The sequence below is a fragment of the Paenibacillus sp. J31R109 genome, assembly GCF_059692055.1.
In genome coordinates, this window is sequence record NZ_JCAUAR010000024.1 from 1 (window position 1) to 57,671 (window position 57,671).

The 57,671-nt window shown below is 45.8% G+C and carries 52 protein-coding genes, 1 rRNA gene, 1 pseudogene and 2 riboswitches (1 of these 56 running past the window's edge); of the genes and pseudogenes, 48 read left to right on the forward strand and 6 right to left on the reverse strand.

The genetic code is table 11. From position 1 onward, the window contains the following. Positions 1–108: ribosomal RNA gene (gene rrf, locus AC58QT_RS32055) — 5S ribosomal RNA — on the forward strand; the annotation flags it as partial. Positions 109–281: 173 nt separating this feature from the next. On the opposite strand, the gene AC58QT_RS32060 is transcribed toward rrf, so the two are convergent. Continuing rightward, on the reverse strand, positions 282–809 hold the full coding sequence (locus AC58QT_RS32060) for a hypothetical protein (RefSeq protein ID WP_497412553.1): 528 nt from the start codon (positions 807–809) through the stop codon (positions 282–284). A gap of 136 nt (positions 810–945) precedes the next feature. Here AC58QT_RS32060 and AC58QT_RS32065 point away from each other — a divergent pair, with 136 nt between their 5' ends. The 10 genes from AC58QT_RS32065 to rsmI all read left to right on the forward strand — a co-directional run bounded on the left by AC58QT_RS32065 (position 946) and on the right by rsmI (position 8,288). Further along, the gene (locus AC58QT_RS32065; RefSeq protein WP_497412554.1) at positions 946–1,146 is read left to right on the forward strand and encodes a sigma factor G inhibitor Gin; all 201 of its coding nucleotides are present in this window, start codon (positions 946–948) and stop codon (positions 1,144–1,146) included. A 112-nt stretch (positions 1,147–1,258) separates the two neighbouring features. Next, positions 1,259–2,770 (forward strand): aminotransferase class I/II-fold pyridoxal phosphate-dependent enzyme, encoded by a 1,512-nt coding sequence (locus AC58QT_RS32070; RefSeq protein ID WP_497412555.1) that lies wholly within the window; start codon positions 1,259–1,261, stop codon positions 2,768–2,770. 21 nt (positions 2,771–2,791) lie between these two features. Next, positions 2,792–3,448 carry a dTMP kinase gene (gene tmk, locus AC58QT_RS32075; protein WP_497412556.1) on the forward strand — a complete coding sequence of 219 codons (657 nt, stop codon included), beginning with the start codon at positions 2,792–2,794 and terminating at the stop codon, positions 3,446–3,448. Between the two features lie 45 nt (positions 3,449–3,493). Beyond that, positions 3,494–3,823, forward strand: coding sequence for a cyclic di-AMP receptor DarA (darA, locus tag AC58QT_RS32080; RefSeq protein WP_056618038.1), 330 nt, complete (start codon positions 3,494–3,496; stop codon positions 3,821–3,823). 33 nt (positions 3,824–3,856) lie between these two features. Continuing rightward, positions 3,857–4,303 carry a YaaR family protein gene (locus AC58QT_RS32085; RefSeq protein WP_310502552.1) on the forward strand — a complete coding sequence of 149 codons (447 nt, stop codon included), beginning with the start codon at positions 3,857–3,859 and terminating at the stop codon, positions 4,301–4,303. Between the two features lie 30 nt (positions 4,304–4,333). Next, entirely contained in the window at positions 4,334–5,311 is a 978-nt protein-coding gene (gene holB, locus AC58QT_RS32090; RefSeq protein WP_310502551.1) for a DNA polymerase III subunit delta', read from the forward strand. 1 nt (position 5,312) lies between these two features. Beyond that, positions 5,313–6,116: a PSP1 domain-containing protein gene (locus AC58QT_RS32095; RefSeq protein WP_056618027.1), complete on the forward strand. Its 804-nt coding sequence runs from the start codon at positions 5,313–5,315 to the stop codon at positions 6,114–6,116. Positions 6,117–6,176: 60 nt separating this feature from the next. Next, complete coding sequence (gene yabA, locus AC58QT_RS32100; RefSeq protein WP_497412557.1) at positions 6,177–6,521, forward strand: DNA replication initiation control protein YabA; 345 nt, start codon at positions 6,177–6,179, stop codon at positions 6,519–6,521. Between the two features lie 71 nt (positions 6,522–6,592). Beyond that, positions 6,593–7,354, forward strand: coding sequence for a tRNA1(Val) (adenine(37)-N6)-methyltransferase (locus AC58QT_RS32105; protein WP_497412558.1), 762 nt, complete (start codon positions 6,593–6,595; stop codon positions 7,352–7,354). A 46-nt stretch (positions 7,355–7,400) separates the two neighbouring features. After that, positions 7,401–8,288 carry a 16S rRNA (cytidine(1402)-2'-O)-methyltransferase gene (gene rsmI, locus AC58QT_RS32110; RefSeq protein WP_497412559.1) on the forward strand — a complete coding sequence of 296 codons (888 nt, stop codon included), beginning with the start codon at positions 7,401–7,403 and terminating at the stop codon, positions 8,286–8,288. 253 nt (positions 8,289–8,541) lie between these two features. On the opposite strand, the gene AC58QT_RS32115 is transcribed toward rsmI, so the two are convergent. Continuing rightward, complete coding sequence (locus AC58QT_RS32115; RefSeq protein ID WP_028557356.1) at positions 8,542–8,796, reverse strand: AbrB/MazE/SpoVT family DNA-binding domain-containing protein; 255 nt, start codon at positions 8,794–8,796, stop codon at positions 8,542–8,544. 365 nt (positions 8,797–9,161) lie between these two features. Between AC58QT_RS32115 and AC58QT_RS32120 the strand changes: the two genes are divergently transcribed. Both AC58QT_RS32120 and AC58QT_RS32125 read left to right on the forward strand, forming a co-directional pair. Further along, positions 9,162–10,439, forward strand: coding sequence for an HD domain-containing protein (locus AC58QT_RS32120; protein ID WP_497412560.1), 1,278 nt, complete (start codon positions 9,162–9,164; stop codon positions 10,437–10,439). Between the two features lie 72 nt (positions 10,440–10,511). After that, the gene (locus tag AC58QT_RS32125) at positions 10,512–11,279 is read left to right on the forward strand and encodes a TatD family hydrolase (protein ID WP_310502546.1); all 768 of its coding nucleotides are present in this window, start codon (positions 10,512–10,514) and stop codon (positions 11,277–11,279) included. On the opposite strand, the gene AC58QT_RS32130 is transcribed toward AC58QT_RS32125, so the two are convergent. Further along, the gene (locus tag AC58QT_RS32130) at positions 11,262–12,512 is read right to left on the reverse strand and encodes an ABC transporter permease (RefSeq protein WP_497412561.1); all 1,251 of its coding nucleotides are present in this window, start codon (positions 12,510–12,512) and stop codon (positions 11,262–11,264) included. The two genes, AC58QT_RS32125 and AC58QT_RS32130, sit on opposite strands and share 18 nt — an antisense overlap. Next, on the reverse strand, positions 12,509–13,252 hold the full coding sequence (locus AC58QT_RS32135) for an ABC transporter ATP-binding protein (protein ID WP_497412562.1): 744 nt from the start codon (positions 13,250–13,252) through the stop codon (positions 12,509–12,511). Before AC58QT_RS32135 ends, AC58QT_RS32130 begins: the two co-directional genes overlap by 4 nt. Before the next feature lie 283 nt (positions 13,253–13,535). After that, positions 13,536–13,730, forward strand: a riboswitch (cyclic di-AMP (ydaO/yuaA leader). A gap of 289 nt (positions 13,731–14,019) precedes the next feature. Between AC58QT_RS32135 and AC58QT_RS32140 the strand changes: the two genes are divergently transcribed. The 29 genes and pseudogenes from AC58QT_RS32140 to AC58QT_RS32280 all read left to right on the forward strand — a co-directional run bounded on the left by AC58QT_RS32140 (position 14,020) and on the right by AC58QT_RS32280 (position 44,494). Continuing rightward, positions 14,020–15,159 carry a resuscitation-promoting factor gene (locus AC58QT_RS32140; protein ID WP_497412563.1) on the forward strand — a complete coding sequence of 380 codons (1,140 nt, stop codon included), beginning with the start codon at positions 14,020–14,022 and terminating at the stop codon, positions 15,157–15,159. Positions 15,160–15,276: 117 nt separating this feature from the next. Then, positions 15,277–15,810: a ribonuclease M5 gene (gene rnmV / locus AC58QT_RS32145; RefSeq protein ID WP_310502559.1), complete on the forward strand. Its 534-nt coding sequence runs from the start codon at positions 15,277–15,279 to the stop codon at positions 15,808–15,810. Between the two features lie 39 nt (positions 15,811–15,849). Continuing rightward, positions 15,850–16,758, forward strand: coding sequence for a 16S rRNA (adenine(1518)-N(6)/adenine(1519)-N(6))-dimethyltransferase RsmA (rsmA, locus tag AC58QT_RS32150; protein ID WP_310502542.1), 909 nt, complete (start codon positions 15,850–15,852; stop codon positions 16,756–16,758). A gap of 55 nt (positions 16,759–16,813) precedes the next feature. After that, positions 16,814–17,695, forward strand: a complete 882-nt coding sequence (yabG, locus tag AC58QT_RS32155; protein ID WP_497289044.1) for a sporulation peptidase YabG — start codon at positions 16,814–16,816, stop codon at positions 17,693–17,695. 403 nt (positions 17,696–18,098) lie between these two features. Next, a complete protein-coding gene (veg, locus tag AC58QT_RS32160; protein WP_028557365.1) occupies positions 18,099–18,374 on the forward strand; it encodes a biofilm formation stimulator Veg in 276 nt (91 codons plus the stop codon). Between the two features lie 171 nt (positions 18,375–18,545). Next, a pseudogene (locus AC58QT_RS32165) lies at positions 18,546–18,716 on the forward strand (small, acid-soluble spore protein, alpha/beta type); the annotation flags it as partial. A gap of 261 nt (positions 18,717–18,977) precedes the next feature. Continuing rightward, positions 18,978–19,832 carry a 4-(cytidine 5'-diphospho)-2-C-methyl-D-erythritol kinase gene (gene ispE, locus AC58QT_RS32170; protein ID WP_057313316.1) on the forward strand — a complete coding sequence of 285 codons (855 nt, stop codon included), beginning with the start codon at positions 18,978–18,980 and terminating at the stop codon, positions 19,830–19,832. A gap of 195 nt (positions 19,833–20,027) precedes the next feature. Next, positions 20,028–20,852, forward strand: a complete 825-nt coding sequence (purR, locus tag AC58QT_RS32175) for a pur operon repressor (protein ID WP_171629527.1) — start codon at positions 20,028–20,030, stop codon at positions 20,850–20,852. A gap of 66 nt (positions 20,853–20,918) precedes the next feature. Beyond that, positions 20,919–21,302, forward strand: coding sequence for a RidA family protein (locus AC58QT_RS32180; RefSeq protein ID WP_310502539.1), 384 nt, complete (start codon positions 20,919–20,921; stop codon positions 21,300–21,302). Between the two features lie 118 nt (positions 21,303–21,420). Then, entirely contained in the window at positions 21,421–21,705 is a 285-nt protein-coding gene (spoVG, locus tag AC58QT_RS32185; protein ID WP_028557369.1) for a septation regulator SpoVG, read from the forward strand. Between the two features lie 146 nt (positions 21,706–21,851). Beyond that, positions 21,852–23,249: a bifunctional UDP-N-acetylglucosamine diphosphorylase/glucosamine-1-phosphate N-acetyltransferase GlmU gene (gene glmU / locus AC58QT_RS32190; protein WP_497412564.1), complete on the forward strand. Its 1,398-nt coding sequence runs from the start codon at positions 21,852–21,854 to the stop codon at positions 23,247–23,249. A gap of 210 nt (positions 23,250–23,459) precedes the next feature. Further along, positions 23,460–23,702, forward strand: a complete 243-nt coding sequence (locus AC58QT_RS32195; protein ID WP_497412565.1) for a hypothetical protein — start codon at positions 23,460–23,462, stop codon at positions 23,700–23,702. 60 nt (positions 23,703–23,762) lie between these two features. After that, the gene (pth, locus tag AC58QT_RS32200) at positions 23,763–24,323 is read left to right on the forward strand and encodes an aminoacyl-tRNA hydrolase (protein ID WP_497412566.1); all 561 of its coding nucleotides are present in this window, start codon (positions 23,763–23,765) and stop codon (positions 24,321–24,323) included. 116 nt (positions 24,324–24,439) lie between these two features. Continuing rightward, the gene (gene fin, locus AC58QT_RS32205) at positions 24,440–24,667 is read left to right on the forward strand and encodes an anti-sigma-F factor Fin (protein ID WP_310502535.1); all 228 of its coding nucleotides are present in this window, start codon (positions 24,440–24,442) and stop codon (positions 24,665–24,667) included. Positions 24,668–24,741: 74 nt separating this feature from the next. Further along, on the forward strand, positions 24,742–28,263 hold the full coding sequence (gene mfd, locus AC58QT_RS32210; RefSeq protein WP_497412567.1) for a transcription-repair coupling factor: 3,522 nt from the start codon (positions 24,742–24,744) through the stop codon (positions 28,261–28,263). After that, positions 28,250–29,341: a peptidylprolyl isomerase gene (locus AC58QT_RS32215; protein ID WP_497412568.1), complete on the forward strand. Its 1,092-nt coding sequence runs from the start codon at positions 28,250–28,252 to the stop codon at positions 29,339–29,341. Before mfd ends, AC58QT_RS32215 begins: the two co-directional genes overlap by 14 nt. Before the next feature lie 244 nt (positions 29,342–29,585). Beyond that, positions 29,586–30,128 carry a stage V sporulation protein T gene (gene spoVT, locus AC58QT_RS32220; RefSeq protein WP_497412569.1) on the forward strand — a complete coding sequence of 181 codons (543 nt, stop codon included), beginning with the start codon at positions 29,586–29,588 and terminating at the stop codon, positions 30,126–30,128. A 133-nt stretch (positions 30,129–30,261) separates the two neighbouring features. Further along, positions 30,262–32,028: a putative polysaccharide biosynthesis protein gene (locus AC58QT_RS32225; RefSeq protein WP_497412570.1), complete on the forward strand. Its 1,767-nt coding sequence runs from the start codon at positions 30,262–30,264 to the stop codon at positions 32,026–32,028. Between the two features lie 81 nt (positions 32,029–32,109). Beyond that, positions 32,110–33,636 (forward strand): bifunctional methyltransferase/pyrophosphohydrolase YabN, encoded by a 1,527-nt coding sequence (gene yabN / locus AC58QT_RS32230; protein ID WP_497412571.1) that lies wholly within the window; start codon positions 32,110–32,112, stop codon positions 33,634–33,636. Between the two features lie 120 nt (positions 33,637–33,756). After that, the gene (locus tag AC58QT_RS32235) at positions 33,757–34,029 is read left to right on the forward strand and encodes an HU family DNA-binding protein (RefSeq protein WP_028557378.1); all 273 of its coding nucleotides are present in this window, start codon (positions 33,757–33,759) and stop codon (positions 34,027–34,029) included. Further along, the gene (locus AC58QT_RS32240) at positions 34,029–34,292 is read left to right on the forward strand and encodes an RNA-binding S4 domain-containing protein (RefSeq protein ID WP_057313307.1); all 264 of its coding nucleotides are present in this window, start codon (positions 34,029–34,031) and stop codon (positions 34,290–34,292) included. The genes AC58QT_RS32235 and AC58QT_RS32240 overlap by 1 nt, the downstream gene beginning before the upstream one ends. A 138-nt stretch (positions 34,293–34,430) precedes the next feature. Then, on the forward strand, positions 34,431–34,718 hold the full coding sequence (yabP, locus tag AC58QT_RS32245; protein WP_056617955.1) for a sporulation protein YabP: 288 nt from the start codon (positions 34,431–34,433) through the stop codon (positions 34,716–34,718). Then, positions 34,715–35,290, forward strand: a complete 576-nt coding sequence (yabQ, locus tag AC58QT_RS32250; RefSeq protein WP_497412572.1) for a spore cortex biosynthesis protein YabQ — start codon at positions 34,715–34,717, stop codon at positions 35,288–35,290. Before yabP ends, yabQ begins: the two co-directional genes overlap by 4 nt. Before the next feature lie 15 nt (positions 35,291–35,305). Next, positions 35,306–35,629 (forward strand): FtsB family cell division protein, encoded by a 324-nt coding sequence (locus AC58QT_RS32255; RefSeq protein WP_497412573.1) that lies wholly within the window; start codon positions 35,306–35,308, stop codon positions 35,627–35,629. Between the two features lie 108 nt (positions 35,630–35,737). Further along, the gene (locus AC58QT_RS32260; protein ID WP_065854339.1) at positions 35,738–36,337 is read left to right on the forward strand and encodes a S1 domain-containing RNA-binding protein; all 600 of its coding nucleotides are present in this window, start codon (positions 35,738–35,740) and stop codon (positions 36,335–36,337) included. Between the two features lie 369 nt (positions 36,338–36,706). Continuing rightward, entirely contained in the window at positions 36,707–39,172 is a 2,466-nt protein-coding gene (gene spoIIE, locus AC58QT_RS32265) for a stage II sporulation protein E (RefSeq protein WP_497412591.1), read from the forward strand. Positions 39,173–39,240: 68 nt separating this feature from the next. Next, a complete protein-coding gene (locus AC58QT_RS32270; protein WP_497412574.1) occupies positions 39,241–39,972 on the forward strand; it encodes a class D sortase in 732 nt (243 codons plus the stop codon). A 118-nt stretch (positions 39,973–40,090) separates the two neighbouring features. Continuing rightward, positions 40,091–43,369, forward strand: coding sequence for a collagen binding domain-containing protein (locus AC58QT_RS32275; RefSeq protein WP_497412575.1), 3,279 nt, complete (start codon positions 40,091–40,093; stop codon positions 43,367–43,369). Between the two features lie 156 nt (positions 43,370–43,525). Next, positions 43,526–43,608, forward strand: a riboswitch (cyclic di-GMP riboswitch). Between the two features lie 55 nt (positions 43,609–43,663). Continuing rightward, on the forward strand, positions 43,664–44,494 hold the full coding sequence (locus AC58QT_RS32280; RefSeq protein WP_497412576.1) for a transglutaminase domain-containing protein: 831 nt from the start codon (positions 43,664–43,666) through the stop codon (positions 44,492–44,494). A 9-nt stretch (positions 44,495–44,503) separates the two neighbouring features. On the opposite strand, the gene srtB is transcribed toward AC58QT_RS32280, so the two are convergent. Both srtB and AC58QT_RS32290 read right to left on the reverse strand, forming a co-directional pair. Beyond that, positions 44,504–45,337: a class B sortase gene (srtB, locus tag AC58QT_RS32285; RefSeq protein ID WP_497412577.1), complete on the reverse strand. Its 834-nt coding sequence runs from the start codon at positions 45,335–45,337 to the stop codon at positions 44,504–44,506. Between the two features lie 87 nt (positions 45,338–45,424). After that, positions 45,425–50,719 (reverse strand): SdrD B-like domain-containing protein, encoded by a 5,295-nt coding sequence (locus AC58QT_RS32290; protein ID WP_497412578.1) that lies wholly within the window; start codon positions 50,717–50,719, stop codon positions 45,425–45,427. Positions 50,720–51,089: 370 nt separating this feature from the next. On the opposite strand from AC58QT_RS32290, the gene AC58QT_RS32295 reads away from it, so the two are divergent. The 6 genes from AC58QT_RS32295 to nadA form a co-directional block, all read left to right on the forward strand. Then, the gene (locus AC58QT_RS32295; protein WP_497412592.1) at positions 51,090–51,812 is read left to right on the forward strand and encodes a vWA domain-containing protein; all 723 of its coding nucleotides are present in this window, start codon (positions 51,090–51,092) and stop codon (positions 51,810–51,812) included. Continuing rightward, positions 51,796–52,701, forward strand: a complete 906-nt coding sequence (locus tag AC58QT_RS32300) for a protein kinase domain-containing protein (RefSeq protein ID WP_497412579.1) — start codon at positions 51,796–51,798, stop codon at positions 52,699–52,701. The genes AC58QT_RS32295 and AC58QT_RS32300 overlap by 17 nt, the downstream gene beginning before the upstream one ends. A 33-nt stretch (positions 52,702–52,734) precedes the next feature. After that, positions 52,735–54,156, forward strand: coding sequence for a tRNA lysidine(34) synthetase TilS (tilS, locus tag AC58QT_RS32305; RefSeq protein ID WP_497412580.1), 1,422 nt, complete (start codon positions 52,735–52,737; stop codon positions 54,154–54,156). A 61-nt stretch (positions 54,157–54,217) separates the two neighbouring features. Next, positions 54,218–54,757, forward strand: a complete 540-nt coding sequence (gene hpt, locus AC58QT_RS32310; RefSeq protein ID WP_056617930.1) for a hypoxanthine phosphoribosyltransferase — start codon at positions 54,218–54,220, stop codon at positions 54,755–54,757. A gap of 97 nt (positions 54,758–54,854) precedes the next feature. Then, positions 54,855–56,816 (forward strand): ATP-dependent zinc metalloprotease FtsH, encoded by a 1,962-nt coding sequence (ftsH, locus tag AC58QT_RS32315; RefSeq protein WP_497412581.1) that lies wholly within the window; start codon positions 54,855–54,857, stop codon positions 56,814–56,816. Between the two features lie 200 nt (positions 56,817–57,016). Continuing rightward, a protein-coding gene (nadA, locus tag AC58QT_RS32320; protein ID WP_310502521.1) for a quinolinate synthase NadA crosses the window boundary here: on the forward strand, positions 57,017–57,671 show its 5' portion. Its footprint extends 284 nt past the window's final position; only the first 655 of its 939 coding nucleotides appear in the window; it begins with the start codon at positions 57,017–57,019; its stop codon lies beyond the right edge, outside the window.

The window sequence follows — 57,671 nt, forward strand, 5'->3', positions numbered from 1 at the left end:
GATGGCGGAAGGGATCCACGCGTTCCCATCTCGAACACGACCGTTAAGCCTTCCAGCGTCGATGGTACTTGAACCGCAGGGTTCTGGGAGAGTAGAACGTTGCCAAGCAATTGAAAGAGCCTTACTTGGATTATTCCAAGCAAGGCTCTTTTTTGCATTAATTCGTGACCGGAGACTACCCATGTTATGGTTAGCTGGATTTCCTACTGCTAATTTCGAGATTTTCTTACTTCTAGCCCAAAATCAACGAAATTAGCGGGAGAAAACTCATCTATATATCGTTACTGTAAGTAACAAGATGTTTCCTTGCTCGAAATTTTCACTAACCCGCTCTTGCGGTAAGGTTGGAGACGAAATAGCATCCAAAGCCTCGGGATCAGCATCCAGCAGTGGAATATGGTCAGGTGAACCAGCCACGTGCCTGGTATCCACGGATATAAGATAAGGATCAATGCCAGCCCAATGGAGAACAGGTGAACCTGTACTTTGGTGACGAGACGGACGGAGGCATTGCCTTCAGGCAAGAAACCTGACCAGAAGATACCGAAGCGGTAAGACCAACCTCGCATCGCCATGCCAATGGTAAAGTGGAAATAAGCGCGAATAAGCAAAGTGTGAAAAATGAGCACAAGTGGGTAACTTACAAGCAGCGGAAGCCAATGGCTGGAGTCAAATTTATAGAAGACTATCAGAATTAGAGATGTATAATAGAGAACTATTTTATATATAGAGTGATAAAATCGCTTCATTAAAGTATAGCTATAAATCGTAGATTCTTTGGATAAGTTGGATTCTTGTTTGATTGACATATACTAGGACCTCCGCACCGCGGTAACGCGTTATGTTTGTATTATCGGCATTTCCCTTCCAAAATATGAGCGTTTAGCTAGTTTAGGAGAATCGCGAATCGGACATACTAGTCGTAAAAGATCGTGGGGTGATCATATGGAGGAGAACCGGTTTGGACTGTGTATGATTTGCGAGCAGCAACGAGTTGGCGGGATTCACATTGTTACAGCATTCATTTGTGATGACTGTAGTAAAGAAATCGTCAAAACGAACGTGTCTGATCAGAAGTATTCGTTTTATGTGAGTCAGATGAAGAAGGCATTTTACATGGGGAATTCGAGACAGTACATGAATTAAGAGGAGAAGCTTCTTTTACAGAAGCTTTTTTTGTTTTTTTGTCGCCAATCCACTACTATAGAAGGGTAAATCGAAAATTAGTGGCTCACGAAGCTCGAGGAGTTTGATCTGTTTGTGCAGCGAACATTTAGATAAGGCTCGAGCCCCGCTATATGAGGCTATGGTTGCCCATCACGATAAGAAGTCTATTAGCTTACATGTACCAGGTCATAAATCAGGCCAGGGGCTATTGGAAGAAGGAAATGTGTTTCTACAATCGGTCATGTCCATTGATTATACAGAAATTACAGGCCTGGATGATTTGCATCATCCAGAGGGTGTGATTAAGGAGGCGGAGCAGCTCGCGGCGGCGTGCTTTGGCGCGGAGGAGACGTATTTTCTCATTGGCGGGAGCACGGTTGGTAATGTAGCGATGATCGGAGCTGTTTGTCAGCGTGATGATCTGATACTTGTCCAAAGAAATGTACATAAGTCGGTCATTCATGGGCTCATGCTGGCAGGTGCTCAAGCGGTATTCTTAGCGCCAGAAGTTGATTTAGAGACCGGAGCTGCAACTTGCTTACATATTGAGGATGTTAGAAGGGCGTTGGAACTGTATCCGACTGCAAAGGCATTATTGATAACAAATCCTACTTATTATGGTGTCGGCACGGAATTAAAGCCTTTCGCGGATCTGATGCATGAGACAGGAAAACTGCTGTTAGTAGATGAAGCGCATGGTGCGCATTTCGGCTTTCATGAGGAGGTACCAGCTTCCGCATTATCCCAAGGGGCAGACGCTGTTGTGCAGTCTACGCATAAGATGCTGACTGCAATGACGATGGGGGCGATGCTCCATGTACAGGGTCCAAGGATCGATAGAAAGGCAATCCAACGTTTGTTGGCGATGCTTCAAAGCTCAAGTCCTTCCTACCCGATTATGGCATCGCTGGACTTAGCGAGAAAGCGGATGCACACGGAAGGTCATGTTTGGTTGGGACAAGGACTCCAGATCATGAAGGAATTTCGAGAAGGGGTAGATGCCCTGCAAAGCCTTCGTTACTATCCACAGACATATTCGGAGTCAAGCGGCAGGAGAGCCGTCGAAACGACGGATCCTTTTAAAATAGCGATCTATGATCCCAATCACCGTATATCGGGAGCTGAGCTCAAGGATAGGTTAGAAGCCGAAGGCTGTTTTGTAGAGATGACAGATGGCTATCTGGTTTTACTCGTTTTTTCCCCTGCTACCCGCAGAGAGGATATGCTTCATGTTCTACACGTTTTGAGCAACATTTGTTTGGACATCAGGGACGATAAGCAGGAACTTCAGGCGCCCATCTCGAATATAATTAAATTACCCACCTACGCACCCATCTCCTCGCCAATACGGTTTGACCATCGCACTGTGTTTCAAGCAACGACTCGCGTGGTTAATATGGAGGAAGCAATAGGGCAGCGCTCAGGTGATATGGTAATTCCTTATCCGCCTGGTATTCCTTATTTATATCCAGGTGAAATCATTACGGTTTCTGTAGCCGAGGCACTTGTATTTTTGGCTAGCCAGGGCATCAGGTTCCAAGGAACCCATTTTGGACAGACGTACAAATTAACTATATACACAGATCACGAAGAGACTTCGTGAGGCAGTATGCAGGAGGAACACGTGAACGGAATATTCATTACGTTTGAAGGGCCGGACGGCTCCGGAAAAACAACACAGCTTAAGAAGATTGCTCAGGAACTGCAAGAGTTAGGACATGATGTGCTCGTGACCAGAGAACCTGGTGGTACTGCTATTAGTAACAAAATCCGCAGTATTATCCTTGACCCTGTGAATGAGGAGATGGTGGATCAAGCAGAGGTATTGCTTTATGCAGCATCGCGTGCGCAACACGTTCATGAGTTGATCCTTCCAGCTTTGAAAGCAGGTCGTATTGTTCTTTGCGATCGTTTCATTGATGCTAGTGTGGCCTATCAGTCCTATGGTCTTGGTGTCGATATCGAGATGGTTAAGCGTATTTCCCAATACGCTAGCTCAGGGCTTCAAGCGACAAGGACGTATATCATGGATGTACCTGTTGAAGTGAGCTTAGAGCGATTAAGTATGCGAGCTGGTGCTAGTGAGTTCACACAACAGTTGGATCGCATTGAGCAGAAAAATGTCGATTATCACAGCAGAGTACGTGAGGGTTTCCACCAAATTGCATCGGATCATCCAGAGCGTGTGCTTATGATTGATGCGAATCGAACTGTTGATCAGATAGCCGCGGATGTTTGGCAGGATTGTAAACAGTTACTTGAGGAACATATTTCCGTTTAAAGCGGAAAACCAATTCTTAGTTTATAATATAAGGAGGCATCACCTATGAAACTAGTCGTAGCCGTTGTTCAGGATAAGGACAGTAACCGTCTCTCTAACGCTTTAATTAAGGAAGGGTTTCGCGCCACGAAGTTGGCAAGTACCGGTGGATTTTTGCGTGCAGGGAATACAACCTTTATGATTGGTACGGAAGATGACCGAGTACAAGAGGTGATGCAGGTGATTCGAGCTAATTGTAAAATCCGCGAGCAGCTAGTAACACCCGTTTCTCCAATGGGGGGAACGACCGATTCGTACATTCCATTTCCAGTGGAAGTGCAAGTGGGTGGGGCAGCCGTTTTCGTCTTGCCAGTTGAACGATTTGAGCATTTCTAACCATAATCAGATCTACACAAGGATGGATGCGTCTTGAAAATTAATCCGGGGTTGCAGCCCATCGGTAAAAATATTAAGGTCGGAGAGAATGTCCCTCCACCACAGATGGCTCCTCGGAACTTCTCTGACATTATGCAGCAGCATGATCAGAAGTACACCCAGGAGCAACTCGCCAAAATGGTGCAGCAAATTACGATTCAAGGCGATCGCTTGTCCAGAGGTATGACGGTCAGGGATCTGCTGCAGTATAAGCTGCTCATTCGCCAGTTTCTCGAGGAGACGGCTCGTCGAGGGGTCAATTTAAGAGATACGAAGGGCTGGGATCGACGCGGTCGTTCGAAGCGATATAAGCTTTTGGAAGAAATCGATCAGGAGCTTCTCTTATTAGCCGATGATTTGTTGGAGAATGAGCAGGGGCGGATCGAGATCTTGCATCGCATCGGAGAAATCCGAGGGATGTTAATTAATTTGTTATTTTAAAAATATAAGCGTGTAATGGGGCGGTAATAAATGTCCTTCCAAGCGATACCGGGACAAGCAGCAGCCAAACGACTGCTGCAGAACGGACTGCGTCAAGATAGACTTTCGCATGCGTATATTTTCAGCGGTCCTGTTGGGACAGGCCGTTCTGACATGGCCATAGCTCTCGCCAAAGCGATCTATTGCCAGAATGGAACGGATGACGCATGCGGCGAATGCCTGGAATGCCGTAAGGTTGAACATGGGAATCATCCAGATCTCCATGTGGTTGCTCCTGAAGGCGCTTCAATAAAGATTGAGCAGATTCGAGAGTTGCAAAAGGAGTTCGCGTACCGTGCAACAGCATCGGGTACGAAAATATATGTCCTGCACCAAGCCGAAAAAATGACGGTACAGGCTGCGAATAGTTTGTTGAAATTTCTGGAGGAGCCGAACTCTCGTGTTGTGGCGATACTCATTACCGAGAACGGAAATGCCCTGCTGCCAACGATTCAATCGAGGGCGCAGTGGATCCAGTTTACACCAATGGCGCGAGAGCAAATGGTGCTCTCACTGTTGGAAGAAGGCCTTCCAGCAGCGTTAGTTGGGCCTGCAGTACATGTAACAGCAGGATTACAAGCAGCGAGAGATTTAATTGCAGCAAATTGGTTTGCAGAAATGAGAACCGTAATGTTACAATTAGCGAAGGAGACGCTCACACGTTTCCCTACTTCCATGATTACCGTACAACAGCGGATTGTGAAAACAGAACTTGCGGATCATGTATCGACGTTGTTCGACTTATTGATTCTCTGGTTTAAAGATATGGTGCAGTTGCGCCTTGAGCGCAGAGACAAGCTTGTATATAATGACCAGCTAGACTGGATGAGCTCCCTCGCGTTAAGTCGAGATGTCTCAGTCTGGGTGCGTATGATGGAGCAAGCCGTAGATTTACAAAAACGACTGCGTTCCAATGCCAATTCTCAGCTGGTTATAGAGAAAATGCTCGTGGAGATGCAGGGGGTGTAAGATGTACTCAGTGGTTGGCGTCCGCTTTAAGAAAGCGGGTAAAATATATTATTTTGATCCCATTGATTTACCGATCGAGAAAGAGAGTGCCGTTATTGTTGAGACCGCACGCGGTGTAGAATACGGCAAGGTCGTAGTGGGCAAAAAGATTGTTAAAGAAAATGATGTGGTTCTGCCGCTCAAAAAGGTCATTCGCATTGCGGATGATACGGATGCTGATTTGGTTGAAGAGAATAAAAAAGCAGCCAAGGACGCTTTCCAAACGTGTCATGATAAAATAAAAGACCACAGTCTTAAGATGAAGCTAGTGGACGTAGAGTATACCTTTGATCGAAATAAAATTATATTTTATTTTACGGCTGAGGGACGCGTCGATTTCCGCGAACTTGTGAAGGATTTGGCGAGTATTTTTCGGACAAGAATTGAGCTCCGTCAAATTGGTGTGCGTGATGAAGCGAAGATGCTGGGTGGCATAGGTCCGTGTGGGCGAATTCTATGTTGTTCTTCCTTCTTAGGTGATTTCGAGCCAGTCTCCATTAAGATGGCGAAAGATCAGAATCTTTCCTTGAATCCAACGAAGATTTCAGGGTTATGCGGAAGATTAATGTGCTGCTTGAAATATGAACATGATAACTATGAAAGTGCCAAAGATTCGCTGCCGACAGTTGGTCGTTTGGTTATAACTTCTTTTGGTAGTGGGAAGGTATTAGGGCTTAATATTAAAGAACGCACGGCAAAGGTTCAATTGTTTGATCTTGGGAAAGCGCTAGATCTACCATTCGATGATGTTGTTGAACAGGAATAGAAGATCGAGGATCCAAGGAGGCGCTGGCCAGTAAGCATGCATGGCACTAGAGGTGAAAGCGTGGATAAACAAGATATTTTTGGACAAATAGATGGGATCGAAGAAAGAATGGGTACCACGTATGCGGAATTAGGTGCCTTGAAGAAACGGATTATTACCCTCATCGAAGAAAATAAGAGATTAAGCATAGAGAATCAGCAACTACGTAAGCTTATCCGCCAAGAGGAAACGGTGGTCGAGGAGCCGATACGGAATACTGATGACGAACCGGTACAGTTGCCTGGAGCCGGATATGATAATTTAACCCGCTTATACAATGAAGGATTTCATATTTGCAATGTGTACTATGGACACCTTCGGACCGAGGGCGATTGTTTGTTTTGCTTATCCTTTTTAAATAAATAAGACGTTTGGCCGTAGGGGTTATCCCTTACGGTTTTTTTCCATAATAAGCAACATAGAGAAAGGAAAGACGTATGAAGCAAGTTCCCTTACTACCGACTGAACGAATTGATGATTTATTGACATATGATTTGAAAATTATCCAAAGTGACGAAGTGTTCAGCTTCTCGATGGATGCGGTACTCCTAGGGAGGTTTAGCAGTGTTCCGCCAAAGGGGCGAATCATAGACTTATGTACAGGTAATGGCGTGGTCCCCCTATTGCTATCAACACGGACACGAGCGGACATCTGGGGCGTCGAAATCCAGGAACGGTTGGCAGATATGGCCGTACGTAATGCGGACATTAACGATCTATCGGAGCGGTTGCACATGGTGCAGGGGGATTTGAAAACCATTCATAAAACTCTGGGACATGGACAGTTTGATGCCGTCACGGTGAATCCGCCTTATCTGCCTGTGCCGAATGGTGAACAGAATAGTAATGCGCATTTTGCAGCCGCGCGTCATGAGATCCATTGCACGCTAGAGGATGTCGTTGCGGCGAGCGCAAGGTTAGTCAAAGCAGGCGGGAAAGTAGCCATGGTGCATCGTGCGACACGTGTAGTTGACATCATCTGTCTGATGAGACAGTACCGTATCGAACCGAAACGAATCCGTTATGTGCATGCACGTGCGGGAGAGGAAGCGATGATGGTGCTGATCGAAGGGATGAAAGATGGAAAGCCGGAGATTCGCACGCTGCCGCCTCTAATCGTATACACGGAGAACGAGGAATACTGCCAAGAGTTGAAAGAGATTTACTATGGCGGGCGGAGTTCTCTGGAGTTCTCGTAGAGAGGCTAGCTGTATAACTAATTATAAAGTGATGAGGGATTTAACTGTGAGTGTAACGATACAGAAGAGCTACCGCGAGGATCCTAGCGGTGCAGGCACGCTATACCTGGTTGCCACGCCGATCGGCAACCTCGAAGATATGACCTTCCGCGCGATCCGCACGCTGAAGGAAGTGAACCTGATTGCCGCCGAAGACACGCGGCAAACACGCAAGCTGCTGACCCACTTCGAAGTCGCGACGCGACTGGTCAGCTATCACGAACACAACAAGCAAGCAAGCGGCCCGGAGCTGGTCCGCTTGCTGCTTGAAGGGCAGAGCATCGCGCTAGTCAGCGATGCCGGCTTGCCGGCCATATCCGACCCAGGTTATGACCTGGTGCGGATGGCCGTAGACGAGGGCGTGCCGGTGGTGCCCATCCCTGGCGCGAATGCGGCTCTGTCGGCGCTGATTGCATCAGGCCTGCCGACAGAGCGATTTGCCTTCGTCGGTTTTCTCCCCAGGGAGAAAAAGGATGGGACGAAGTTGCTTGAAGGACTGCAGCATGTGCAAGACACATTGCTGTTCTATGAATCGCCGCACCGCGTGGAGAAAACACTTCTGCGCATGGCAGAAGTGTGGGGGGCGGAGCGCAGGGTTTGCCTCGCCCGCGAGTTGACGAAGCGGTACGAGGAGTTCCTGCGCGGCACGATTGCAGAGTGCCTCGCGCACCTAGAGCAGAACCCGCCGCAGGGCGAGTACTGCATTATCGCCGAAGGCGCATCCGACGCAGCTGTGCAGGAAGCGGCGGATGGATGGTGGGAGGCGAAGACGCTCGGCGAGCATGTCGCCCACTATGAGGACCGAGGGATCGATCGCAAGGAGGCGCTGAAGCTGGTTGCGACGGATCGTGGATTATCGAAACGGGATGTATATAATGCGCTGCTAGAGCGCTAAAGTGCTAAGCTCGGCCTAATAAGCATAAAAAAGGAAAAGGCCCCTTCAGGGGCCGGATCCATTTACATATATAGGATACTTCTTTCTTAAACTTTCAGCCTAGACAGCAGTGTGCTAGGTGTCTTCTTTGGCAAAGACAAAAAAAGATCTCTAACCCGTGGCCGAAGCCAACAAAGTTAGAGATGAAAGGAGATATGAAAAAGGTTAGAATTACCAATAGGATAAGTGCTACTTCTATTATATACTACTTTTCTTATTTTGTCACAGGTGTTGGCATTTCTGCTAAACAAATATGGCAAACAATTTTTCCTTTGAAATACGAAACATTCTCCGCATTGCCACAGAAGATACAAGCAGGCTCATATTTCTTCAACATGATGCGCTCGCCGTCTACATATATTTCCAAAGCGTCTTTCTCGCCAATTCCCAAAGTGCGGCGCAACTCAATTGGAATAACAACGCGTCCTAGTTCGTCCACTTTTCTAACAATTCCTGTAGATTTCATCATATATATAAAACCCCTTTCGATTTTATCAATTTTTAATCAAGATCGTCATGTTTCGACATTTGCTTATGACTTATGATACCAACGATTCCCAAAATAGTCAACCATATTTTCGCTGAAAACAGAGGGCGAATTCCTCAAATTTTTCATTTCTGTGACAGGTAAAAAAACCGTAATCACGCTAAGAATAAGGGGTTGTAAGTGATATATTACATAATTTTGATTTTTGAGTATGTGAGAAGTATTGGAAAAATTTTATCTAAATTCGTTAATAAATTGGAATTTGTAAATCGACAATAATCGACATGAAAGAGGGTTGTATGTCGAATATGTCGAAAACATTTAACATACTAAGGGGGCTATGCCACATGAAAGAAGAGAAAGTGTTTAAGGATCCCGTTCATAAGTACATCTATGTGCAAGATGAAACGATTTGGGATTTAATTAATACAAAGGAATTCCAACGCTTACGCCGTATTCGTCAACTGGGTACGTCCTATTTAACTTTTCATGGCGCTGAGCATAGTCGCTTCTCTCACTCGCTTGGCGTCTATGAGGTTACGCGAAAAATTATTTCGCAATTCGAACGCAATCACTATGAGGATTGGCCGAAGGAAGAGCGTTTGCTCTGTCTATGCGCAGCATTATTGCATGATTTGGGCCATGGACCGTTTTCTCACTCTATCGAGAAGGCTTTTGGTACAAGACATGAGGACTGGTCCTGCCGCATTGTGCTAGGAGATACCGAAGTGAATGAAGTGTTGAGTCGTGTCTCACCTGATTTTCCGAAAAAGGTGGCAGGGGTCATTTGTAAATCCTATAGCGAAGAAATTGTGGTGAGCTTGGTATCCAGCCAACTGGATGCGGACCGTATGGATTATTTGTTGCGTGATGCTTACTTTACAGGAGTAAATTATGGTACGTTCGATTTGGAGCGGATTCTTAGGGTGATTCGGCCGTACAAAGGGCATATTGTGGTCAAAGAAAGCGGTATGCATGCTGTAGAAGATTACCTCATGTCTCGTTATCAGATGTATTGGCAGGTATATTTCCATCCCGTGACCCGAAGTGCAGAAATTTTGTTGCATAAAGTATTTGCGCGTGCTAAGCATTTATATGAAGAAGGCTATACGTTCGGCTTTATGGTTGAACCGATCCTTCATCTCATTCAGAATCGCATTTCCTTAGATGATTATTTGCTGCTCGATGAGTCTGTGATGCAAACGATGCTAACCTTTTGGAGTCAAGAAAAGGATGGTATGCTAGGGGATATGTGCAAGCGTTTCTTAGATCGCAAATTGTACAAGTACAGCACATTTGATGGCGCTCAGGAGCAGCTCATTCAGCGAATGGAAAAAGTAATGCAAGAGGTTGGCTTCGACCCGACTTACTATATGGAAATTGATTTCCCTTCTAATCAATCTTATGACGTGTACAGAGCTGGTGAAAATGATGACAATTTGCCAATCCTTTTATTAGATCATAAGGACAATTTAACGGAGATCACGCAACGCTCGGAGATTGTGAAGTCAATTAGCGGCTTCCAAATGGGTAAGCATCATGTGTACTATCCTGAGGAACTCCTGGAGCGTTTGAATGCGGAAGACTATCCAGATGTATGGGAGATGTTGGGGGAGCAAGATTAAGTGAGGTCAATCAGAGGTTTCAAAATGATAATGGAACACAAAACATATTCAGATACATAAGGGAGAACAGTCATGCTAACGGATTCACACACACATTTAAATGCCGAACAATTTAAAGATGATCAAGAGGAAGTCATTCAGCGGGCGCTAGAAGCAGGCGTGACGAGAATTGTGAATGTCGGCTTCAATCGTGAAACGATTCCTAGCTCCATTGAGTTAGCTGAGAAATACGATTTTATTTATACGACGGTAGGTTGGCATCCCGTTGATGCTATTGATATGATGCCTGGTGATCTAGAATGGATTGAGTCTCTATGTCAGCATGAGAAAGTGGTTGCTATCGGGGAGATCGGTCTGGATTACTACTGGGATAAGTCACCGAAGGATGTTCAGCAGCGGGTATTTCGAGAGCAAATTCGTCTTGCGCGAAAGTTGGGCATGCCGATTGTGATTCATAATCGAGATGCGCATCAGGACATTCTGACGATTCTCAAAGAGGAGAAGGCAGCCGAAGTCGGAGGTATTATGCATTGTTTTTCAGGGAGCTGGGAAACAGCAAAGCAATGTCTGGATATGAATTTCCATATTTCGTTTGGTGGGCCAGTTACGTTCAAAAATGCTGTGCAACCGAAAGAAGTCTTGGCGAAAGTTCCGCTTGATCGTCTACTCATCGAAACGGATGCTCCGTACTTAACGCCCCATCCTTTCCGCGGTAAGCGCAACGAAACAGGTTATGTTCGCTTAGTGGCTGAAACTGCCGCGGAAATTCGAGGGATGTCACTGGAAGAGATCGCTGAGATTACGACGAATAATGCGATACGATTACTCGGCCTCAAGTAAGGCATTTTTCTTGAACTTTCGGCGAAGCACAACGCCAGACGCGAAAGAAATAAGGGCCAGACTTACCAAGGGAACTAGGAGATACAAGATAGGGGTTCCTATCATAAATGGAATCGTCAGGATGACTAGCTGCAGGGTAAGTGTTAACCAGATGATATAAGCAAGGGAGCCAGCTTTAGCTTGTGCTTCCAAAGGGTACATATCGAGCCAGAATGTATATCGATGTGCACGTTCTAATGAAGTAAGCTGAACCATCGAGATGGCCAGCGCAATGAGCAGGATGACACTTCGCGCAGTAGTGGAGTCTGCAACAGCTATAGCTAAGACGCCGATTAGGGTCAGTCGAAGCACAATGGCGAATAACTCAGTGCGAATCAATGTCTTCATATATAAGTAGAGAAACGCCGAATCCTGTCGAAATGAAATCAATCGGGTAAGTCCGCTGATCCATCCTCGGCGGGCTATTCGCGTTGGCAATTGAGGTACATCTACGAACCAGTTGAAGAAGGCGTAGAGTCTAGCTTGTTGCTGCTTCTCTTTGGCAATCAGGTAGTCCCATCCAATCACATATTTGGCTACGTTTCGGAATGCAATCAGCCAAACGAATACAAGAATGATGGCAGCAAGGCTTGCCCATAAACTGCTGTAGTGAAATTGGATTGTAACTAAAGCGATAGTGGCGATCCATCGAAAACAGACAGATATCACCCTTGTTCGTTCAGCAGCAAATCTTCCTTCCTGCCAACTCGCTAATAGGTTCGCTACTTTTAATAGAAGCAACAGAGCTAACATAAGTAAAAATGGCTGTGATTCCGTGCCTAAACAGTGCTTATACAGGGGGCTTAAGGTGACCCAAGCGAGAAATAACCAAATGCCCTGCAACGAAAAGCTATATAGAAAGCTGCTTCGAAAATAGGCACCCATTTCATGTTCGATCCGTAATAGAAACATGCGATCAGCACTGCGAGTCAGCGTTCGGATAGAGCTCGAAGCAATGAGTGGAACGAGCACGAGCAGGACAATCCACAGGTAGGGATAATCTGTCGGAAGACGCTGTAATGTTTTTGCATAATAATAGGAAGAAACGATGACAAGAAACAACAAGAAGCCAATAAAGTTGCTGCGTGCAGCATACTGCCAATACCCCATGGATTCCTTCATATAATGTTGGAAACGCTGCTTCCATAATGCATGTGTGTTAAATGCATGTGTACTATCGGATAAGTGACTCATGCCATGTCTCCTTGAACAAGCTTGTAAAAGATGTCGTCTAATGACGCCTGAGGCAGCTTGGTTTGTTCGCGTAATTCGACTAAATCTCCCTGAGCTACCATACGCCCTTTGTGGAGAATGACATAGCCATCGCAATATTTTTCAATTGTAGACAAAATGTGTGAGGAAATGAGAAAGGATGCACCTTTTTGTTTCATTTTAACCATCAATTCGAGCAAGGAACGAATCGCTAAAGGATCGAGTCCGAGAAACGGCTCATCGATAATATATAAAGAGGGCTCGATCAGGAAGGCATTCATGATCATGACCTTTTGCTTCATCCCTTTGGATAAATGGCTCGCAAAGCTATTCAGTTTGTCTTTCATTTGGAACTGTTCTAACAAGGATTGGGAACGGGTTTCGTAATCCTCCTTGGAAACGCCGTAAGCCATGGCCGTTAATTCAAGGTGTTCGCGTATCGTAAGCTCTTCGTATAGCTCTGGACTTTCAGGTACATACGCATACGTCGCACGGTAAGGTAATGGATCTTCGGCTAACGTTAAACCGTTAATGCGAATGAATCCTTTTTGCGGTTGAAGCAGTCCAAGTATATTTTTGATGGTGGTACTTTTACCTGCACCGTTGAGTCCGATCAATCCCATCATTTCACCTTGACGAATGGAAAAGGTAAGATCATGAAGAACAGGTTTATTGGGTAAATATCCACCGAATAAAGCGTTTACTTGCAAGATGGGCCCCATCTCAATTGCCTCCCTAAATAGCAAATTATTGGTATTTTTTAATCAAATACTTCCAGAATCATTATAAACAAATTTGCATTTTTAGCCTAGTTTTGGTCATTATACTATGAAAAATAGCGTATACGTACGTTATAGTTAGAAAAATGTAGATATAATTGGGTTATATTCGAAAAATAATCAAAATTTAATTGATTTAGCCCTTTTTAACGGGTGTTAATCCCTTTACAGGTTGAGATTAACAGCGTAATATACTTTTCATAATAACTTAATATCCAATTTGCCAAATTTCCATTCGCTGAGTTCCAAATGTGGGAACGGGGGAACCACTGCAAACTTGAATTGCACACCAATGCAGTTTAAGTAAGCAGAGAGTAATAGGGGTGAATCATAGACGTTAAACAAGCAGTTTGCGTCTACGTAGGGCGACTCTCACGTCCGAATCCGTCAGCTAACCTCGTAAGCGTAAGAGAGGTAACGATTGTCGTGCGTGCTATTTGTATTTCACTATGCAAACTAAGCCAGCGAGAAGAGTCCTCTTCTTGCTGGCTTTTTGTCCACATACAGGGTTCTACACAGATCGGAAGACATAAAATAACCCGGAATTCATAGGATGATGAATAGGTAAAAGGGGGGGACGACCAGATTCGGCCTAGGTATATTTTCGGCTGATGATGGCGAGCATGTTAAGTTAAACTAAAAAACCTTAGTCGCGTCAAATTTAATCATGCTGTAACCTGGCGGCGAGGCTTTGAAGGAGGACCGAAGAAGTGGGCAGTATCTCAATTAGCGAGACCCATGTAAAACGATCATCCAGCATGTCCTTCGCATTGCGATGGAAGCATGAAAACTTGCGTTTGATTTTAAGCTTAGCTGTAATCTCAATCGCAATGACTTTCATGTTTTTGGTGTTGTTGTACGGAACGGCTACCAAGAGCGTATCCGTGGTTGTGAATGGACAAGAAACTGTTGTGCACACGAAGCAATGGGTCCTGCAACGCCTACTGGATGAACAAGCCATAACGATTGGTGAACACGATGAAATTTCAGCTGCACTCACGACTAAGCTCAAGGGTGGAGACAAAATTGTTATCGAGCATGCCTCACCAATTCAATTGACTGCTGATGGAAAGACCACCACTGTTTACACAACTGCAAGAACGGTAGAAAGTGCATTGCAACGTTTAAATATTGCACTTGGGGAGACCGATCGTATCACTCCCGAACCGACAGCCGCTCTGACCACAGGCGATGAAATCAAGATCGTCCGTGTGAAAAAAGAGACGGAGGAAGTCTCTGAACCGATCGCATTCGAGACAGAGAAAAAGAATGACGCGTCTTTACTTAAAGGGAAAGAGCAAGTCGTCCAAGAGGGTAAAGAAGGCGTATTGGTCAAGAAGAAAGAAAAGACTTTCGAAGACGGTGTTTTAGTCGCGGAAGCAGTTGTGGGTGAAGAAGTACAAACAGAAAGTGTTAAAAAAGTAGTTTCCGTAGGCACCAAAAACCCTGTGGTTGTTCTCTCTGCCTCTTCACCGAGTGTGGATGAGGTTTCCAAGAACGGTGTGACCTTCGGTTACAAACAAATTCTCAAAAACGTGAAGCTAACAGCTTATTCAGCGGGCGCTGCGTCGACGGGCAAAACCGAAGGCTCCTCGGGCTATGGTAAAACCTACACAGGTACTACCGTGACCGAAGGTCGTACGATTGCGGTCGATCCGAAAGTGATTCCGCTTGGATGGTGGGTATACATCGAAGGAATTGGATTCCGTCGCGCTGAGGATATTGGCAGTGGCGTGAAAGGCCAAATGATCGATGTGTACTATGAAGATCATGGTTATGCTAATAAATTCGGCACGAAGCAAGGGTACACTGTGTATGTGGTTGGCCCTACAAAACCGTCCCAAAACTAACGTGTAAACGGTAGTTTTGACGGGAACACTACTAAATACACGTAGCTTGGCATCTGCCTGCGCGAAAGAAGAGGAGACCCCTCTTCTTTTTCTGCGTACTGGGGAAGGAAATCGGTGATGATAAAAGAAATGATCGTTGTGGAAGGCAAGGACGATACGGCGGCCATCAGGCGCGCTGTGGAGGCGGATACGATTGAAACAGGCGGCTCCGCTATCGGACAAGCCGTTCTCAAGCGAATCGCGCTGGCACAGCAGCGCAGAGGCGTCATTATATTCACGGATCCGGATCACGCCGGTGAGCGGATTCGTAAAATCGTAGCAGCCAAGGTGCCTGGCTGCAAGCATGCTTTCATTACGCAGGAGCAAGCTGCGTATAAAGGCGATATTGGCGTCGAGAATGCGACGCCTGAGACAATCCGCCAGGCGCTCCAGAGCCTGCGGACGGAGTATAACGCTGCCGTCTCGCAGCTGACGATGGAGGATCTGATTGCTGCCGGCCTCATCGTGCATCCCGATGCGGCGGCTCGTCGATTGACTGTAGGCAATGCACTTGGCATTGGCTATTGCAATGGTAAACAATTTTATAAGCGATGCGCGATGTTCCAGATATCGCGAGAGGAATTCGAAGCGGCACTTGAGCATTTGAATTGATTGACGAGAACGAGAACCTATAGATACGAGGTCTATACTATGAATATAAACGGACAAGAGGTTGTTGTAACAGCAGAAGATGTGGCAACACCAAGTAAAACGAAACAAATTATTAAGAAGAATGGACTCGTGCTGAAGAAGAGCTTAGGCCAGAACTTCTTGATTGATCAGAATATATTGAGCAAAATCGTTATGGCCGCTGAGCTCGGCCCTACGAAAGCTGCGCTGGAGATCGGCCCGGGGATTGGCGCACTCACGCAGCAGCTAGCCAAGCTCGCTGGCCGCGTGCTGGCTGTGGAGATCGATCAGCGCCTGCTGCCCATCCTGGACGAAACGCTGGCGCCTTACCCCCATGCCACTGTCGTTCATGGGGATATCTTGAAAACCAACCTGCCGGAGCTGTTCCGGCAGCATTTTGAAGGCGTGGAAGGCGTCAGCGTTGTCGCCAACTTGCCTTACTACATCACGACGCCGATCATCATGAAGCTTCTGGAAGAGAAGCTTCCGCTGGAGAATATCGTCGTGATGATTCAAAAAGAAGTGGCCGACCGCATGGCGGCTCGTCCGGGCACCAAAGATTACGGCAGCCTAAGCATTGCCGTGCAGTTCTACTGCGAGCCGGAGCTCGTCACAATCGTGCCTCGCACCGTCTTCGTGCCGCAGCCGAACGTCGATTCCGCTGTCATCCGCCTGCGTGTGCGTCAAGCGCCGCCGGTCGAAGTGGCGGACGTGGACTTCTTCTTCGCTGTCGTCCAAGCGTCCTTCGTTCAGCGTCGCAAAACGCTTTACAACAACCTCGCGGCGAGGTTCTTTACGAAAGAGAACAAACCGGAGCTGGAAGCGTTGCTGCACAGCATTCAAATTGAGCCTTCGCGCCGCGGCGAAACGCTCAGCATGGAAGAGTTCGCGCGCTTGTCAACGGCGCTTCGCGCGCACGGCTGCAAATAACCCGCACCAAATGCCTAGCCTCGCCATAGGATACCCTTAGGAGGGGATTTGTGCGATGAGGCAAGGAGATTTTGTTACCCGTATTTCCTATGGCGGCGACGTCGTATTTAAAATTGAGCGAATTGAGCATCTCAAGGCCATTCTGCGAGGTGTTGATGTTCGGTTGCTTGCAGATGCGCCGCTCACGGATCTGACAAAAACGAATCCTAAGGAGACCTTAGATCATCCACGGTCAAGCTCGCCTGAGTTTCGTGAGTCGCTGCGTCGACTAGCGGTTTCCCAAGTGCAACTGCAGGAGAAGAATCAGTTAGCCATAAATCATAAACAAAAGTCATTACCCACGAATAATAGCTATTTTGAAGTGCCGGGAAGGGTGCTTCACTTGGATGGCGATCCAAGTTATCTACGCAAAAGTATGCAATTGTATGGTGAATTGCGCGTGCCAGCAGAAGGTTTCTACATTCCTGAGGTGCAAATGGCGGAGGCACTGCAAAGATTGCTTCCTCAATATAAACCGGATATTGTCGTCATCACAGGTCATGATGGCATTTTGAAAAGCCGCCAAAGTGCCAGCCCGAGCAATCTGTCTAGTTACAAGAATTCTCAAAACTTTGTGAATGCCGTGCGAGTTGCCAGACAATATGAGAGGGATCGTGATTCTTTGATTATTGTTGCAGGGGCTTGTCAGTCCCATTTCGAAGCCTTGCTGCGGGCAGGGGCTAATTTCGCAAGTTCTCCTGCGCGCATTCTCATTCACGCGTTAGATCCGCTGTGCATCGCCGCTAAGCTGTCCTACACGCCAACAAGAGAGACAATCTCGATGTTGGATATTATGGATTTAACGGTGACCGGTTTAGAGGGCCTAGGAGGCGTGGAGACGCGCGGTAGTTATCGGATGGGCATTCCTGGTATTCATCACACGGAAGAGTCTGTGTAGCTAAATATGGCGCCTCTAGAAGACGGTGCATAGTGGCTAGTGCTTTCGTGGCATGGACACGTTCCATAATTTAGCTATTTAAAAGAAATACTAACCCGTCAGCAGACTCCTTGGAGGAGAGCGACGGCGAGTGTTTCTTTTTTTTGCGTAATGATAGCTTGTATAGCCCTTATTTGCTCGAAAAGAAGCGGGCATGTCTAAGGAGACGGGAAATAGTTTCTCGTTAACTGGAAAAGTGTGAATAATTTGCGAACATTGGTGACAACCTGAAGGGAGGAGAAATCCGAAAATGAACAAAAATGCCGTTGACAACGGGATTAGGGTGCTGATATAATATTTGCCCTTATTTGACATGAAGGGGTAAATGGGTTATAATTGACAAGGAAAGAGGTGGTAGTTGACAATGGCAAAAAATGCGCTATTGGAAATCAAACGCAGTTTGGAACCCCACGTTGGGCAGAAGATCATGTTGAGAGCGAATGGTGGCCGTCGTAAGACAGTCGAGCGTTCTGGTGTTTTAGAAGAAACCTACCCTTCTGTGTTTATTGTGAAATTAGATCAAGAATCTCACGCCTTCAAACGAGTGTCATACAGCTACGCCGATATCCTTACTGAATCCGTCGAAGTTACTGTATGTAATGATGATGGTCAAGTCCGCATCACTTACATACAGCATTAGCTTAATAACGTTCCGATATTGAACAGGCCCTTATGGTCTGTTTTTGCTTTATATAGGGGTAACCTGATGGTGCATGGACTTACATGGATAGGACATACTAATCGAAATCGTCAATCACTGCTTATGATGGTTGCAGCGTTCATTGTGCGAAAATGATAAGGAGGATTTGGTATGAGTCGAAGAAGAAGTGTCATGTCCGAAAGTTTTAAATATGAATTAGCAAAGGATCTTGGTTTCTATGACGTTGTGCAACGTGAAGGTTGGGCAGGTATTCGTACGAAGGATGCAGGGAATATGGTGAAGCGGGCTATTCAAATTGCGGAGGAGCATCTCGCTAAGCAATACGTCGGTGCTTCGAACAACATGCATGCGGGTTCCTCGAACTATCGCCAGACGACAGCTAGTCCGCCTTTGAATTATGGGCAGGCGCATACACCTTCCTATAACACCTACCAGCAGCAGGCTGGTGCGATGAACCAAAATTATCAGCAAACTGGACAGGTTACGCAACGTCCGTATTATAGCTAAAGCAAATGCTTTAGCTTTTTTTTTGCGCTTTTGTTATAATATCGAAATGGCAAACGAGCAAAAGAAGGTGATCGGATGAAGATTTTTGAGAAAGCACCGGCTAAAATTAATTTGTCTCTTGATGTTCTACATAAAAGACCTGACGGTTACCATGAAGTTGAAATGGTGATGACGATGGTAGACCTGGCTGATCGGATTGAAATGCAGGAGATGGCGCGTGATACGATCATCATATCTAGTCAGGCGGGGTATATTCCGCTTGATGAGAAGAATCTAGCCTTTCAGGCTGCGCGTCTCATTAAAGACCGCTATGACGTCAAACAAGGCGTCTACATTCATTTGGACAAGCGGATCCCTGTAGCGGCAGGACTGGCAGGCGGGAGCAGTGACGCGGCGGCGACGTTGCGAGGCCTCAATCGTCTCTGGAACCTGAATATCCCCAATGAGGAGCTGCAGGTGCTAGGCGCTGAGCTTGGATCTGATGTGCCTTTCTGTGTAACGGGGGGGACTGCACTTGCAACAGGACGTGGCGAGAAGCTGGAGCATATCTCTGCTCCTCCGCAATGCTGGGTTGTCTTAGCGAAGCCGCCTATCAACGTATCAACCTCGGAGATCTACGGAAAGCTGAATGCACGTGAAATTAAGCAACACCCATCCACAGCAGGTGTACTGAGTGCGATACGGGACAAGCAGTTCGATCGTTTGTGCGATAATCTAGGCAATGTCTTGGAGGAAGTGACGCTGGATCTGTATCCGGAAGTCAGACATCTGAAGGAATGCATGCAGCGTTTGGGAGCAGACGGCGTGTTGATGTCAGGTAGCGGGCCGACTGTGTTTGGTCTCGTTTCCAAGGAAGCCAAGGTGCCGCGCATCTACAATGGACTGCGAGGTTTTTGTAAAGACGTTTACGCGGTGCGCATGTTGACGTAAATGGCGATATTTGAGCCCCGTGATGGGGCTCTTTTTCATCTAAAGGGGCATAATGGTAAGAGTCGTGTCTAAATCTTGGATAATGTTATATCTGTGTCAGGTTCGTGTTAACATAATTTTCATGGTAAGCTTGAATAAATACGTATAAAAGTGGTATATTTTCATTATAATATTCGGATTTTTGGGGGTAGTGCGATGAAAAAGTTGAAAAGGAGCGCTAGGCTGGTAGAAATGACACAATATTTGTTGTTTCGCCCCCACTCGTTAATCCCTTTAACGACTTTTGCCGAGCGTTACAACTCCGCGAAATCTTCCATAAGCGAAGATCTTGCCATTATTAAAGAAGTTTTTGAAGAAGAAGGACTTGGTGAACTGAATACGCTTGCTGGTGCCGCCGGAGGCGTGAAGTTTTCACCGAAGGTGCCGAAAGAAATATCCTTGAAGTTTATCCAGAATCTATGCCTGCAGCTCCAACAACCAGAACGGATTCTACCCGGTGGATACTTGTATATGTCGGATATCATGGGACAACCTCAATATTTGAACGAAATTGGCAAAACCTTTGCATCCGCTTTCGCTGGTCGGGACGTGGACGTGATTATGACTGTTGAAACCAAAGGGATACCGCTCGCTTATGCGACGGCCACTTATATGAATTTGCCTGTTGTTATCGTACGTAGAGACAGCCGAGTGACGGAAGGTTCTGCGGTTAGCATTAACTATGTGTCGGGCTCCAACAAACGGATCCAGACCATGTCACTAGCGAGGCGCGCGCTGAAGGAAGAGTCCAAGGTGCTCATCATCGATGACTTCATGCATGTAGGCGGTACCATTCATGGCATGATGGATCTGTTGGCGGAGTTTAAAGCGACTGTGCAGGGCGTAGGCGTATTCATGGAATCCTGCGAGGCCGAGGAGCAGTTGGTTGATAACTACGTATCACTAGCACGGTTATATGGCGTAGACTCCAAGACGAAGCAAATTACAGTAGAGCCAGGCAACTATTTTGACGCAAAGTAAACGATGAAGTCCTCCTTGAGGGCTATCACATCTCATTATTTTTTAAAAGAAGGAGATTCGAAAAGCATGGAACTCATTTCAACATCAGCAGCACCGGCTGCTATCGGACCTTACTCCCAAGCGGTGAAGCTGGGGAACCTCTTGTTTACATCGGGACAAATCCCGTTAGGTTTGGATGGCCAGATCGTCGAGGGTGGAATCAAGGAACAGGCGCATCAAGTGTTTGCGAATTTGAAAGGCGTGCTTGAGGCGGCGGGCTCATCGTTCAGCGATGTCGTGAAGGCTACTGTCTTCCTGAAAGATATGAACCAATTTGGCGAGCTTAATGAAATCTATGCAACCTACTTTGGTGATCATAAACCTGCTAGATCTACGGTGGAAGTTGCAAGATTGCCACGTGATGTTTATGTCGAAATTGAACTAATTGCTGTGATTCCTGTCGAAATTTAACATTAACATTAAGATCACATTAAATTATCAAAAATTTCAAAATAATAAGAAGGAATTTGCATGGAGATGTTGAATATATCACCCAAGTCTCAGAGATGGAAAAAGGTGGTGAACACAAGTGCAAATTACAGATGTAAGACTCCGCCGGGTAAACTCCGAGGGGAGGATGAAGGCGATTGCTTCTATTACCATTGATAACGAGTTCGTCGTACACGACATTCGTGTCATCGATGGCAATAACGGAATGTTCGTTGCTATGCCGAGCAAACGAACACCAGATGGTGAATTCCGCGATATCGCTCATCCGATTTCGTCCACAACTCGTGAGAAAATTCAAGCAGCGGTACTCGCTGAATACGATCGCGCGGCTGTAGAAGAGGAAGTTATTGAAGAAGGCGCATAATTCAGATTATTGAGAGAGCCCTTAGGGCTCTCTTTTCTTTTGGCTGGTAATGATGCTATATTGGGGGAAGAACTCATCGTTTAAGAGATAGGCTTCAGAGACAGAAAAGAGAAATCATCATTCATTATAAAGGAGTTGGATATTCGTTGAAGCTCATGGCAATTGTGTTGGCTGCAGGACAAGGGAAACGAATGAAATCAAAGCTATACAAAGTGCTTCACCCGGTTGTTGGTAAACCGATGGTGGGTCACGTTGTGGATACGCTGCAAGATATAGAAGTAACGCAAACGGTAGTTGTCGTTGGATTTGGTGCGGAGGCGGTCAAAGGTTACCTCGGAGATCGTGCTCAGTATGCGCTGCAAGAGCAGCAATTAGGAACGGGGCATGCCGTACTTCAGGCGAAGGAACTGCTTGGTGAGGAAGAGGGCATGACGGTTGTCATTTGCGGCGACACGCCGCTTATTACAGCGGCTACGCTGCAAGACACGATCGAATTGCACAAGCAATCGGGTGCGGCTGCGACAATTTTGACGGCGAAGCTAGATCAACCGCAAGGCTATGGTCGTATTATTCGAGGGGAAGATGGGCGCGTTGCGCGTATCGTCGAGCAGAAGGATTGCACACCAGAGGAAGCGGCTGTTCAGGAGATTAATACGGGTACTTACATTTTTGATAATCGTAAAATGTTCAAGGCGCTGGCTTCGGTAACGAACCAGAATGTTCAGAATGAGTACTATCTGACCGATGTGATCGGGATTATGACAGGCGCGGGAGAAGTCGTGCAAGGTTATTGCATGGCAGATCCGGCAGAATCGATTGGTGTGAACGATCGTGTGGCCTTATCAGAAGCGGAGCAGTTGTTCAAAGCGCGGATTAACCGCCAGCACATGCTCAATGGTGTTACAATCATTGATCCGTTGAATACGTATATCGAGAAGGATGTTACAATCGGTTCCGATACCGTGTTACTGCCGGGTACGATTTTGCGCGGAAGTACGCGTATTGGTGAGCTTTGTACGATCGGACCGCAAACCGAAATCATCGATTCCACGATTCATGATGAAGTGACGATTAAGCAATCCGTTCTTCAAGGAGCGTTTGTAGATAGCGAAACATCGGTAGGCCCATTTGCGTATTTGAGACCAGGTGCAAACCTTGGCAAGCAAGTGAAGGTTGGCGATTTTGTAGAGATTAAGAATGCTACGTTGGGTGAAGGAACAAAGGTTTCTCATCTGAGCTATGTTGGTGACGCTGTGGTCGGAACGAACGTGAACATCGGATGCGGTGCGATTACAGTGAATTATGATGGGTTTAATAAAAACGTAACCGAAATTGGGAACGACGCGTTTATTGGCAGTAATGTCAATTTGATTGCTCCTGTGAAAATTGGGGACGGTGCGTTCGTCGTTGCTGGCGCCACGATTACACATGATGTGAATGAAGGCGATTTGGCTATCGCTCGCGTGCGACAAGAGAATAAGGCAGGCTATGCCGAGAAGATTAAAGCGCGGATGAAAGCGAAGAAAGAGAATAAAGGCCGTTGATATTTGGCGGATGATCATGTGCTAGGGCTGGAATGAATAGAAGGAATGGAACCTCTTGAGGTAGGGTACGCTAGAAACGAGTAGCTGCCCACTCAGCTTGCATACGTGAAAGCGACCAAGCTGAGCGAGACCAAAGGGGGTTCTTTTTCTAGTGCTCTGAAGGCGTCACACCAATGAAAGCGCTTAATATCCAGGGCGCGATATAAAAGTATGTTTCTTTCTGCTATAAAAGATACGATTGATTTTCACGAAATGACGGTTGTACATTTCAATGAATCCTATATCCTTGTGCAGATTTTGGTAGTATACTTGGACGGGTACGTCCGCATCGACATGATCTTGGAAATGATCATCTTCTGTAAGCTGTTGTCCATGAAGATACATCGTTCTTTTATCACCTACAGCTTTTATGGGATGGATGACAGCGGATTACAGTTATATTGTAAACAATAACCTTTAAAAGTGGGTTCCGCAAAGGTTTTTTAGTTTATCCTTAGGGGGATTTTGAAAATTATGAAATGTTTTATCGGACTGGGAAATCCGGGAAAGCAGTATGAGCTAAATCGGCACAATGTCGGTTTCATGGCGATTGACCGCTTTGCCGCCAAATGGGGGATCACCTCTTTTCAGAATAAAGGGAAAGGGTTGCTGGCTGAAGGCAATGTAAATGGGACAAAGGTGTATTTACTCAAACCGATGACCTTCATGAACCTTTCGGGTGAATCCATGCGAGCATTCCTCGATTTCTATAAAGCGAAAATAGATGACGTTGTTATTGTTTATGATGATATGGATACGACCTATGGCCAAATTCGACTTCGCTATCAAGGGAGTCCTGGCGGACATAACGGCATTAAGTCCATTATTCAGCATGGGGGCACACAAATTTTTAATCGCATACGGATTGGTGTGAATCGCCCGGCACCTGGCTATAATATTGCGGATTACGTGCTGTCCAATTTCTCTAAAGAAGAGATGAAATCGATTGACGAAGTGCTAGACTTAACTTGTGATGCCATGGCGTTTTCTTTAGGGGAGTCTTTCGAGAAAACGATGGCTAAGTTTAATAAATAATTGTATAGATGATGATATGTAAGCAACCTATCCGAAATGACAATGGCAGATTCGGCTAATTTCTCCGAAGAATGGTCATACTAGGATGTAATCGAATTGTCGAAGGAGGCATACATATGATCAAGTATATTTGCAGGCATTGTCATACCTTTGTCGGGGAAATTAATCAGCATGCCATTACGGAGCAGCAGTTAGGCTTCCATTTCTTGACCCCTGATGAGCGTAGAGATATAATATCGTATAATACGAATGGCGATGTTACGGTTAGAGTCGTTTGCGACTATTGTCATGAGGCATTAGAAGCGAACCCGGAATTATCCTTGCTAGCCAGTCCGTTGCAATAATTATGATGAAAATGAAGAGTTAATAGCCGAGGCAAGTGTGCCGAGGCTTCTTTTTGTGAGGGGAGTGTACTTGTTTGCAAGCTTTAATTGGAGCTTTTTCTGCGGATACCGACTTTCAAACGATTGTGACAGGCCTCAAGTCCGAAATGAAAGAGCAGCTCATTGCCGGTTTAACTGGCTCCTCCAGGCAAGTGATGTTGGCTTCACTCGCGCGTGAGCTTGAGCGTCCGCTTTTCGTTGTCACGCATAATATGTTCGCTGCCCAAAAAATAGCGGAAGACCTCCTGGAGTGTCTATCCCCTGATGAAGTGCTGCTCTATCCATCTCAAGAGCTTCTCACGACAGAAGAAGCGGCTTCAAGCCCAGAGATGCTAGCGCAGCGTATTGACGTTCTCACGAAACTCGCCGGCGGTTACCGTGGTGTAGTCATTGCTCCTTTTGCAGGCGTGCGAAGATTGCTGCCAGTCAAACAGGTGTTCGAGGAATCTCGTGTAACGATTAATGTGGGCGATACGGTTCAATTAGATGAACTGCTAGCTACATTATCCAGCCTAGGTTACGAACGGGTTGAACGCGTTGAAACCAAAGGTGAACTGAGTGTGCGAGGCGGTATTCTCGATTTATTTCCATTAACGTCTGAGAATGCCATCCGGATTGAGCTTTTTGATATCGAAGTCGACTCTATTCGGACTTTCGATGTAAGTGACCAGCGGTCAATTGATAAATTAACGACCGTGACGATCCCGCCATGCCGAGAGATTCAAGCAGATAGAAAGCGTTTACAGTCAGCAGCACAGCACGCGTACGAGCTGCTGCAGGCCCAGCTGGCGAAGATGACTGAACGTTCAGCCAAAGACAAGCTGTTAGAGGTCATAGGTCGTGATATTGAGTTGATGCGCGAGGGTCAGACGTTCCCAGGCATTTATAAATATATTTCTCTCCTATACACGGAAAGACAGACGCTCATGGACTACATGCCCAAAGATTCGATTCTCATTATCGATGAACCGGCCCGCCTCCTGGAAACAGCGAAGCAGCTTGAACGCGATGAGGCCGAATGGATGATGCATGCGTTAACTGAGGGGAAGAGCTTGCCGGCTTTTGTGCTGTCCAAATCTTACGAAACCTTGTTACATCGCAGACCGTTCCCAACGTTGTATGTGTCCCTTTTCCTTCGTCAGGTAGCGGGGATCCAGCCGCAAAACATTGTGAACTTCGTATGCCGTGTTATGCAAAACTTCCATGGTCAGATGAATCTGCTCAAGGCGGAGATGGAGCGCTGGAAGAAGAATGGTAGTAAGGTTATTCTGTTGGCGAACGGGGAAGACCGTGCAGAACGTGTACGTCGTGTTCTGGGTGACTACCAGATTGAAGTACCTGAAATTGTTGATGGCAATCTGCAAACGGGCTTTGAAATGCCTTCAATCCATCTTGTTGTCATTACGGAGGGTGAGATTTTCACTCAGAAGCAGCGTAAGGCGCGCAAAGTGGAGAAGAAGCTGGAGAACGCGGAGCGGATCAAGAGCTATCAAGAGCTTAAGGTCGGCGACTACGTTGTTCACGTGAATCACGGGATCGGGAAATACGTTGGTATCGGCACCTTAGAGGTTGGCGGGATTCATAAGGATTATCTGCATATTATGTACGCCGGCGGCGATAAGCTGTCCGTTCCGATTGATCAGATCGATTTGATTCAGAAGTATGTCGGTTCCGAAGAGAAAGAACCGAAGGTCTATAAACTTGGCGGTGCAGACTGGGCTCGCGTGAAGAGCAAAGCACGCGCATCTGTCAAAGATATTGCAGATGAGCTGATTAAGTTATACGCTGAGCGGCAAGCTGCGACTGGCTACGGGTTCAGTAAAGATAGTTCCTACCAGAACGAGTTTGAGGCCATGTTCCCTTACGATGAAACGCGAGATCAACTTCGCGCTATTGAGGAAATCAAAAAGGATATGGAGAAAGAACGTCCAATGGATCGGTTGCTCTGCGGCGACGTTGGATATGGCAAAACCGAAGTTGCGGTCCGCGCGGCCTTCAAGTCAGCAATCGACGGGAAGCAAGTGGCCGTGCTCGTGCCAACAACGATTTTGGCGCAACAACATTACGAGACGTTCCGTGAACGCTTCTCCGGCTATCCGTTTAATGTAAAGGTGTTAAGCAGGTTCCGATCGAAGAAGGAACAAACCGAGGTAATGAAAGGCGTTAAGAAAGGTACCGTTGATGTTGTCATCGGGACACATCGTCTTTTGTCACAAGATGTCCAGTTTAAGGATCTCGGCTTGCTGATTGTCGATGAGGAGCAGCGTTTCGGCGTGTCCCACAAAGAGAAGCTGAAGCGCCTGAAGACGAACGTGGACGTGCTTACTCTAACCGCAACACCAATTCCTAGAACCTTGCACATGTCCATGCTGGGCGTTCGCGACCTATCGGTCATTGAAACTCCGCCGGAGAACCGTTTCCCGGTGCAGACGTATGTGGTTGAATATGGGCCGTCGCTGGTTAGAGAGGCTATTGAGCGTGAGCTGGCGCGTGAGGGGCAAGTGTACTATCTCTACAATCGTGTACAGGGCATTACACAAATTGCTGATCAAATCTCGATGATGATTCCAGATGCGAGGGTAACTGTTGCACATGGCCAAATGGGCGAGCAGGAGCTGGAGAAGACGATTCTCGATTTCTTGGACGGAGAGTACGATGTCCTTGTCAGCACAAGTATTATTGAGACGGGTGTAGATATCCCGAATGTCAATACACTCATTGTCCATGATGCGGATAAAATGGGGCTTTCCCAGCTCTATCAGCTGCGTGGACGTGTAGGCAGGTCGAATCGCGTCGCTTATGCTTATTTCACGTATCAACGTGATAAAGTGCTGACAGAAGTTGCCGAGAAACGACTTCAAGCGATTAAAGAGTTTACAGAACTTGGTTCAGGCTTTAAAATTGCGATGAGGGACTTATCCATTCGTGGCGCAGGGAACTTATTGGGTGCTGAGCAGCACGGCTTCATTGCTTCTGTCGGCTTTGATTTGTATTCTCAAATGCTAGCCGAAGAAATTGCTAAGCTGAAGCTTGAAATAGATGGAGAAGCGGTCATTCCAGAACCGGAATGGCATACGTCGATCGATATTCAATTGGATGCTTACTTGCCATCTGATTACATCTATGACAGCATGCAGAAAATCGAAATTTATAAAAAAGTGGCCGCCATTCGTACGCTGGAAGAAGCCGCGGATCTGCATGATGAGCTCGTTGATCGCTTCGGTGATCTGCCGCAGTCCGTGTTCAACCTACTGACAGTGGCTCGTTTGAAAGCATACGGTTCGGAATACCGGATTGAAACGATTAGCCAAAAAGGGGAGGATTACCTAATCAAGGTGCATATCGACCAGAATGGCAGGCTGGATGGACAGAAGCTGCTTGCTTTGTCCAAAGGCTTTGATGGTCGTATCAAATTGAATGCAGATCCGCAGCTACTAATTGTTATTCGTTTTAAAGGTATGAAGCCGGAAGCCTCCATCGAATTGTTGGAGAAATTCTTGGTACAATATAAGGATGTTCTGAAAACGAAAGGGGAATTACAGGATGTTGCCAAATGAAACTAGCAGACAACGACGTACTTCGAAAAAATGGATATTAGGTTTGGTGACAGTAGTCCTTGCATTCTCTGTCCTCAGCGCGTGTGGAAGCAAAAAGGAAGGCGCTGCGACAGCTTCGCCTTCCGCATCAGCGGCTGCTACAGGTAATCCAAGTGATATTATTGCTACTTACAAAGAAGGCGGGAAAATTACACGCGGTGAATTCGATTCATTCATCAACGTAAACAAAATGTTCTCTCCACAATTAGCACAGTATTTGGCAGATCCTGCGTTTCAACAAGATATGTTGAAGCAAATGGTTACTTTCCGTGTTCTTTCCGCTAAAGCGGATGACAAAGTGAAAGCGGATGCTGACAAACAAGTAACAGAGCAAATGAAAGCTATTACGGACTATTTCGGTAAACAAGAAGGCGGAATGGACAAGCAGTTGAAAGACAACGGAATCGAATTGAAAGATATCGAGTCCTTGATGAAATTAAGTTTCTACACAATGGGCAGCATGGAAAGCAAAATCACAGACCAAGCTGTTCAAGACTCGTATAAAGAGCAAGCGGCAGCGCATGCCTTCGATGTTGCAACGGTTAGCCATATTCTAATCGGATTGAAAGATTCTGCGACACAAGCAGATCTTCGTACGAAAGAAGAAGCACTGAAAAGAGCGAAAGAAGTGAAAGCGAAGCTAGATGCTGGCGGCGACTTTGCAGCGTTAGCGAAAGAGTTTTCCGATGATCCAGGTTCCAAAGATAATGGCGGTACGTACAAAGATGCTGACATTAATCAATGGGTAACAGAATTTAAGGATGCAGCTAGCACACTTCCACTGAATAAAGTCAGTGATCCTGTTGAATCCTCATTCGGATACCACGTGATGAAAGTTGAATCCAGAAGCACGAAGCAATTGGATGATACACTTAAAACACAAATCAAATCTCAGCTTGCAGAGAAATCCCTGTCTGAGTTTGCTGAAACCGAATATCCGAAATTGATTGAAACCAATAATCTTCCAAAAGTGGAAACAAGCCCAGCACCAGCGGCAAGTCCAGCAGCTAGTCCTGCTGCGAGCCCAGCTGCAAAGTAAGAACTTACCAGGATGTCCGACATTGGACATCCTGTTTTTATTTCTCATTTTTGGACATGATAAGCGCAGCAGGATGCAGAGCTAAATAAAGTAAATTGCTTAGTCGGGGCGTCTGCATAGAAGAATGGGAAGTGAAGAATACTATGGATAGATTTCAAGTTCCCACCAAATCCCGATCTAGCATACAAGGTTTCATGCTCGTGTCGTATCTAATTCGTAAGCGGAAAGTGAGGCATCTAGAGATATGAAAGCAACTGGAATTGTCCGTCGGATAGATGATTTAGGGAGAGTTGTAATCCCCAAGGAAATACGACGCACCCTACGCATTCGTGAAGGTGACCCTTTGGAAATTTTCGTGGATCGTGATGGAGAAGTCATTCTGAAGAAATATTCACCGATTGGTGAGCTGGGGGATTTTGCAAAGGAATATGCAGAATCACTTTTTGAAAGCACCAATCATGTTGCCTTGATTTCAGATCGAGATAATATTATTGCTATGGCTGGTGGATCTAAGAAAGATTATTTAGAGAAATCCGTTGGGGCAATCATTGAGTCTTGCATGGAAAATCGTAAGGCAGTCATTGAAAGTAATTCAGGGCAATTTGAGATTATTAAAGATACCAATGAAACGTTCACTTCCTTCGTAGCTGCGCCGATTGTAGCTGGAGGAGATCCTATTGGTTCGGTTATCTTGATCTCAAAAGATGAGAATGTGAAAATGGGCAATATGGAAGTTAAAATGGTTGAGACTGCCGCTGGATTTCTAGCGAAGCAGATGGAGCAGTGAACACATAATGCCAAACGAAGGCTTCCTTACGGAGATGGTGACGCATCTGTAAGTGAAGCTTTTTTTGTCTGAACTGGCAGATTTCGTTATAATACGTACATAGGAATTATGAAAGTGTAGAGGGGTAAATCGGATGGGAGTGGGCGACAAGAAAGGGGAGCCTCATCAGCTCGGCCGGCCCCAGGAGCATGATAACCGTAAACAGGGGAACAAGCTATTGAAAGGCGCTGCCTTGCTTGGGGCTGCTGCTGTGATCTCTAAGCTATTGGGAACGCTGCAGAAGATCCCTTTGCAAAATGTAGCCGGAGATGTGGCTTTTGGTATTTATAATGCGGTTTATCCGCTCTATATCTTAATCTTATTTGCAGCTACGGCTGGGTTCCCAGTCGCTGTGTCTAAATTTGTAGCTGAACGCGTTATGGCAGGGGACCATGCTGGGGCCAAACGAATTGTGATCGTTTCATCAGCGTTATTAATGAGTGCAGGGCTTCTTTTATTCGTTTTGTTGTATTTCGGTGCGGAGACCATCGCTGGTTGGATTGGCATCCAGCAGACCGTGACAGCTATTCGCAGCATATCCTTTGCGCTGCTTTTGTCTCCTGTGCTCGCCGTCCTCCGCGGTTATTTTCAAGGGTATCAGAACATGGTGCCAACTGCGGTATCGCAAGTTATTGAACAGCTGATCCGTGTGATTACGATGGTCGCTTTACTTCTGTACTTGGTTGCTCTCGCGTACGATGAGGCATGGATTGCAGCAGGAGCTACATTCGGCTCAGTAACAGGCGCTGGAGCGGGTCTCGTCGTGATGGTCGTGTACTGGCAGCGAGAGCGGCGGCTGAGAGATATCGAAGCAGATTTGCCGACGGATAGGGAGAGGCAGGATGGAAACGGACAAGAGTTAGAGCAGGGAGCAAGAAAAGCGATAGCAGCGGGCTTAGAGGTCAAGGAAGAAATTTCATCGTGGCAATGGGCAAAAAAGATTACGCTGTATGCGATCCCTGTATGCTTAGGTGCGATTGTCGTACCGTTGCTCACACTGGTTGATACGTTCACGATGCCTCGATTACTAAAAGCTGCAATGGGCAGTGAGCTTGCGGCAATGCGTCAGTTCGGACTTTATAACCGAGGGCTGCCACTCGTTCAGCTGGTGGTCATGGTGGCATCCTCGATGTCAGCCGTTCTGGTACCAGCTATTGCGGCAGCGAAACTAAGCGGGCAGGTTGATCTTATTCGCTCTCGCGCGGAGATGTCCGTGAGGCTCGCTTGGTTGATCGGGCTCGGCGCCTCGTTTGGCCTCGCATTCCTGGCGATGCCGATCAATCTGATGCTCTATACGAGCACCGAGGCGAGCTGGACCATGGCCGTGTTGGCCTTCACGGCCTTGTTTAGTACATTGAACGCTGTCAGCGCCAGCGTTCTCCAGGGCGCCGGCGCGATACGCACGCCGGCTAAGGCTCTGCTCGTTGCCATCGTGCTGAAAGCACTCGGCAACGTGGTGTTGATGCCCCGCTGGGGCATCGACGGCGCCGCGCTCAGCGCGGTGATCGCCTACGCCGCTGCGGCGGGGCTGAACCTGGTGCAGCTGCGCCGCAGCACCGGGGTGCGCTTCGCGGTGGGGCCGTACGCCATCAGTCCCCTGCTTGCCGTGGGACTGATGGGCGGCGCCCTCGCGGCGCTGCAAGGGCTGGCCATGCTCGCTGGCGCGGCATGGCACGTGCCTGAGCGATGGAGCGCTAGCGCCATCGCTCTCGTTGGCGTAGCCGGCGGCGCAGCCGTCTACGCGCTTGCGCTGCTGCGCAGCGGCAGCATCAGCCGCGAGGAGATGCGGCTGATGCCAGAGCTGGACCGAAAGCTGGCGTCGGTCCTGGCGAAGCTGAGGCTGACGAAGCGCAAGCCGTAGCGGGTTTGTTATTGTAGGTTTACTGTTACTGTGAATTAGCCATTACTCTCTATATAAAAATAAATCAGGAGGTGTCATCCGATGTCAATGAGCAACCCGCGAATTACCGTCCTTGGACTCGGGACAGGAGACGAGGATCAACTAACACTAGGTGTATGGAAGAAGCTTCAACTAGCCGCAAAGTCGCAAGCCAAGCTGTTCCTGCGTACGAAAGATCATCCGATGGTGCAACTTCTGGATGCCAATCAGATTCCTTACGCAACATTCGATGCAAACTATATGTCGAATGAGTCGTTCGAGGGAGTCTATGAATCTATTGCGGAAGAATTAATCACAGCAGCGAAAAACCATACGACTGAAGTGCTTTACGCTGTCCCAGGCCATCCCATGGTGGCAGAGTACACGGTGCAACTCTTGAAGCAACGCTGCCCATCGGAAAGCATTGAACTCCAAATCACAGGCGGAGAGAGCTTTTTGGACCAAGCGTTCCTTCGCTTTGGCTTCGATCCCATCGATGGCTTCCAGTTGCTTGATGCGACTAGTATCAGCCGTTATGCCTTGAATCCGCAGCTGCATACGGTCATTGGGCAAGTGTATGATACCTATACAGCATCTGATCTGAAAATTAGCTTGATGGATGCCTATCCAGACGAGTATAGGGTTGTAGTAGGCCACTCCTTAGGAGTGGCAGGTCAGGAACAGATCATAGAAGTGCCGCTTCACGAGCTGGATCATGTCAAGGGCTACGGCAACCTGTCGCTGGTGTGGGTACCACGCAGCGAGCAGGAGGCGCCTTATTATCGGACGTTTGGTAAGCTGCACGAAATTGTTCAGACGCTGCGCAGCCCTGAAGGGTGTCCATGGGATCGTGAACAGACGCATGAGAGTCTGCGTAAGAATTTGATCGAGGAAGCCTACGAAGTGCTCGAAACGATCGACGAGGATGATCCTGATCATATGTGCGAGGAGCTTGGCGATTTACTTTTACAAGTCATGCTGCATGCTCAAATGGAAGAGGAGATCGGTACGTTCTCTGTGTATGATGTGATCGCTACGTTGAATGAGAAGTTGATTCGTCGTCATCCGCATGTTTTTGGTGAGTCGAAGGCAGAGGATGCCGATGAGGCATTGGTTAACTGGAATGCGATTAAGGTTGAAGAGAAGCGGAAGAAAGGCATCGATGTCACGCAACAATCTGTGCTGGATGGTATTCCGCGTGAGCTGCCGGGCTTAATGAAGGCGATGAAGCTGCAGAAAAAGGCGGCAACGGTTGGTTTTGATTGGACGGAGCTGGATGATGTACTTGCTAAGGTGGAAGAGGAGCTCGTAGAGCTGCGTGAAGCCATAGCGAAACCAGTAGAAGAAGGTGCTCAAGAGCGTCGCGATGAGCTGGGAGATGTCCTTTTTTCTATCGTAAATGTTGCTAGATTCCTCAAAGTAGACCCTGAAGAAGCACTAGCTCAAACAAATCGTAAATTTATGCAAAGATTTTCATATATTGAGGAACAGCTACGTTTAAAGGGCTTATCTTTTGAACAAACTGGGTTATCAGAGATGGAACAATATTGGCAGGAAGCAAAAAAAGTTGTAAAACTTGATCTGCGATAGAAGGATTTTGCCGAAAAAAGCAGAATACTAGACTTGTTGCAAGGTATAATCATGAAATGTAACCACAATTGGTACATAGAAGACCTGATCTTCAAACATTTTGGGAGGTAAAGAAAACACATGAACAAAACAGACTTGATCAACAACATCGCTGAAAAAAGCGGACTTACTAAGAAAGACGTAGAAGTTGTCCTTAACGGATTCCTTGGTGAAGTGACAGACGCTCTTTCATCCGGAGATAAAGTACAATTGATTGGTTTTGGTACATTTGAAACTCGCAAACGTTCCGGCCGTACGGGTCGTAACCCACAAACGGGTAACCCAATCGAAATCGCAGAATCCAATGTTCCTGCTTTCAAAGCAGGTAACAAGCTTAAAGACGCTGTAAAATAATGCGGATCGATAAATTTCTCAAAGTATCTCGTCTGATCAAACGCCGTACAGTTGCGAAGGATGTGTCTGATCAAGGACGCGTGTGGATTAACGGTAGAGACGCTAAAGCGAGTACACATGTGAAAGTTGGAGATGAGCTGTCCATTCAGTTCGGTCAGAAGAAAGTAACGATTCGCGTTGAGCTTCTGACGGAGTCTACCCGTAAGGAAGATGCTGCGCAGATGTACACGTTGCTGAAGGAAGAAGCGTTCCAATCCGAATAACGCATACCGATGAAGTAGCCTGGGATTCCTGCAGAGGGAATTTTAGGCTGCTTTTTTTGTAGGCCCAGATACAAGGCTTGGTTCTAAAAAAGGACATCCTCCCATATCGTAAGATTAGGTGAAGGAGGGGTACAGGCCATGATCGAACCCGTGAAAAATAGTAATAAAAGGCAAGAAATTAAGATGCTGAATCGCAAACTCTTGGAAATTTCAGGAGTTTTGAACGTAGAAAGCTTTGATAGCGAAGAATTCCTCCTGGAAACGGAAATGGGCTACTTGATGATTAAGGGGCAGAATTTGCACATCAAGAACTTGAGCTTGGAGCAAGGATTAGTCGCCATTGAAGGTATCATTCATGAATTAGCCTATGTGGACGGGAATACCCAGGAGAAATCCAAGGGGTTTCTTGGAAAGCTATTTAAGTGACACTTCACGTTCAATTTCAGACAATTTTTATGATGTTCTTGAGTGGAATTTGCATAGGAGCTCTGTTCGATGTTTTCCATGTACTCTCGGGCAAGCTGCGATTGCCGCGCTGGAGCATTCCGATTGTAGATAGTATCTATTGGATTGTGGCGACAATCCTGGTGTTCAAGATGCTCATTTACAGTAATGAAGGACAAGTTCGTATTTTTATTTTCCTCGGGATGGGGATCGGAATTTGTTTCTACTTCGCGCTTCTGAGTCGGTTGGTGGTCTGGCTTACACTCATTCTCATTCGAATTATTGTGGCGATTTACCGCTTCCTTACGCGCACTGTCGAAATTCTGATCATTAAACCGATTATTGGCTTATATCGTCTAACGGTGATAATTTTAGGCTTTTTGCTTGCCGTAGCTATATTCCTTTACAGAATTGTGCTACAATTGCTCTATCCTGTGTGGAGATTATTCCTCTGGATGACTAAGCCTGTGCATAAGTACTTGGTGATCCCTGACTGGTTGAAGAAACTAAAGGGACGTATCATTGCGCTATATCGCAGGATATTCTCGAAGTAGGAGGAATTCCTATTCATGCATGCTCAAGCAACCGTTTCAACCAAGCGCAACAGTCGGGAAGGCTCGAAGCGAAGACTGCGTATCCTTTTGATCATTGTCTTATGTTTTCTGAGCTGGGCTTCTGTTAACATCTGGGGGCAGTTCGCCAAGCTGCACGAGAAGAGAAGTGTCGTAGCGGATATGGAACAACAACTCGCGCAGGCACAGAAGGTGAATGCCCAAACGACGAAGGAAATCGCACGGCTGCATAACGACGAATATTTGGATCAGATCATTCGTCGAGACTTTCATTACAGTAAAACGGGAGAGACGCCACTAAGCGCCTCGAAGTCGCAATAAAAAACATTACGAAGAAGTGGCGAATGCCGTGTTGACCGTGGTTTCTGCATCGGTTATAATCGGCGTAGCCAGTGTTTTCAACATTTTAAGGGAGGAACATTTTACTTTATGGCAATTGAAGTTGGCACCAAGTTAGAGGGAAGAGTGACGGGGATTACTCACTTTGGAGCATTCGTCGAGCTTGCTGAAGGAGTTACCGGTCTTGTTCACATTTCGGAGATCGCGGACAATTATGTGAAGGACGTTAATGACCACTTGAAGCTTGAAGACAAGGTAACGGTCAAAGTAATTAACGTGGACAAGGATGGCAAGATCGGACTGTCGATCAAGCAAACGATTGACAAGCCAGTTGAGGAAAGACCAGCTCGTCCTGAACGTACAGGTGGCAGCAGCTATCAAGGTCGCCCAAGTGGAGATCGTCCAAGCGGCGGTTACCAAGGTGGTCGTCCAAGCGGTGGTGGAGAACGTAGTGGCCCTCCAAGCGGTGGTCCAGGTGGTGGCGGCGGTCGTCCAGGTGGCGGCGGTGGCTTCAATCGTGGCGGCGGCGGCGGTGGTCGCGGCGGCTTTAACAAGCAGCAGGGCGGTGCTAGACCGTTTTCGTTCGAAGATAAAGTATCTCGTTTCCTAAAAGATAGTGAAGAGCGGATTTCGTCCTTGAAGAAGAACACCGAGTCCAAACGCGGTGGCCGAGGCGGAAGAAGAGACTAATAGATGCAGATAAGGAACCACATTCGCTTAGGCGAATGTGGTTTTTTATTTGCCGCGGATGCTCCAGTGTGACAAATCTAGCTCAAACGAGTGCAAATCAATCGACATGGAGTTACGGGTATCTCCCGCATATGCAGGGCGAAAGTTCGAGGTAATCAGACTTTTGGAAACGTTTTCAATGCAAGGAACCCAGAGTAGGCAAGGGCTGAGAGCTGTTGACAAAGACATCGGGACATGTCGGAAATTTCTTTGAATCTATCAACTCATTCTGACAAACTTTCTACTAGATTGTCTCTATACTAGAGTAACAAATAAGGGAAGAAATGGATGGTGTTCGAGAATATGCAAAGACGAAGCTTAGGCGCGGTGATGGGTGGCGGATGGTCGGGAGTATGGCAGAAAGCAAAAGTAGGTGTTCACAGTGCAGCTGTAGAGAATCGATGGGTGCAAGCTTTTGTGGCTAAGAAGTGGTCGTTACTGCTTATCGTTATGGGCTTCTTGCTAGGTCGTGCGATGATTCTGGAACAGTTATCACCATTTGCGTTGGCGTTTATTGCAGTCATCTATTTTACAAGAAAAGATATTTTGCATTGGGTAGGCATTGCTGCTTTTGCTGGGAGTTTGCTCGCGGTAAATGGGAACACCGGTTATCTCGTAACAGAAATTATTATTTTCTTAGGGATCCAGAAGGCGCTGGAAAAATATGAACGATCAGACGTTTCGTTAGCACCGTTGCTCGTATTTAGCTCCACATTCCTCGTGCAGCTCTTTGCGGAATTGGTTGTTTCTAACCTGACGTGGTACTCGCTGATGATGCTCACCGTTGAAGCATTGCTAAGTTTGGTGCTGACGCTCATATTCATTCAAGCCATCCCTGTATTTACACTTACCCGCAAAAACTATCATCTGAAACATGAGGAGATCATTTGTTTAATTATTTTGTTGGCTTCGGTGATGACAGGTACGGTCGGTTGGATCGCAGGTCCTGTTACGATAGAGCATGTGTTGTCTCGGTATTTAATTCTACTGTTCGCCTTAGTAGGTGGAGCACCGTTCGGAGCGTCGGTCGGTGTTGTGACAGGTCTTATTCTCAGTCTGGCGAACAGCAATGCTATCTATCAGATGAGTCTACTTGCTTTCTCTGGAATGCTCGCTGGTCTTCTTAAAGAGGGGAATCGCTTGATGGTTGCCTTTGGGATGCTGCTTGGATCTTCTATTCTCTCTTTCTATATGGGCTCTAGTGTGGATGTTATTAACTCCGCCTGGGAGTCTCTAGCTGCTGTTGCCTTGTTCTTACTGACACCTAGGAGCGTCATTCTCATGTTGGCGAAGTATGTGCCTGGCACGCAAGAGAATCTGAAGTCTCAGCAGGATTATGCGAAGCGTGTCCGAGATGTAACTGCGGGGCGTGTTGAGCAGTTTTCTGAGGTGTTTCGCCAGTTGGCGCGCAGCTTCAAACAGCTGACAACGGAAGACGAGGTGAGCCGCAAGGAGGAGGATGTCGGGCACTTTATGAATGCAGTCACCCAGAAGGCGTGTGAGTCTTGTTGGAAGAAGAGCCAGTGCTGGGACCAGAAATTCTATCAAACCTACACCTATATGACGGATATGATGAGCCAAATTGAGACGAAGGAGAGTATGTCGAAAAAGCAGATTCCACCCGAATGGAAGAAGGTATGCATCAAGACGGAGCAGGTGCTAGACGTGATGAAGCAGCAATATAGTTTATATAAGAATGATATGCATTGGAAAAAGCAGATCCTGGATAGTCGACATCTGGTCGCCGACCAATTATCAGGCGTTTCGCAGGTCATGGAAGACCTAGCGAAGGAAATTAAGAGGGAAGGACAGGAGTTGTTCCTCCAAGAAGAGCAAATTCGTAATGCCCTGGAGGAGTTAGGTCTGTCGATCCATACGATTGACGTTATTTCATTAGATGAAGGAAATATCGAAATCGAAATCATCCATCAATATACGAAGGGATTTGATGAATGTCGTAAAATCATAGCGCCGCTTCTCAGCGAAATCATCGGCGAGAACGTCGCCGTGATGCGTGAGGAGATGCACACGCGCGGCGAGGGCTACAGTACGGTCGTATTCGGCTCCGCCAAGGAATACGAGGTGGAAACCGGAGTCGCCGGCGCTGCCAAGGGAGGCGATCTCTTCTCGGGCGACAGCTACTCCACGGTGGAGCTGGGCAATGGCAAATATGCCGTTGCGCTTAGCGACGGCATGGGTAATGGCGAGCGAGCGCGTGCGGAGAGCGAGACGGCGCTTAGCATTCTGCAGCAGCTGCTGCAGTCGGGGATGGACGAGAAGCTGGCGATCAAGTCGCTGAACTCGGTGTTGATGCTGCGATCCTCCGACGAGATGTACGCGACGGTGGATATGGCGTTGATCGATATGTACAACGCGAATACGACGTTCATGAAGATTGGCTCAACGCCAAGCTTTATTAAGCGGGGGACAGAGGTTTTTGCGATCTCGGCGAATAATTTGCCGGTAGGCATTTTGAGCGAGATTGATGTTGATCTGGTTTCTATCCCGTTGCAATCAGGGGATATCCTGGTGATGATGACCGATGGCATCTTTGATGCGCCAGGCCATGCTGTGAACAAGGAGATGTGGATGAAGCGCATGATTCAGGAGATTGATACGACATTACCGCAGGATTTCGCCGATTGCTTGTTAGAACGCATTTTCCGGCATCATCATGGCGAGATTCAGGATGATATGACGGTTGTTGTAGCACGTATTGAGAGACGGCAACCCGAATGGGCGACGTTTCGTTGGCCGGGCATTACGCGTATGGAGCGGCCGAAGACGGTTAGCTGATGGTTCTATTAAGCCGTGCCGGCTCATTTGCCGGCGCGGTTTTTGAGTCAAGAAAGGCGGTTAGTTGAATGATCAGAAGGATGTTTGCCATACTGCTCATACTTCTGGGTGTATGCTTGTTTTTGTATCCCGCGTTAAATGATCGATATGAAAGTTATCAACAACATCAGATTTTAAAGGAATGGCAAGACAATATGCAGGCAATGGACCAGTTGCCAAAAGAGGAAAATGAGGAGGTACTTTCCGCAGGAGGTTCGAAGGTGATGCCCGTTGGGAGTGATGTGACTCCCTCACCGGATGCAAGTGTAAACGAGTTACTGATGTCTGAATCCGCAAAGCCCACAAGCGTGAGCGACACGGTTGTGAAGGCTGTGGCGACTGCAAAGCCTCCCCCTGCGAAACCAAAGAACATGGAGGGAGTTCTAAGCATTGATAAAATTGATTTGAAACTTCCCATTTTATCCGGTGCGACTATGGATAATATGAAAATCGCAGTTGCCAGTATTGCGAATACAGGAAAAGCTGGTGCAATAGGTAATTATGCGATTGCTGGGCATCGAAATTTGACTTACGGTAAAAATTTTAATCGCTTAGATGAAGTTGTCTTAGGTGATTTAATAGAAGTAGATGCAGGGAGCAACAAATTCATCTACCGTGTAGAAGAAAAGTTATATGTTCTACCAACGGATGTGTGGGTGTTGCAAGGTACTGGCAGTAATCGGGAAATCACGTTAATCACTTGTGATCCTATGGTAGACCCGACGCATCGCTTAATTGTGAAAGGGAAATTAGTTGAATAATTAGAAGTTCACGTATAGAAAGGATGGAAATTACATATTTTCAAAACATGGTACTACCCGCTTGTCAAAAATGATACAATTTGTATCAAAGGAAAATTGAAATGGAGGTCAAACGAAGATGGTGAAGAAACAAACAAAGGCTTTGCTGATTGCTCTTCTTATGTTTATGCAATGTCTTTATGGGATTACCTTATCCAGCAAAGTAAATGCAACTGAAATTTCAGGTAATATCCTAGATAGTGTCACACTAGCGGTATATGATAGTAACGGCCAAGTTGTTACGGGGAATGTATATGACCAGAATGCACAAGCGAAGCTGGACTACACTTGGTCTTTGCCAAATGGCCATGGCTACCATAACGGGGATACATTTTCTTTTAACCTGCCGCAAGAGTTTGTATTGTTTAATGATGTAAGCGGTGCTCTTGTCATAGATAACAGCTCAACAGTTGGGAATTTTCACGCAGATAAAGATACTCATCATGTGGTGATTACGTTTAACCAATTTATCGAGAATCATGATGATTTGAAGGGTACTTTAAGCTTCCTTACGCAATTTAATAAGAGGCAAATTACAGGGACTACAGAACAAACTATCGTCATTCCTGTTCGAAGCGGTGACCAGATATTTACCATAAAGTTCAGGCCTAACGTAGATTCAACGATTAGTAAATCTGGTGCTCCTCTAGGCTATAATGCGAAGTCGATTGATTGGACGGTGGATGTGAATAAGACACTGGATACGGTACAGAACGCAGTTGTTACGGATTCAATTCCTGATGGACTATCGGTTCCTGTGACGGTTGCGGTGTATCAATTAAACGTACAGCTTAACGGGTCAGTAAGCCAGGGGGCGGAATTGGCTAGTGGCAGCTATTCGGTGAGTACAGTAGGCGGGGCTTTTCGCGTTCAGTTTACGGATAGTCCGATAACGTCTGCCTATCGTATTCAATATACAACGCCAATTACGGATAAGTTGAAGACTTCCTTTACGAATACAGCCAGTTTCTCTGGAACGAATAAGGCGCCTATTCAGGCTTCTTCAACAGTAAGTGTATCCCGGGGGAAAATGCTGATCAAGGAAGCAACGAAGTATGATCCTATAACTCAGACCATGGAATGGGCTATCTTGTATAACGGTGGCGAAGAGGAGATCCCACAATCAGAAGCTTTACTGACGGATTTATTTGATAATATTCATCAGGTGGTTGAAGGGTCATTTCATGTATACAAGGTTACTTTAAATGGCAATGGGGCAGCTACAGTCGCCGGTGAAGTACCAACTGATAAATATACAGTTTCCTTGCATACGGTAGAAGGAAAGTCTGGCTTTAAATTGCAATTTCTTGAAGACATTTCTTCTGCGTATAAAATTATTTATGCAACGAAAGCAATAGGTCCCGTCTATGAGGACGGAGTTCTTACAAATAAGGTTTATACGGGGGAAAATGGCAGCGCTACGGTCACTAAGCCCTTCACGCAAGTTGGCATTGTTAAGACGAGAGGTGATGTCAACTATCAATCAAAGGTAGTCGGATGGCAAATTGTCATCAATGGTGATAGTAAGGAAATGAATCATGTCGTTGTAACGGATACATTTCCTAGTAAAGGGCTACGATTAATACCTGGTTCCTTGGTGGTAAAGAAAGGAAATGTTACACTCAATAATCCATTAGACTATACGCTCGATAGTAGTATTGATGCAGATGTTGGATTTACACTTACATTTGCTGATGCTGTTGCACAGCCAGTAAAAATTACTTATGATACTGCGTTTAACCTCGATCTAGCCATTCCATTAGGTAGCGCGAATTCATTCATCAATCAGGGGACAATCGACTGGATTAGCCAAGACGAAGCGCATACGAAGACAGTACAAGCGGAGTTCAACCCCTTCAACGAAGTTAAGAAAAATGGATTCAAAAGTGGTACGTATAACGCTATGAATAAACGAATCTCTTGGAAAGTGGGGATTAACTACAATGGGAAAAGTATTTCCGAAGCTAAAATTGAAGATGTTTTGGAGTCTGGCCAGACCTTACAGGAAAACTCATTAGTTATTCATAAAATGATTATCGCTCCTAACGGGGGGCATTCGTTAGGTGATTTAGTGGATCCTACAAGGTACCACTATGAGGTTACGCCTCAGAAAAAACTTATTATTTCATTCCTTGATCCTATTTCTGAGGCATATACCATTGATTTTATTACAAGTTTAGAGAACCAGTTGATAACCAATCGGGTGTTGAATACAGCGAAGCTATTCGATGGTTCCACCCAAGTATCTAAAGATCTTACAGCCGCCGTTAACATCCCTCATGGTGGGGAATACGTGAGCAAGACAGGGACTCAAAACGGGGATAAGATCAACTGGCAGATTACTGTCAATCAAGGACAGTCGAAGTTAACTGATGCGGAAATCTTCGATACGCCATCTCGGAATCAGGTGATACTATCGGATTCATTTCATTTGTTCAGTATGAGGGCGGCCGCGAATGGTGATTTGACTAAGGATGTAGAGTTAGTAAAGGGAACTGGATACACAGTTGATATTCAAACAGATGCGGAAGGGAATCAGACGTTTCGATTAAAGTTCAAAAGTCTGATCTCGACAGCTTTTGTTTTGGAATATCAGTCTGTCATTGCAGCTCGTGATCAGGAATTGGTCTCCAACAAAGTGAGCTTCAGTGGGAATAATGTAACGACGGTTACCAAAGAAACAGTTAAAGACATTGTGGTGGGTGTATCTACGGGTTCAGGTACTGGAAGTGGTGTGCGCGGGTCTCTTGAAGTGAAGAAACTGGATGCCACTAACAGAGAATTATCACTTAGCGGCGCTATCTATGAGTTGTACCGGAAGTCTGGAGAAACCACGAATCTCATTCAAACGCAAACTACGAATGAAATAGGTGTAGCTATTTTCCAAGGGCTGCTTGCAGGTAATTATGTGATTAAGGAAATCGCAGCCCCTAGTGGGTACATTCTTGATAGGAATGAGTATCCGTTTTCGTTACAATCGGCTGAGAATAAAAAGATGACGTATACGAATAGCAAAACACCGACAACTACGCCGCCACCAACAACGTCAACACCAACAACGTCAACACCAACAACTACACCAACAACTACACCAACAACTACACCAACATCACCACCAACACCGACACCAAGTCTCACGCCAAGTCCGTCAATTACACCGACGGCGAAGCCTACACCACCTATAGTGACGGTTCCATCGCCTAAGCCGTCCGATCCTGATGTGGTTGTTTCCCCAACTGTTGAACCTGCAACGCTTCCAGTAACAGGGGAGTCCAGTCATCTATATGTTAAGCTTGCTGGTCTTACGTTCATACTAGTGGGTGTTATGTTAGGAAGGAGAGTTCGTAGAAAACGCTGAGCTCATCTCATAAAGTAATAAAAGTACGAGAGAGCAGGGACCCTGCTCTCTCGTACTACTTTAAACCTAGTTCTCCTCGACTACCAATTGAAACAATTCAATTGACATCAATGTCGAAAATGGTAGAATAGACATATAGTTTTTATATCATTTAACTTTTGAAAAAGGCAAACCTGTCGAAAGGCAGGGACGCAAAGCCACGAGTCTAAAGCATTCGCTATGATCGTCGGGCCGCCAAGGGGTAGTAGAGTAATCTAACCTCTTTTGGCTTCACTACAAAGGAGGTTTTTTGTTATGCGTAATAAGTTGTATTTGTCCCTTGCCCTATTCACGCTTTTTATCTTCATGGTCTCTACAACGGTAAGTGCGGCAACGTCAATTCCGAGTTCTACCAATTCAGTAGTAGAGGTTAACGATTTAGTGGAGCTGGAAGTAGTGCTACAAGAAGAGTTAGCCAAGAAACCACAAGAGATAACGATTCTTTACACGGCTAAAGGACCGACAAATTCAACAAGTTATTTGCAAGGTGTGAAGGATACTATTCACGAAGCTCAAAGTGGATTGCAAGAAGAATTATTTTGGAATATGAAAAGTTTAACTTATTCGATGAAAGGTAGTATCGGTAAGCTGAAGATTACTTTGCATCCGGAGTATTTAACGACACTGGAGCAGGATCAATATGTGGACGAGGAAGTTGACCGTATATTGAATGAAATCATTACGGCGAAGATGACTCCTTTTGAGAAAGAGTTAGCTATACATGACTTTGTTGTCTCACATACTTCGTATGAAGATTTAGGTGAGATTGGCCATACGGCATATTCAGCGCTATACAATAAGAAAGCAGTATGTCAGGGTTATGCAATCCTTACAAACTTGCTGCTGAACAAAGCGGGAATTACAAGCCATCTAATCGTAGGTTATATCAATGATGATATAGAACAACCGCACATGTGGAATGAAGTGAACATCGAGGATAATTGGTATATGCTAGATACTGTATTTAATGATTCAACATCAAATCCATCAATGGATTATTATAATATAACGAGTAAAGCGCTCAAGGGCATGAAGCATACATGGGAAGAAAGTGACTACCCTGTCGCTGAAACTGAATATAAATAAAAAAGGAGCCTAAGGCTCCTTTTTTTTGACCGCATGCACAACGAGACGTGTATCATCGGTCTCATTACTGCAAGTAACAAGCGTGATGATTTGTTCTTTCGCAGTAGGGTTAATTTTTGTGGAATAAAGTGACTTCTGGCGGTATTCATGTAGTGCTTGAAGAAAAGCTTGATCATTCTCGTAAGAGGCTTCAATGGTATCCTGACTCGCATCTAACGTATAGACGGCGAATACCTCCCAGTTTGTAACTTCATCGGGTAAGTCAAGCTGAATCGAGTGGTGTTCTTTGTAGAAAGATTCCTTTTTGAAGGTGCCTAAGCTTCCAAACATAGTCCCATCGATCATGTTATGCCCATAGATAACGATATTACGTTGTGGACGATTCATATCAATGCGAGAATCTATAAAAATACTCCCATATATGGATGGTTTACCTGCAGCGTCCGTATGCAAATAATAGTCGTTGTCGGCATGCTGGACCACGGGATAATCCACGCCTGCGCCATCAACACGAAGCCAACCTTTGATTTCTTTGTTCACGGCGGTTAGGCTTTTTATTTTGTCCCGAATGGATGTGGGCGTGTTCTCTGGCATCAGGGGGGGTGTTGGAAGTGCATCTGTTTGCGTATCCGCTGCTTTAGGTTGAATGGAGGCAGGGGATGTTGGATTTGAGTAATAAAGCTGTGAGAGTTGGTTCTGTAAAGTGAGGGACTGCTGGCTCTCCCTATGTTTGGTGTGCGAATCGATAATAAGCAAGGAGATTCCAGCGACAAGTAGAAGTCCTGCTAGTCCATATGAAATTGCATACGATTTCTTTGGTTTCGGTGTTTTTAGTCGGAACATACACCAGTCGCCTCCTTTAGCTGATTCAATATGGTTATCCAGAAGAGAATAAAGAAGGGGCACATGTTGTGCCCCTAGGGTCAAAGATTATTTATTTTTGCGCTGCTGCCAACGGGTAGCCCCAAAAACGCTTAATCCTGCAACTACCATGGCTAATCCGGTTAAATAAAAATTGCTGTAGGCTTGTTGGCCTGTTTTCGGAACAAGGGAAGCGGCGCTGCCATTCTTCTTGCCTTTTGGTAATACACGAACTTGAACATCGTGATACGTAATGGAGTCATCAGGTTCTTTAATGGCAATTGTGAAGCCATCGGTTCCATTAAACCCTTCTTTAGGCGTATAGATCCATTTGCCATCGTCTGTTAACTCGACATCACCATTTTCAGGAGCTACATAAATAGATTCCGCAGCTTCAGGAGATACCACCGGAATGACGCCTTCAACGGATGTATCTTCATCGGTTGTAATAGGCGCAGCTGGCGTCGCCGAAGGAGCTGGAGAAGGCGTTGTGCTAGGTTTAGGCGTAGCGCTTGGAGTAACTCCTGGTGTCACGCTAGGTTTAGGCGTCGGGGCTGGTGTAACGCTTGGTGTCGGTATTGGTCCAGGGCCATAGAAAACAGGTTGCAGATAGATACCGGCGTCGATGGTGCGATCGTCGTCGCCAGATTGTAGGGCAATCCCTGTTACACGACCAGAACTGTTAGGATTAGAGTCAACAGTACGATCTGGGCCAATAAGGCTAGTTGAGAATAAATAACCGCTGACAGGTTGGAACGCGACATCATAGGAACCTGGTTCTAGATTCTCGAACAAGTAGTTCCCGTTGACATCCGTTTCTTGTGTATCGAGAACGACGCTTGGATTAGATGTGAGATAAAGTTTGACTGTCATTTTAGGGTAGCCAGCGTCTGTGGCATCTTGCAAGCCATTTTTATTTGAATCCAGGAATACCCGGTCCCCCAGCTTTGCAAGTTTATAGTAGCCTGCATCAATGGTCAAATCATTAACTGTAGTCAGTAAGGAAATGGTATGACTAAGTCCTGTCGTTAGGTCAGCGTCTGAATCTTTGCTATCGTCGCTGCCAACATTTATAGGGCTTTTCTTGTAGCCTGCAGGAGCAATAAACTTCACTTGGTAGCTACCTGTGTTCTGGAGGTTTGTAAACAGGTAACGCCCTCCAGCATCCGTAGTTTGCGTGCCTAGCAAGGTTGCCGTCCCTGCCGTATAAAGCTCCACCGTAACCCCAGGAATGCCTGGTTCACCGCTATCTTGCAGGCCATTTGCATTCAGATCATGCCATACGATGTCTCCTAGCGAGCCGTCCGTCAATAAATAAAGTCCAGCATCGATGGTGATGTTATCGTCTCCGGCAGATAAGGTTACAACACTTGTTTTACCCGTTGCAAGGTCAGCATCGGAGTCTAAAGCAGTATCACCGCCTTGATTCTTCGTTGATAGTCCATAACCTTGAGGTTTCACGAATTCTACGATGTAGCTGCCTGGAGTTAAACCGGTAAATTTATACAATCCAGCGACATCTGTGGTTTGAGTAGCGACGACCTGAGTAAGATCCAAGGTTGAATATAAATTCACTACTACCCCTGGGACGGGGGCTTCACCTGCATCTTGAATACCATTTTTATTAGCATCCAAGAAGACTTTATCGCCTAAACTAGCTGGTTTATATAGACCGACGTCAAATGTATAATCACGTCCACCATCCAGAAGGGAAATATTGTTGACTGTTGCTTCTGAATCTTCCCGGGTTGTAAAGACAGCATCGCTATCTTTCGCGTCATCTGCCCCCTGATTAGCTGAGGAGAAGAAGTCATATGAAGTTGGTCTTGTAAACTTTACAACATAACTGCCGGGCAAGAGGCTAGAGAAGTTATAAATTCCGCTGCTACTAGTTGTTGTTGTCATTAAAGCTGCTGCTAGATTTGAAGCATCGAACAGCTTGACGGTTACGCCTGAAATACCAGGCTCTCCGGCATCCTGAACGCCATTGGCGTTGCGATCGTACCAGACTAAATCGCCGATCTCGCCGAGGTAGAAACCTGCATCAACAGAATGGTCTTGTTTCCCCGATGTCAATGCGATTGAATGACTGAAGCCTGTTATTACGTCTCGATCAGAATCTTTAGCATCATCGGCTCCCTGATCTCGAAGAGTTGGTTTATAACCGATAGGATTAATAAATTGAACCGTATAATGGGCCGGATCCAATTGAGGAAATAAATACTTTCCAGACGCATCCGTTGTTGTTGTCTGAAGGACATGTGCTGGGTCCAAATCGGATGATTTGAACAGCTTGACTGTCGCTCCGCTTATGCCGGGCTCTCCGCTATCTTGCTTGCCGTTGGCGTTCAAATCATTCCAAACGAAATCACCAATCTCACCCTTCGTGTAAATACCTGCGTCTAATGTCATGTTGGTTGAATTTGCAGGCAAGCTAACTTGAGTAGTGCGATAGGTTTGGGCGCCTGAATTATATAATGAAAAATCACTATCTGTTGCATCTGTAGCCGATGGATTATCCTGAGGTGATAGATAATAACTTCCACTTGGCATTTTAAATTCAATGATATAGTCACCCGCGATCAGATTAGGGAATTCATAGTAACCTGGCTTATCAGTCCCATGCTCAAATCCAGTTCTAGTATAGGCGATTCGAGTTGTAGGTGCTGAGGCGCGATATAGATTGACCAAAATACCGTTTTTGCCAACTTCCCCGGTATCTTGAATCCCATCTGCGTTCGTATCTGCCCAAATAAAATCACCTAAGTTGCTCGTTCCTACGGGATCTACACCTTCTACTTCGAAACCTACCTTAATAGGCTCAGAGGGCAAGAAGGCTTGTGGTCCACCTGAATCGGGATAGGTAGCTCCATAACCAAATGAGTTCCAAGCAATTTTATTTCTTGGCGCACTAACAGGTGCACGCATATCCCATTCTAAGGTGACGGATTGGTTTATATTAAGCACCATACTACCAAAATCGAATTTCAGTGCTTTTACCGTTGTAATATCCTCAGGAGGACTAGTTGTCCAATCACTTGTATCCGTAGTCGAGCGATGAAGAGGATCTGAGAGTTCACTGACATTTGGATTATCTTTGGTCGAGTAATAGACTTTGATTTCAGAATTCAGAGCAACGCCGTCAGGACCTGTCACAGGATTAACCAGATAGGGTCTCCATTCCGTGTCTCGTTCACTCAAATCAATAACACCTGTATCACCAATGCGAGGTAATTTATCAATGATGACGATGTTCGAGATCGGTCCATTAGAGTCAGCATTTTTAACCCTTAACTGATACATCGCCTTTCCACCAGGGAGAGTCTTCCCGGTAGCCGGATACTTGGAGAAACCGCTATCTAGCTCACCTTTTACCCACTTTACAGATTCGAGGGATCCTCTAAATTTCACGTACACATTCGCTGTGTCAGATACAAACTTTGTAGTTGTTCCATTGGCATCCCAATCGTTGCTATCGGGAAGGGTAGGGACGTCACTTCGGAAGGTATCTGTGACTGAGCTAGCGGCATACATCGTGTTACTGAAGTTGCCATTCAAAGCGTCAGTCTTGATCTTTCCACGGATTGTCACATCAATATAATCCCCTGGCTGTAAGACAGCGCCTGCAAATGTCCAGTTATAGACAGAATAAGTGACAGTGCCAACAGTCGGCGTTGTATGGCTGAAGTTGATCGTCCCACCAGTGTGAGCGTGTGTTTGATCTTCACTAACGACTGTGAAATTTTCTAGTTGATCTTCCGGAAAGAATTCAAGAATCGTTGGAGAGGTCAGGTTACCAGTAGCGTACGGGTGATTCTGTACTCTTAATTTATAGGTAACTGTAGCGCCAAGATTCAAATTGGAACTGCCAACTACGGACTTGTCGGTCACGATCCAAGGCTGAGGATTTACCACTTTTATAGTAACGGTATCGCTATTTGTATATGGAGCAGCGAGATATGTCGCAGTAACCGTAGCGGTATTTGGAATCACTTGATTTGTTGCGACAGGGTTTGCGTTATGATCTGTGCTTAGCAGTTCACCATACACGTGAAGATCGGAAGCAACACGGAATCCAGCAGGAGCCCCGCTATATTCCCACTTGACCTTCGACACGTAATCAGCACCTGCCAGCCCTAAACTGGAAACAAGTAAATCCTGGCTAGTACTCGTACTCAAGCCACTGCCACCGTTCCAAGGGAACCAAGTGTTAATATTGTTTTTTTGATAAAAGGCAGATACAGAAACTCCTGAATTGTTCACATAGGAACCCGTCGTTACCTTAGTCAGATTAATCTGGGCAGGTATTGCATCCTCGACGATCAGGCTATTAAGGGGCACGTTGCCGCTGTTACCAAAGCTATTGATTTTATAATCAACAATTTGACCAATGGCATATTCATCATTAGATTGACGAGCATCTTTGTTAATTCCGTATATGCCTGGCGTCGGGGCCGCGAGAAGATGCGTAACATGCGCCACATTGGTCATAAGGGCAGTTCCAGCAAGGCTCGTTCCCGCAGCATAAACCGAATTGGTTACGGAGTTGCCTATGTTGAAGGTCGGGCTCGGGAATTTCAGCACAACTTGGTAAGTAACTTGCTGCCCTACATTTAATGTAGGAATGTTCCAGTACACACTGCCATATACGGAATCGTAAACGCCGCCGCCAGTAGCAGAAACAAACGTAGAGTTCGGCGGGAGTGTATCATAAACGCCTACATGACTAATATTGGAGCCGCCTAGTTTGCTGTTGCCTTTTAGTTTGACTTCATAGGTGACTTCACTATCTAAGGCGGGATCTACAGTGGGATTGATTTTGCTTTTCTCGATAAGCCAATCTGGTGCATCCACAGTAGCAGTTACAGCCTGGGCTGTAGACGAAGTAGGAACGCCGTTAGCTGCTGTTGCAGTAGCTGTATTCTGTGCGATGTCACCCTGACGGGTAACACCTTCTTTGAACTTCGCCCTCAACTTGAGTACGCCAGTTTTACCGGCGGGAAGAATGTGGATCATGTTAAACTTCACTGTGCCTGCGGTGGCATCTACTGTAGCTACGTCTGTTGTGGTATCCACGTCAATGTAATCGAGCGTTGGAGGCAGGATATCCGTAATCACCATATCTTCAGCGGCAACGGTGGTACTTGGATTGGCATACTTGATCGTGAAGGTAATCGTTTCTCCTGGTTTAGCAGTAGTTTTGTCGACCGATTTCTCCAGAGTAAGATTAACAGACGCTGCTATTGCAACAAAATTGTAGTAGGGCAATACACCTAGAGAAAGTGTGAAAAGCAGGACAAGAATTTTATTGCGAAATTGAAGCATGGCGCGCTTTTTTTTCACGCGAGAAGATAATTGACGCATAATCGATCCTCCGAATCCTTAAACATGAATGGCCATGTAATAGAGTAAAAGCAGTACATTCAGCATGTTTATATCTATTTGCTAATCGTATTTCGTATGTAGAAGCCAAGTTGATATAAAATGTCGATATTTTCCAACCTAAGCACTATTCACCTCCATTTTATATAGATCTTTATACCTATTATATAGTTAAAATCAGGCCTGAAGTCTATGTTTAATGAAAATAAATGTGAAGTTTATTTGAAATCGAAAAAACACATAGATTGTAACGCTAACTTTGCGATGATTAGACACTCTCGAAAATGGAAAAACTAGGATAAGAAACTACTAGAGAGCTAATCTTTTTCCGCCAGGGAGGCAGAGGTTCATGATGAAACAAATACTATTAATCACAGATGGTTGTTCCAATGTTGGTGTAAGTCCAGTTATCGCAGCGGCTCAAGCGCATGCAGAAGGTGTTACGGTGAATGTCATTGGTGTGATTGATCATGGAGAGCTAGGGGTGCTAGGCTCAGAAGAAATTCGAGAGATTGCGGCAGCGGGTGGTGGTATGAGTCGTATCGTTAATTCCGAACAGCTTTCACAGACGGTGCAAATGATGACTCGCAAAACTGTGAATGCTACAATTCAGCATGCAGTTGGCAAAGAACTGCAAAGCATTCTGGGCATTTCTCAAATTGAACAATTACCACCGGAGAAACGTGCCGAAGTCGTACAAGTGATTGATAATATGAGTGAAACCACGTCGCTGCGTGTCGCTCTTTTAATAGATGCTAGTGCCAGTATGAAGCCAAAGCTTGCCGCGGTACGTGAAGCGATCCATGATCTCCTGCTGAGTCTAAGGGCCCGTAGCGGTGTAAGTGAGTTGGCTGTTTTCCATTTCCCGTCAACGAAATCAAGTGATCAAGAATTAGAAATGGATCATGGTTGGACGAATCAGCTTGCAAATGTTGATAAGATGTTCTATAAAATAAACATGAAGGGTACGACGCCAACGGGTCCAGCGCTACTGCAAACGTTGCAGTTCGTGACAGAAAAGCCTTTCTCACCAAAGACGACCGAGGAAGGGATGCTGAGTGACTACGTGGTATGATGAGGCCTTTCGCCCTGGGTCTGAGATTAAAGGGAAGTGGAATGGCCATGTGTATGTGGTCGAGCGTTTATTAGGTGCAGGTTCAAATGGTATTGTTGCTCTTGTACGCAGGGGAAACGCTAGATTTGCGCTTAAAGCAGGATATGAAACCGTTGACCATCAGTCGGAGATCAATTCCTTGCTGGCTATTTCATTGAAAGAGAATTCATTTAAGAATTTTTTGATCGATTCAGACGATATGATCATTCAGGGAAAAGGAATTTCCTTTTATGTCATGCGCTATATTGAAGGTGCAAGTCTTTCTGATTTTATAAATAAGCGTGGCCAAGATTGGATATATGTCATAGGTACGAATCTCTTGCAAAAGCTCACAGAAATCCATAGAAGCGGATATGTATTCGGGGACCTGAAGGTTGAGAATATGATTGTGTCTAAGTATGGAGATGTGGATCTTATTGATTTTGGCGGCGTAACCTCTAAGGGACGAGCGATTAAACAACTAACGGAAGTCTACGATCGCGGGTTTTGGAATATGGGGGAGCGGGTTGCGGAAGAAAGCTACGATCTATTTTCATTCGCGATATTATTATTAAAGACACTAGATCATCGCAAGCGCTTCTCAGGATTTATTAAGATGCTGCCACAGAATCGAGAATTAGATCAGTTAACTGCGATTATGCGCGAAAATCCAATTGCTGCACAACTGGCTCCCTTTTTGAATAAAGCTCTGCACGGCGAGTTCAGCACGTCGGAAGAAGCGATTAGTTATTGGAAGAAGTTAATAACGGGCAAGAAAGCCGCGCAGGCTACGTTGAAAATGCCATGGCTCAAAATATGCTTTGCTGCTTCTATTTTTATTTTTGGAGCAACGATATATAAGTATTGGTAGTTGGGGTAAGGGATTGGCAGAAAGGAAAGTGGCATGGAAACGGGTTTAGTTGCCAGTGTAGAACAACGAATAGTAGAGCAAAAGCTCGCCGATACAGGAGATGTAATGATTGTTGCGGTTTCAGGGGGGCCTGATTCTGTGGCTTTATTACATGTCCTGTTTCAGCTTTCTCAGAGGTATCAGTGGACACTCGTTGTAGCTCACGTGAACCATCAATTCCGAGGTGCTGAGTCGGATGCAGAGGCAGATTTCGTTGCGGAGCTTGCGGCAGGGCTGGAGCTTCCCTGTGAAATTGGGGAAATTGATGTTCCTGCCTATATAGAGGAAGCTTCTCTAAATGGGCAAGCGGCAGCACGTGAGAAAAGGTATGAATTTCTTCACCAGGTAGCTGACAAATACAGCGCACAACGGATCGCTTTAGCGCATCATGCGGATGATCAAGCGGAAACGATGCTCATGCGAATCCTCAGAGGAACGGGCCCTTCAGGGCTTGTTGGAATGCCAGAACGCAGACGCGAAAAAAAAGTGGAACTGATTCGTCCTTTTTTACGTATATACAAATCAGATATTGTGAATTATTGCGCTCAGCATGAAATTACCTATTGTAAGGACAGCAGCAATGAGCTGCGGAAGTATTTCCGCAATCGGATTCGGCTAGATCTTATGCCGATGCTGAAACAGTATAATGAACAACTTCCAGAGTCACTCAATCGTTTGACGGAAGTGATGCAAGCTGAGAATGATTATTTGGATGGGGAAACGGATAACGTTTTTCGCCGAATCGTGACTTTTCAGTCCAACATCTGCCGCTTAAATAGGAGTGATTTCGCCGAGCTTCACGTTGCTTTACAAAGGCGTTTGATTAAATTAATATTAAACTGTCTTTGTTTGGAAAGGGAACGGCTGGTATTTACACGAATTGAGCGTGTTCGCGAGTTAATTGTGAAAGATCAGATGTCGAATCAAGTCTTACAGGTGGATGAACAGGTTTATATTGTGAGAGAATATGGATCTATTCAATTTCAGACATTTGCACCCGATCCGAAGCCTTACGCTTATGAGATTAGGTTAGCATCGAATGAAGTGAACCTGCCAGGCATGAACGCCAAGCTGATCTACTCCTGGATGCCTTTAAGCTCGTATGAGAAAGCAATCCCAGATCATAACGGCGACGTTTTTTTGGATTTGGACCAAGTTGAATTGCCGCTTTGTATTAGAAGCCGCCGATCGGGCGATCGATTGGAACCACTTGGTTTAAACGGATCCAAAAAAGTAAAGGATATGTTCATTGATGCCAAAATGCCGCCAACGAGGCGTGAGGTTATCCCACTACTGGTCGACGCATCCGGAAAGATTCTCTGGATTGCTGGATTTCGTAGGTCCAAACACGCTATGGTCGGACCAGACACACAACGTGTGCTTCATATGAAGCTAGTGCTGCAGAAACATACGTAAATTTCGTTCTTCTAGAATGTAAATTTATAAGGATTCATAATATAATCTAGGGGGTTCATCCTTGTACAGCGACATTCAAGAAGTACTTTACAGTGAAGAACAAATTCAAGGCAAGATTAAAGAATTAGGGGAGTTGCTTTCCACTGATTACGAAGGCAAGAATCCATTGGTTATTTGTGTATTGAAGGGCGCTTTTATTTTCATGGCGGATCTTGTAAAACAAATTAGAGTGCCTTTGGAAATTGATTTTATGGCGGTATCAAGCTACGGTCAATCCACGAAATCTTCAGGAGTCGTTAAGATTATCAAAGATCTTGATGTTCCGGTTGAAGGACGTCATATTCTGATCGTGGAAGATATTATCGATAGCGGCTTAACGCTTAGTTATCTGATAGATGTGCTAGAACGTCGCAATGCGAAGACGATTTCAGTTGTTGCGCTGTTTAATAAACCGGCACGAAGAACGGTAGAGCTTGAGCCTGATTATGCAGGTTATGTGCTACCAGATGAATTCGTTGTCGGATATGGTCTGGATTATGCAGAGAAGTATCGTAACCTTCCATTTATCGGCATATTGAAACCAGAGATCTATTCGAGCTAGTGTCATGTTCCGCACGCGCAGTAGGACAGTAATGTTGTGGCGCTTTACCGGGATATGGTAAAATAATAATTGTGTGCCGTTTGAGAGGAGGCTCGTTATGAATCGAATTATCCGGAATACCGGCTTTTATTTGCTTATATTTTTGGTTACTGTAGGGATCGTTCATTTCATTAGTACTCAAAATGAACAGAAGGAGTTAATCACCTACGATAAATTCCGACAAGCAGTAGTAAACAAAAATGTAGAGTCCGTAGTATTAAAGTTTGATGGGTATACGTATTCCATTAAGGGTAAGTATATTAACCCGCCTAATGGCGCCGATAAGAAGAGCTTCGAAACACATGCTCCTTACGAGCCGTTAGTTGTACAAATGATTGAAGCGAACGGCGTACCTTCGGAAGAGTACGGGCCGATGGAACGTGATAGCGTTTGGATTAGCTTTCTTACGTCCATTATTCCATTCGTCATTATCTTCATTTTGTTCTTCTTCTTATTGAATCAAGCGCAAGGCGGCGGCGGTAAAGTGATGAACTTCGGCAAGAGCCGTGCGCGCCTATATAACGAGGAGAAGAAACGTGTCACATTCGAAGATGTGGCAGGCGCGGATGAAGAGAAACAAGAACTGATCGAGGTTGTTGAGTTCCTGAAGGATCCTCGCAAATTCGCAGCAGTTGGTGCTAGAATTCCTAAGGGTGTTCTATTGAACGGTCCTCCAGGAACAGGTAAAACGTTGCTAGCTCGTGCAGTTGCTGGTGAAGCAGGCGTACCATTCTTCAGTATTTCTGGTTCTGACTTCGTTGAGATGTTCGTCGGTGTCGGTGCATCCCGTGTTCGTGACTTGTTCGAGAACGCGAAGAAGAATTCACCTTGTATTATCTTTATTGATGAGATCGATGCGGTTGGTCGTCAACGTGGCGCAGGCTTAGGTGGCGGACATGACGAGCGTGAGCAAACGCTCAACCAATTGCTTGTTGAAATGGACGGTTTCGGTGCGAACGAAGGTATTATCATCGTTGCAGCAACCAACCGACCTGATATTCTAGACCCTGCCTTATTGCGTCCAGGTCGTTTTGACCGTCAAATTACGGTAGATCGTCCGGATATCAAAGGCCGTGAAGCTGTATTGAAAGTTCACGCACGTAACAAGCCGCTTGCGAAAGATGTGAAGCTAGATTCACTTTCACGTTATACAACTGGTTTTACGGGCGCTGATCTTGAGAACTTATTAAATGAGGCGGCTTTGATTGCTGCTCGTCGTAATCGTAAAGATATTTCGATGGCAGAAGTTGAAGAAGCATTTGACCGTATTATCGTGGGTACACAGAAGAAAAGCCGTATTATTTCTGAGGCTGAGAAACGTATCGTAGCTTATCATGAAGCGGGACACGCGATTATCGGTTATCATGCAGAGAATGCGGACATGGTTCACAAAGTGACAATCGTACCTCGTGGACGCGCTGGCGGTTATGTGATGATGTTGCCTAAAGAAGGCGAAGATCGCATGATGCAAACGAAGAACGAGTTGTTGGATAAAGTAACTGGACTCTTAGGTGGTCGTGTTTCCGAAGAATTGTTTATCGGAGAAATCGGCACAGGAGCATACAGTGACTTCCAGAAGGCAACGGGAATCGTTCGTCGCATGATTATGGAATACGGTATGAGCGATAAGCTTGGACCGATGCAGTTCGGTAGCTCACAAGGCCAAGTATTCTTGGGCCGCGACATCGGACATGAACAGAACTATAGTGATGCCATTGCTTACGAGATCGATCAAGAGATGCAAAGCTTAATTCGTATGTGCTACGAACGTGCGCGCACGATTCTTACAGAGCATGCGGATCAGATTCACCTTGTAGCCAAAACATTGCTTGAGAAAGAAACGTTGGATAAAGACGAAATCATCGAACTTTTGGAAAAAGGTAAGCTTAGCGCCGGTTCCGATGAGGAAGATGTGAAAGTAACTATTCAAGGTCAAAGCCAAGCTAGCGAAAGCAATAAGCTGGAGTTTGACAAAGATAAAGAAGTGAAAGAGATCAAACCGGATCAAACAGAAGAGTAAGTTGCAATGCGAACTCGGAAATCCGTTGTACACATCAAGTGTGCGCGGAATTCCGAGTTTTTTCACTGTATTTGCGCATTGACAGGCGATGTGAGAATGTGTAAATTAGTTGTAAATCTCTAATTTTATTGCATTTAGATCATACTACTTTTAGATAGACGACGAGATCATTTTACGTCCCAGATAGGGGAGGAAGCACCATGGAAGCCTTAGCATTAGAGCGCAAAGCGGAACAAAACCGTGAGCTCAAAGAACGACTGCTGCAATTGAAGAAAGAACGGAATGCCATTATTCTTGCTCATTATTATCAGCGTGACGAAGTTCAAGAGGTAGCGGATTTTAGAGGGGACTCCTTTTTGCTTGCTCAGAAGGCCGCACAAACCGATGCGGATGTCATCGTATTCTGTGGTGTTCATTTCATGGGGGAAAGTGCCAAGATTCTCGCACCGAATAAAACCGTGATTATTCCAGACGAACGGGCTGGCTGTCCGATGGCAGATATGGTGAATGTAGAAGGTCTACGCGCTCTTAAACGTCAGCATCCGAAGGCCAAAGTCGTGGCCTATATCAATACATCGGCCGATGTGAAGTCTGAAACAGACATTTGTTGTACCTCTGCGAACGCGATCAATGTCATCAATTCCGTCGATTCAGATGAGATCATCTGGGTACCGGATAAAAATTTAGGTGACTATGTATCAAAATTCACAAGCAAAAAAGTGATCATCTGGGAAGGTTACTGCAATACGCATGATATGTTAACCGTTAAAGATGTGGAAGAAATGAGAGCGCAATACCCGAATGCACAGTTTGTTGTTCACCCAGAGTGTCGCCCAGAAGTTGTGAAACTAGGGG

Coding starts and splice junctions, on each gene's coding strand:
- AC58QT_RS32240 (WP_057313307.1), top strand. CDS start 34,029: ATGCGGATCGATAAATTTCTCAAAGTATCTCGTCTGATCAAACGCCGT.
- AC58QT_RS32060 (WP_497412553.1), bottom strand. CDS start 809: ATGTCAATCAAACAAGAATCCAACTTATCCAAAGAATCTACGATTTAT.
- AC58QT_RS32105 (WP_497412558.1), top strand. CDS start 6,593: ATGAAGCAAGTTCCCTTACTACCGACTGAACGAATTGATGATTTATTG.
- AC58QT_RS32120 (WP_497412560.1), top strand. CDS start 9,162: ATGAAAGAAGAGAAAGTGTTTAAGGATCCCGTTCATAAGTACATCTAT.
- ftsH (WP_497412581.1), top strand. CDS start 54,855: ATGAATCGAATTATCCGGAATACCGGCTTTTATTTGCTTATATTTTTG.
- spoVT (WP_497412569.1), top strand. CDS start 29,586: ATGAAAGCAACTGGAATTGTCCGTCGGATAGATGATTTAGGGAGAGTT.
- AC58QT_RS32290 (WP_497412578.1), bottom strand. CDS start 50,719: ATGCGTCAATTATCTTCTCGCGTGAAAAAAAAGCGCGCCATGCTTCAA.
- AC58QT_RS32065 (WP_497412554.1), top strand. CDS start 946: ATGGAGGAGAACCGGTTTGGACTGTGTATGATTTGCGAGCAGCAACGA.
- fin (WP_310502535.1), top strand. CDS start 24,440: ATGATCAAGTATATTTGCAGGCATTGTCATACCTTTGTCGGGGAAATT.
- AC58QT_RS32115 (WP_028557356.1), bottom strand. CDS start 8,796: ATGATGAAATCTACAGGAATTGTTAGAAAAGTGGACGAACTAGGACGC.
- yabG (WP_497289044.1), top strand. CDS start 16,814: ATGAGGCAAGGAGATTTTGTTACCCGTATTTCCTATGGCGGCGACGTC.
- AC58QT_RS32195 (WP_497412565.1), top strand. CDS start 23,460: ATGTTTCTTTCTGCTATAAAAGATACGATTGATTTTCACGAAATGACG.
- AC58QT_RS32255 (WP_497412573.1), top strand. CDS start 35,306: ATGCATGCTCAAGCAACCGTTTCAACCAAGCGCAACAGTCGGGAAGGC.
- tilS (WP_497412580.1), top strand. CDS start 52,735: ATGGAAACGGGTTTAGTTGCCAGTGTAGAACAACGAATAGTAGAGCAA.
- darA (WP_056618038.1), top strand. CDS start 3,494: ATGAAACTAGTCGTAGCCGTTGTTCAGGATAAGGACAGTAACCGTCTC.
- holB (WP_310502551.1), top strand. CDS start 4,334: ATGTCCTTCCAAGCGATACCGGGACAAGCAGCAGCCAAACGACTGCTG.
- AC58QT_RS32180 (WP_310502539.1), top strand. CDS start 20,919: ATGGAACTCATTTCAACATCAGCAGCACCGGCTGCTATCGGACCTTAC.
- AC58QT_RS32125 (WP_310502546.1), top strand. CDS start 10,512: ATGCTAACGGATTCACACACACATTTAAATGCCGAACAATTTAAAGAT.
- veg (WP_028557365.1), top strand. CDS start 18,099: ATGGCAAAAAATGCGCTATTGGAAATCAAACGCAGTTTGGAACCCCAC.
- srtB (WP_497412577.1), bottom strand. CDS start 45,337: ATGTTCCGACTAAAAACACCGAAACCAAAGAAATCGTATGCAATTTCA.
- yabP (WP_056617955.1), top strand. CDS start 34,431: ATGATCGAACCCGTGAAAAATAGTAATAAAAGGCAAGAAATTAAGATG.
- AC58QT_RS32295 (WP_497412592.1), top strand. CDS start 51,090: ATGAAACAAATACTATTAATCACAGATGGTTGTTCCAATGTTGGTGTA.
- AC58QT_RS32215 (WP_497412568.1), top strand. CDS start 28,250: ATGTTGCCAAATGAAACTAGCAGACAACGACGTACTTCGAAAAAATGG.
- AC58QT_RS32275 (WP_497412575.1), top strand. CDS start 40,091: ATGGTGAAGAAACAAACAAAGGCTTTGCTGATTGCTCTTCTTATGTTT.
- AC58QT_RS32135 (WP_497412562.1), bottom strand. CDS start 13,252: ATGGGGCCCATCTTGCAAGTAAACGCTTTATTCGGTGGATATTTACCC.
- yabN (WP_497412571.1), top strand. CDS start 32,110: ATGTCAATGAGCAACCCGCGAATTACCGTCCTTGGACTCGGGACAGGA.
- AC58QT_RS32225 (WP_497412570.1), top strand. CDS start 30,262: ATGGGAGTGGGCGACAAGAAAGGGGAGCCTCATCAGCTCGGCCGGCCC.
- AC58QT_RS32095 (WP_056618027.1), top strand. CDS start 5,313: ATGTACTCAGTGGTTGGCGTCCGCTTTAAGAAAGCGGGTAAAATATAT.
- AC58QT_RS32235 (WP_028557378.1), top strand. CDS start 33,757: ATGAACAAAACAGACTTGATCAACAACATCGCTGAAAAAAGCGGACTT.
- pth (WP_497412566.1), top strand. CDS start 23,763: ATGAAATGTTTTATCGGACTGGGAAATCCGGGAAAGCAGTATGAGCTA.
- AC58QT_RS32260 (WP_065854339.1), top strand. CDS start 35,738: ATGGCAATTGAAGTTGGCACCAAGTTAGAGGGAAGAGTGACGGGGATT.
- AC58QT_RS32280 (WP_497412576.1), top strand. CDS start 43,664: ATGCGTAATAAGTTGTATTTGTCCCTTGCCCTATTCACGCTTTTTATC.
- ispE (WP_057313316.1), top strand. CDS start 18,978: ATGAAGATTTTTGAGAAAGCACCGGCTAAAATTAATTTGTCTCTTGAT.
- rsmA (WP_310502542.1), top strand. CDS start 15,850: ATGAATATAAACGGACAAGAGGTTGTTGTAACAGCAGAAGATGTGGCA.
- rnmV (WP_310502559.1), top strand. CDS start 15,277: ATGATAAAAGAAATGATCGTTGTGGAAGGCAAGGACGATACGGCGGCC.
- AC58QT_RS32270 (WP_497412574.1), top strand. CDS start 39,241: ATGATCAGAAGGATGTTTGCCATACTGCTCATACTTCTGGGTGTATGC.
- spoIIE (WP_497412591.1), top strand. CDS start 36,707: ATGGGTGGCGGATGGTCGGGAGTATGGCAGAAAGCAAAAGTAGGTGTT.
- purR (WP_171629527.1), top strand. CDS start 20,028: ATGAAAAAGTTGAAAAGGAGCGCTAGGCTGGTAGAAATGACACAATAT.
- AC58QT_RS32130 (WP_497412561.1), bottom strand. CDS start 12,512: ATGAGTCACTTATCCGATAGTACACATGCATTTAACACACATGCATTA.